This window comes from Alkalimonas cellulosilytica, from assembly GCF_036325985.1.
GTDB lineage: Bacteria > Pseudomonadota > Gammaproteobacteria > Enterobacterales > Alteromonadaceae > Alkalimonas > Alkalimonas cellulosilytica.
In genome coordinates, this window is sequence record NZ_JAUHLI010000008.1 from 115,344 (window position 1) to 171,854 (window position 56,511).

The 56,511-nt window shown below is 52.1% G+C and carries 56 protein-coding genes (2 of these 56 running past the window's edge); 31 read left to right on the forward strand and 25 right to left on the reverse strand.

Going from position 1 to position 56,511, the window contains the following annotated elements:
• The 8 genes from rseP to rpsB form a co-directional block, all read right to left on the reverse strand.
• On the reverse strand, window positions 1-165 hold the 5' portion of the coding sequence (gene rseP, locus QWY20_RS09510) for a sigma E protease regulator RseP (RefSeq protein WP_330128786.1). It extends 1,191 nt beyond the left edge of the window; only the first 165 of its 1,356 coding nucleotides appear in the window; it begins with the start codon at window positions 163-165; its stop codon lies beyond the left edge, outside the window.
• Window positions 162-1,373 carry a 1-deoxy-D-xylulose-5-phosphate reductoisomerase gene (ispC, locus tag QWY20_RS09515; protein WP_330128787.1) on the reverse strand — a complete coding sequence of 404 codons (1,212 nt, stop codon included), beginning with the start codon at window positions 1,371-1,373 and terminating at the stop codon, window positions 162-164. Before ispC ends, rseP begins: the two co-directional genes overlap by 4 nt.
• The gene (locus QWY20_RS09520; protein ID WP_330128788.1) at window positions 1,374-2,237 is read right to left on the reverse strand and encodes a phosphatidate cytidylyltransferase; all 864 of its coding nucleotides are present in this window, start codon (window positions 2,235-2,237) and stop codon (window positions 1,374-1,376) included.
• Between the two features lies 1 nt (window position 2,238).
• Window positions 2,239-3,009 (reverse strand): polyprenyl diphosphate synthase, encoded by a 771-nt coding sequence (uppS, locus tag QWY20_RS09525; protein WP_330128789.1) that lies wholly within the window; start codon window positions 3,007-3,009, stop codon window positions 2,239-2,241.
• Window positions 3,010-3,078: 69 nt separating this feature from the next.
• Window positions 3,079-3,600 carry a ribosome recycling factor gene (gene frr, locus QWY20_RS09530; protein WP_407935422.1) on the reverse strand — a complete coding sequence of 174 codons (522 nt, stop codon included), beginning with the start codon at window positions 3,598-3,600 and terminating at the stop codon, window positions 3,079-3,081.
• Window positions 3,601-3,713: 113 nt separating this feature from the next.
• Window positions 3,714-4,448, reverse strand: a complete 735-nt coding sequence (pyrH, locus tag QWY20_RS09535; protein ID WP_091344651.1) for a UMP kinase — start codon at window positions 4,446-4,448, stop codon at window positions 3,714-3,716.
• 121 nt (window positions 4,449-4,569) lie between these two features.
• Complete coding sequence (tsf, locus tag QWY20_RS09540) at window positions 4,570-5,442, reverse strand: translation elongation factor Ts (RefSeq protein WP_330128791.1); 873 nt, start codon at window positions 5,440-5,442, stop codon at window positions 4,570-4,572.
• Window positions 5,443-5,534: 92 nt separating this feature from the next.
• Window positions 5,535-6,263 (reverse strand): 30S ribosomal protein S2, encoded by a 729-nt coding sequence (gene rpsB / locus QWY20_RS09545; protein WP_330128792.1) that lies wholly within the window; start codon window positions 6,261-6,263, stop codon window positions 5,535-5,537.
• A gap of 291 nt (window positions 6,264-6,554) precedes the next feature.
• Between rpsB and map the strand changes: the two genes are divergently transcribed.
• Genes map through dapD form a run of 3 tightly spaced genes read left to right on the forward strand, consistent with a single transcriptional unit; the run spans window position 6,555 to window position 10,818 of the window.
• Entirely contained in the window at window positions 6,555-7,343 is a 789-nt protein-coding gene (gene map / locus QWY20_RS09550; protein WP_330128793.1) for a type I methionyl aminopeptidase, read from the forward strand.
• 19 nt (window positions 7,344-7,362) lie between these two features.
• Window positions 7,363-9,984 carry a bifunctional uridylyltransferase/uridylyl-removing protein GlnD gene (glnD, locus tag QWY20_RS09555; protein ID WP_330128794.1) on the forward strand — a complete coding sequence of 874 codons (2,622 nt, stop codon included), beginning with the start codon at window positions 7,363-7,365 and terminating at the stop codon, window positions 9,982-9,984.
• Between the two features lie 9 nt (window positions 9,985-9,993).
• Window positions 9,994-10,818, forward strand: a complete 825-nt coding sequence (gene dapD, locus QWY20_RS09560; RefSeq protein WP_330128795.1) for a 2,3,4,5-tetrahydropyridine-2,6-dicarboxylate N-succinyltransferase — start codon at window positions 9,994-9,996, stop codon at window positions 10,816-10,818.
• A gap of 88 nt (window positions 10,819-10,906) precedes the next feature.
• On the opposite strand, the gene QWY20_RS09565 is transcribed toward dapD, so the two are convergent.
• Genes QWY20_RS09565 through QWY20_RS09575 form a run of 3 tightly spaced genes read right to left on the reverse strand, consistent with a single transcriptional unit; the run spans window position 10,907 to window position 12,451 of the window.
• Window positions 10,907-11,356 carry a flavodoxin gene (locus QWY20_RS09565; RefSeq protein WP_330128796.1) on the reverse strand — a complete coding sequence of 150 codons (450 nt, stop codon included), beginning with the start codon at window positions 11,354-11,356 and terminating at the stop codon, window positions 10,907-10,909.
• The gene (gene truC, locus QWY20_RS09570; protein ID WP_330128797.1) at window positions 11,353-12,156 is read right to left on the reverse strand and encodes a tRNA pseudouridine(65) synthase TruC; all 804 of its coding nucleotides are present in this window, start codon (window positions 12,154-12,156) and stop codon (window positions 11,353-11,355) included. The genes QWY20_RS09565 and truC overlap by 4 nt, the downstream gene beginning before the upstream one ends.
• Window positions 12,134-12,451, reverse strand: a complete 318-nt coding sequence (locus QWY20_RS09575; protein ID WP_330128798.1) for a YqcC family protein — start codon at window positions 12,449-12,451, stop codon at window positions 12,134-12,136. The genes truC and QWY20_RS09575 overlap by 23 nt, the downstream gene beginning before the upstream one ends.
• Before the next feature lie 134 nt (window positions 12,452-12,585).
• Here QWY20_RS09575 and QWY20_RS09580 point away from each other — a divergent pair, with 134 nt between their 5' ends.
• Entirely contained in the window at window positions 12,586-12,909 is a 324-nt protein-coding gene (locus QWY20_RS09580; protein WP_330128799.1) for a DUF3301 domain-containing protein, read from the forward strand.
• 14 nt (window positions 12,910-12,923) lie between these two features.
• Here the strand turns inward: QWY20_RS09580 and QWY20_RS09585 are convergent, their stop codons facing one another.
• Complete coding sequence (locus QWY20_RS09585) at window positions 12,924-13,574, reverse strand: GNAT family N-acetyltransferase (protein WP_330128800.1); 651 nt, start codon at window positions 13,572-13,574, stop codon at window positions 12,924-12,926.
• Between the two features lie 117 nt (window positions 13,575-13,691).
• Between QWY20_RS09585 and QWY20_RS09590 the strand changes: the two genes are divergently transcribed.
• Window positions 13,692-13,922 (forward strand): DUF2789 domain-containing protein, encoded by a 231-nt coding sequence (locus QWY20_RS09590; RefSeq protein WP_330128801.1) that lies wholly within the window; start codon window positions 13,692-13,694, stop codon window positions 13,920-13,922.
• A gap of 35 nt (window positions 13,923-13,957) precedes the next feature.
• Here the strand turns inward: QWY20_RS09590 and QWY20_RS09595 are convergent, their stop codons facing one another.
• Entirely contained in the window at window positions 13,958-14,323 is a 366-nt protein-coding gene (locus QWY20_RS09595) for a DUF3192 domain-containing protein (RefSeq protein WP_330128802.1), read from the reverse strand.
• 146 nt (window positions 14,324-14,469) lie between these two features.
• Between QWY20_RS09595 and QWY20_RS09600 the strand changes: the two genes are divergently transcribed.
• On the forward strand, window positions 14,470-14,805 hold the full coding sequence (locus QWY20_RS09600) for a hypothetical protein (RefSeq protein WP_330128803.1): 336 nt from the start codon (window positions 14,470-14,472) through the stop codon (window positions 14,803-14,805).
• Window positions 14,792-15,565: a DUF2310 family Zn-ribbon-containing protein gene (locus QWY20_RS09605; RefSeq protein WP_330128804.1), complete on the forward strand. Its 774-nt coding sequence runs from the start codon at window positions 14,792-14,794 to the stop codon at window positions 15,563-15,565. Before QWY20_RS09600 ends, QWY20_RS09605 begins: the two co-directional genes overlap by 14 nt.
• Window positions 15,566-15,567: 2 nt before the next feature.
• On the opposite strand, the gene syd is transcribed toward QWY20_RS09605, so the two are convergent.
• Window positions 15,568-16,119 (reverse strand): SecY-interacting protein, encoded by a 552-nt coding sequence (syd, locus tag QWY20_RS09610; RefSeq protein ID WP_330128805.1) that lies wholly within the window; start codon window positions 16,117-16,119, stop codon window positions 15,568-15,570.
• Between the two features lie 80 nt (window positions 16,120-16,199).
• Between syd and queF the strand changes: the two genes are divergently transcribed.
• The 9 genes from queF (at window position 16,200) to QWY20_RS09655 (ending at window position 26,116) form a co-directional block, all read left to right on the forward strand.
• Window positions 16,200-17,039 (forward strand): NADPH-dependent 7-cyano-7-deazaguanine reductase QueF, encoded by an 840-nt coding sequence (gene queF / locus QWY20_RS09615; RefSeq protein WP_330128806.1) that lies wholly within the window; start codon window positions 16,200-16,202, stop codon window positions 17,037-17,039.
• A 490-nt stretch (window positions 17,040-17,529) separates the two neighbouring features.
• Window positions 17,530-19,089 carry a diguanylate cyclase gene (locus QWY20_RS09620; RefSeq protein ID WP_330128872.1) on the forward strand — a complete coding sequence of 520 codons (1,560 nt, stop codon included), beginning with the start codon at window positions 17,530-17,532 and terminating at the stop codon, window positions 19,087-19,089.
• 22 nt (window positions 19,090-19,111) lie between these two features.
• On the forward strand, window positions 19,112-20,470 hold the full coding sequence (ppnN, locus tag QWY20_RS09625) for a nucleotide 5'-monophosphate nucleosidase PpnN (protein ID WP_330128807.1): 1,359 nt from the start codon (window positions 19,112-19,114) through the stop codon (window positions 20,468-20,470).
• Window positions 20,471-20,474: 4 nt separating this feature from the next.
• Window positions 20,475-21,299, forward strand: a complete 825-nt coding sequence (gene xni / locus QWY20_RS09630) for a flap endonuclease Xni (protein WP_330128808.1) — start codon at window positions 20,475-20,477, stop codon at window positions 21,297-21,299.
• Complete coding sequence (locus QWY20_RS09635; protein WP_330128809.1) at window positions 21,286-21,684, forward strand: DUF3192 domain-containing protein; 399 nt, start codon at window positions 21,286-21,288, stop codon at window positions 21,682-21,684. The genes xni and QWY20_RS09635 overlap by 14 nt, the downstream gene beginning before the upstream one ends.
• Window positions 21,656-23,293, forward strand: a complete 1,638-nt coding sequence (locus QWY20_RS09640; RefSeq protein WP_330128810.1) for a hypothetical protein — start codon at window positions 21,656-21,658, stop codon at window positions 23,291-23,293. The genes QWY20_RS09635 and QWY20_RS09640 overlap by 29 nt, the downstream gene beginning before the upstream one ends.
• 168 nt (window positions 23,294-23,461) lie before the next feature.
• Window positions 23,462-24,469 carry an isocitrate dehydrogenase gene (locus QWY20_RS09645; RefSeq protein ID WP_228610892.1) on the forward strand — a complete coding sequence of 336 codons (1,008 nt, stop codon included), beginning with the start codon at window positions 23,462-23,464 and terminating at the stop codon, window positions 24,467-24,469.
• A gap of 292 nt (window positions 24,470-24,761) precedes the next feature.
• The gene (locus tag QWY20_RS09650) at window positions 24,762-25,181 is read left to right on the forward strand and encodes a hypothetical protein (protein WP_330128811.1); all 420 of its coding nucleotides are present in this window, start codon (window positions 24,762-24,764) and stop codon (window positions 25,179-25,181) included.
• A gap of 95 nt (window positions 25,182-25,276) precedes the next feature.
• The gene (locus tag QWY20_RS09655) at window positions 25,277-26,116 is read left to right on the forward strand and encodes a DUF4062 domain-containing protein (protein ID WP_330128812.1); all 840 of its coding nucleotides are present in this window, start codon (window positions 25,277-25,279) and stop codon (window positions 26,114-26,116) included.
• 473 nt (window positions 26,117-26,589) lie between these two features.
• On the opposite strand, the gene QWY20_RS09660 is transcribed toward QWY20_RS09655, so the two are convergent.
• Window positions 26,590-27,594: an IS110 family RNA-guided transposase gene (locus QWY20_RS09660; RefSeq protein WP_330128873.1), complete on the reverse strand. Its 1,005-nt coding sequence runs from the start codon at window positions 27,592-27,594 to the stop codon at window positions 26,590-26,592.
• 202 nt (window positions 27,595-27,796) lie between these two features.
• Here QWY20_RS09660 and QWY20_RS09665 point away from each other — a divergent pair, with 202 nt between their 5' ends.
• The 5 genes from QWY20_RS09665 to QWY20_RS09685 all read left to right on the forward strand — a co-directional run bounded on the left by QWY20_RS09665 (window position 27,797) and on the right by QWY20_RS09685 (window position 29,805).
• Window positions 27,797-28,120 (forward strand): hypothetical protein, encoded by a 324-nt coding sequence (locus QWY20_RS09665; RefSeq protein WP_330128813.1) that lies wholly within the window; start codon window positions 27,797-27,799, stop codon window positions 28,118-28,120.
• Window positions 28,121-28,250: 130 nt separating this feature from the next.
• The gene (locus QWY20_RS09670; protein WP_330128814.1) at window positions 28,251-28,547 is read left to right on the forward strand and encodes a hypothetical protein; all 297 of its coding nucleotides are present in this window, start codon (window positions 28,251-28,253) and stop codon (window positions 28,545-28,547) included.
• A gap of 77 nt (window positions 28,548-28,624) precedes the next feature.
• Entirely contained in the window at window positions 28,625-28,924 is a 300-nt protein-coding gene (locus QWY20_RS09675; RefSeq protein WP_330128815.1) for a hypothetical protein, read from the forward strand.
• Between the two features lie 99 nt (window positions 28,925-29,023).
• On the forward strand, window positions 29,024-29,332 hold the full coding sequence (locus QWY20_RS09680) for a hypothetical protein (RefSeq protein WP_330128816.1): 309 nt from the start codon (window positions 29,024-29,026) through the stop codon (window positions 29,330-29,332).
• 59 nt (window positions 29,333-29,391) lie between these two features.
• Window positions 29,392-29,805, forward strand: a complete 414-nt coding sequence (locus QWY20_RS09685; RefSeq protein WP_330128817.1) for a hypothetical protein — start codon at window positions 29,392-29,394, stop codon at window positions 29,803-29,805.
• Window positions 29,806-29,882: 77 nt separating this feature from the next.
• Here QWY20_RS09685 and QWY20_RS09690 read toward each other — a convergent pair whose 3' ends face one another.
• The 7 genes from QWY20_RS09690 to mutY all read right to left on the reverse strand — a co-directional run bounded on the left by QWY20_RS09690 (window position 29,883) and on the right by mutY (window position 35,399).
• Complete coding sequence (locus QWY20_RS09690) at window positions 29,883-30,710, reverse strand: MipA/OmpV family protein (RefSeq protein ID WP_330128818.1); 828 nt, start codon at window positions 30,708-30,710, stop codon at window positions 29,883-29,885.
• Window positions 30,711-30,915: 205 nt separating this feature from the next.
• Window positions 30,916-31,989, reverse strand: coding sequence for a 23S rRNA (cytidine(2498)-2'-O)-methyltransferase RlmM (gene rlmM / locus QWY20_RS09695; protein WP_330128819.1), 1,074 nt, complete (start codon window positions 31,987-31,989; stop codon window positions 30,916-30,918).
• Window positions 31,986-32,372 (reverse strand): DUF423 domain-containing protein, encoded by a 387-nt coding sequence (locus QWY20_RS09700; protein ID WP_330128820.1) that lies wholly within the window; start codon window positions 32,370-32,372, stop codon window positions 31,986-31,988. Before QWY20_RS09700 ends, rlmM begins: the two co-directional genes overlap by 4 nt.
• Window positions 32,365-33,054 (reverse strand): alpha/beta fold hydrolase, encoded by a 690-nt coding sequence (locus QWY20_RS09705; protein ID WP_330128821.1) that lies wholly within the window; start codon window positions 33,052-33,054, stop codon window positions 32,365-32,367. The genes QWY20_RS09700 and QWY20_RS09705 overlap by 8 nt, the downstream gene beginning before the upstream one ends.
• Window positions 33,017-33,952, reverse strand: a complete 936-nt coding sequence (locus tag QWY20_RS09710; RefSeq protein ID WP_330128822.1) for a transcriptional regulator GcvA — start codon at window positions 33,950-33,952, stop codon at window positions 33,017-33,019. Before QWY20_RS09710 ends, QWY20_RS09705 begins: the two co-directional genes overlap by 38 nt.
• A gap of 42 nt (window positions 33,953-33,994) precedes the next feature.
• A complete protein-coding gene (locus tag QWY20_RS09715; RefSeq protein WP_330128823.1) occupies window positions 33,995-34,267 on the reverse strand; it encodes an oxidative damage protection protein in 273 nt (90 codons plus the stop codon).
• 91 nt (window positions 34,268-34,358) lie between these two features.
• Window positions 34,359-35,399, reverse strand: coding sequence for an A/G-specific adenine glycosylase (gene mutY, locus QWY20_RS09720; RefSeq protein WP_330128824.1), 1,041 nt, complete (start codon window positions 35,397-35,399; stop codon window positions 34,359-34,361).
• Window positions 35,400-35,531: 132 nt separating this feature from the next.
• Between mutY and trmB the strand changes: the two genes are divergently transcribed.
• Genes trmB through QWY20_RS09735 form a run of 3 tightly spaced genes read left to right on the forward strand, consistent with a single transcriptional unit; the run spans window position 35,532 to window position 37,621 of the window.
• A complete protein-coding gene (gene trmB / locus QWY20_RS09725) occupies window positions 35,532-36,257 on the forward strand; it encodes a tRNA (guanosine(46)-N7)-methyltransferase TrmB (protein ID WP_330128825.1) in 726 nt (241 codons plus the stop codon).
• Between the two features lies 1 nt (window position 36,258).
• Window positions 36,259-37,296, forward strand: a complete 1,038-nt coding sequence (locus tag QWY20_RS09730) for a methyltransferase (RefSeq protein ID WP_330128826.1) — start codon at window positions 36,259-36,261, stop codon at window positions 37,294-37,296.
• Window positions 37,297-37,300: 4 nt separating this feature from the next.
• The gene (locus tag QWY20_RS09735) at window positions 37,301-37,621 is read left to right on the forward strand and encodes a hypothetical protein (RefSeq protein ID WP_330128827.1); all 321 of its coding nucleotides are present in this window, start codon (window positions 37,301-37,303) and stop codon (window positions 37,619-37,621) included.
• Here QWY20_RS09735 and QWY20_RS09740 read toward each other — a convergent pair.
• Window positions 37,604-37,999, reverse strand: coding sequence for a DUF3293 domain-containing protein (locus tag QWY20_RS09740; RefSeq protein ID WP_330128828.1), 396 nt, complete (start codon window positions 37,997-37,999; stop codon window positions 37,604-37,606). The genes QWY20_RS09735 and QWY20_RS09740 overlap by 18 nt on opposite strands.
• 134 nt (window positions 38,000-38,133) lie before the next feature.
• On the opposite strand from QWY20_RS09740, the gene QWY20_RS09745 reads away from it, so the two are divergent.
• Together QWY20_RS09745 and arcA are read left to right on the forward strand one after the other, a co-directional pair.
• Complete coding sequence (locus tag QWY20_RS09745; protein WP_330128829.1) at window positions 38,134-39,753, forward strand: ATP-binding protein; 1,620 nt, start codon at window positions 38,134-38,136, stop codon at window positions 39,751-39,753.
• Between the two features lie 195 nt (window positions 39,754-39,948).
• Window positions 39,949-40,659 carry a two-component system response regulator ArcA gene (arcA, locus tag QWY20_RS09750; protein ID WP_330128830.1) on the forward strand — a complete coding sequence of 237 codons (711 nt, stop codon included), beginning with the start codon at window positions 39,949-39,951 and terminating at the stop codon, window positions 40,657-40,659.
• On the opposite strand, the gene QWY20_RS09755 is transcribed toward arcA, so the two are convergent.
• Together QWY20_RS09755 and QWY20_RS09760 are read right to left on the reverse strand one after the other, a co-directional pair.
• Window positions 40,660-42,954, reverse strand: coding sequence for an ATP-binding protein (locus QWY20_RS09755; protein WP_330128831.1), 2,295 nt, complete (start codon window positions 42,952-42,954; stop codon window positions 40,660-40,662).
• 26 nt (window positions 42,955-42,980) lie between these two features.
• The gene (locus QWY20_RS09760) at window positions 42,981-44,495 is read right to left on the reverse strand and encodes a cyanophycinase (RefSeq protein ID WP_330128833.1); all 1,515 of its coding nucleotides are present in this window, start codon (window positions 44,493-44,495) and stop codon (window positions 42,981-42,983) included.
• 400 nt (window positions 44,496-44,895) lie between these two features.
• On the opposite strand from QWY20_RS09760, the gene QWY20_RS09765 reads away from it, so the two are divergent.
• The 5 genes from QWY20_RS09765 to QWY20_RS09785 all read left to right on the forward strand — a co-directional run.
• Window positions 44,896-47,814 (forward strand): TonB-dependent receptor domain-containing protein, encoded by a 2,919-nt coding sequence (locus QWY20_RS09765; protein ID WP_330128834.1) that lies wholly within the window; start codon window positions 44,896-44,898, stop codon window positions 47,812-47,814.
• Window positions 47,815-47,880: 66 nt separating this feature from the next.
• On the forward strand, window positions 47,881-49,371 hold the full coding sequence (gene yfcC / locus QWY20_RS09770) for a putative basic amino acid antiporter YfcC (RefSeq protein ID WP_330128835.1): 1,491 nt from the start codon (window positions 47,881-47,883) through the stop codon (window positions 49,369-49,371).
• A gap of 10 nt (window positions 49,372-49,381) precedes the next feature.
• Window positions 49,382-50,563, forward strand: a complete 1,182-nt coding sequence (gene iadA / locus QWY20_RS09775; RefSeq protein ID WP_330128836.1) for a beta-aspartyl-peptidase — start codon at window positions 49,382-49,384, stop codon at window positions 50,561-50,563.
• Window positions 50,564-50,923: 360 nt separating this feature from the next.
• Window positions 50,924-55,387, forward strand: coding sequence for a glutamate synthase large subunit (gltB, locus tag QWY20_RS09780; RefSeq protein ID WP_330128837.1), 4,464 nt, complete (start codon window positions 50,924-50,926; stop codon window positions 55,385-55,387).
• Between the two features lie 10 nt (window positions 55,388-55,397).
• Window positions 55,398-56,511, forward strand: the 5' portion of a protein-coding gene (locus QWY20_RS09785) for an FAD-dependent oxidoreductase (protein WP_330128838.1). Its footprint extends 299 nt past the window's final position; only the first 1,114 of its 1,413 coding nucleotides appear in the window; it begins with the start codon at window positions 55,398-55,400; the stop codon falls past the right edge of the window.

The following is a 56,511-nucleotide window of genomic DNA, read 5'->3' on the forward strand; positions in this document are numbered from 1 at the left end:
CTGCCGATCACGCCAACGGAATAACGCTTTGCCAAAGCCTATCGAAAACCGTTTTACCAGCACGCCATTTTTACGCGCCACCCAGAAATGGCCGAACTCGTGCACGGTGATCAGAATGCCAAGGGCAATCACAAAACTGGCAATATTCCAGATAAGCGCGCTCATGCTAACGGCCCTTGAATGAAGTGTTCTGCAACCATGCGGGCCTGTTGATCCAGTTCCAGAATCGCCTCCAGCTCAGTCGCTGTTGCAACTGCGAATTGTTCGAGGACTGCGGCATTGACCAGCGCAATCTGATCAAAGCGCAGTTGTCCGGCTAAAAATGCGCTCACTGCCACTTCGTTGGCAGCATTCAAAGCAGTGGTAGCAGCCTGACCATAGCGACAGGCATCAATCGCCAGGTAGAGATTTGGGAAGCGCGACCGCTCAGCACTTGAGAATGACAGGGCAGATAAAGTGCTAAAATCCAATGGGGCTACCTGTGTACTAATCCGCTCAGGGTAGGCCATGGCATAGGCAATGGGCGTGCACATATCGGGTTGACCGAGCTGGGCAATCACAGAGCCGTCCTGGTACTGCACCATCGAGTGGATCACGCTTTGCGGGTGGATCACCACTTCAATTTGCTCGACCGGACAATGAAACAACCAATGCGCTTCAATCAGTTCCAGCCCTTTGTTCATCATGGTGGCACTGTCGACAGAAATTTTTTGCCCCATATCCCAGTTCGGGTGGGCAACCGCCTGAGCTGGCGTAATGTGGGCAAAGTCACTCAGCGGCGTCTGTAAAAACGGCCCACCACTGGCAGTCAGAATGATCTTACTAATGCGCTGTTGCTGCAGGCTGTCCGTCTGCAACTGATGCCGGCAGACGGCCTGTTGCAATGAAGCAGGTAAACATTGGAAAATAGCATTGTGCTCACTATCAATCGGCAGTAAACGTGCACCGGATTGCTGCACCTGCTGCATAAAGAGTGCACCGGCCATCACCAACGCCTCTTTATTGGCCAGCAGCACCGTTTTAGCGGCTTTCACTGCTGCCAGGGTCGGCAATAATCCGGCCGCACCCACAATAGCAGCCATTACCATATCCGCTTCCGGATGCGCCGCTACATCACAGAGCGCCTGCTCTCCAGCCAACACCTCGGTTTGGCTGCCTGCAGCCTGCAATTGCTGTTGCAACTCCCTGGCAGCTGCATGCTCGGACATCACCGCGTAGCGCGGCTGAAAACGCAGGCAAAGCTGCAGCATGGCATGGACCGAGCGGTGCGCTGTTAATGCCAGCACAGCAAAGCGATCCGGATGCTCTGCCGCTACTTTCAGGGTACTTTGGCCAATGGAGCCGGTAGCTCCCAAAATCACCAGTTGCTGCATTTAGTAAAAACCACCCAGCAAGGCAACCAACAAGGCATAAAGCGGCGCTGTAGCCGTCAGGCTGTCTATCCTATCCAAAATGCCGCCATGCCCCGGCAACATACGGCCACTGTCTTTCACGCCGGCTACCCGCTTTAACATGCTTTCGGTTAAATCACCAAACACCGATAAAGTGGTCAGCACGAAGGCAGCGACAAAAAGCACCGGGCTCTGCTCAGGCCAGCCCAAATACCAGCAAAAAGCCGCCAACAGCAAAAACACCATACCAAGGCCACCTAACATACCTTCAATGGTTTTGCCCGGGCTGACTTTTGGCATCAGCTTGGTGCGGCCAAAAGGCTTTCCTACTAAATAGCCACCGATATCTGCAGCCCACACCAATGCCAGTAAACCACAAATAAGCCAGGCGCCGGCATAGGGATTGACCTCGATACCGACACTGCGCACCAGCACAATGGCCAACCAGGCCGGCACCAGGGTTAGCAGCCCCATCACGGCACGTAACCAAAGTTGTTTCGACCAAAGCTGTTGGCTGGCAGGAAAGCTCACTACCAGCACCACCGCCAATCCCCACCACAATATGCCAGCCGCCAGCACAGCAAAAATTAAGGCCGAGCCGGTGTAAGGCCAATTCAGATTAACGGGCAGCAAAAAGTAAGTCGTCAGCATCAGCACAGCGGTTAATACCACAAAACCCCACCGCTTGCGGCTGTTCGTTAACCCACAGAAACTGCCCCACTCCCAGGCACCCAATAAAAAAGCGCCGGCGACAAAAGCGGCAAAGGCAGGTAAGGGAAGAAAAAATACGGCGGCCAGCGCCAATGGAGCCAGGATCACTGCTGTTATTATGCGTTGTTTTAGCAAATTATGTTCCTTTCGATTGGCGGCTTGCCAATGCACACACTTGTTCTGAGGTACAGCCAAAGCGGCGCTCACGGCTGATAAAAGCCGCCACAGCTTCGGCAAACACCTGCTGATCAAAATCTGGCCATAAGGTATCGGTGAACCAAAGCTCAGCGTAAGCAGCCTGCCATAATAAAAAATTACTGATGCGTACATCACCACCGGTACGGATCAGTAAATCCAGTTCAGGTAAATCCGACAACTGAATATATTGAGCCATGGCCTGTTCGTCAATGGCATCCACGGCCAGACGACCAGCACTGACTTCTATGGCTAATTGACGGGCAGCCTGGCTGATATCCCAACGACCACCATAGTTGGCGGCTATGGTCAGGGTCAGAGCCCGGTTATCTGCTGTTAATGCTTCAGCGGCTTTAATTTGTTTTCGTAGTGCTTCATCAAAAGCACTCAGATCGCCACAAACCCGCAGGCGTACCTGGTTCTTATGCAGGTTTTTTACTTCACTTTTCAGCATCAGCATAAACAGCTGCATCAGGCTGCTGACTTCTTCAGCTGGCCGTTGCCAGTTCTCACTGCTAAAAGCAAACAAGGTGAGCGCTGAAATTCCCAGCTCACGACAAAACCGTACACTGCGTCGAACCGCATCCGCTCCTTTCTTATGACCCCAGACCCGGGGTTTTCCTTGTTGTTTCGCCCAGCGGCCATTCCCATCCATAATAATGGCAACATGCTGAGGTAATTCATTTTGCTTCAGATGTGACGGTGTAGACATGCGACCCCTGCATCAATAAAAAACGCCGTGAGACAACCTGCCACGGCGTTCCATCAGTCTAAGACCCGCTTAAACTTCCATTAGTTCTTTTTCTTTGTCAGCCAGGACTTCATCCACCCGCTTCACGTACAGATCTGTCAACTTCTGAATTTCATCAGTTGCCCGGCGCTCATCATCTTCGGTAATGTCTTTGTCTTTTAACAAGACTTTTAAGTCGTTGTTGGCATCGCGGCGGATATTGCGAATCGCCACCCGGCCCTGTTCGGCTTCCGCTTTTACCACTTTAACCAAATCACGACGGCGCTCTTCGGTCAATGCTGGCAAAGGAATACGGATACTGGTACCGGCACTCATAGGGTTTAAACCCAAGTCAGAGTTGATGATGGCTTTTTCCACCGCTGCAGCGGCACTTTTATCAAACACCGTCAGGCTCAAAGTGCGGGCATCTTCTACCGTGACATTAGCCACCTGACGCAGCGGCGTATCAACCCCGTAGTAAGGTACCATAATGTTATCCAGCAGGCTGGGATGGGCCCGACCGGTGCGAACTTTGGACAGTTGAGATTTCAGTGCATCCACACTTTTTTCCATCCGGCTTTTGCTGTCATTGATAATATCGTTAATCACTTCAGTTATCCTTGTAAGCGGTCAGCTCTTTGTACTTGTCAATACTACGGTAAATTGCGCAGTAAATTCGAACTAGTTTACTGTAAATTCTCAGCGTGGTCGATCAGAGTTCCTTCAACCTCTCCCATCACCACCCGTTTTAAAGCGCCGGCCGTGTTCATATTAAATACCCGGATTGGCATGCTGTGATCCCGCGCCAGCGTAAAGGCCGCCAAATCCATCACTTTAAGCTCTTTCTCCAGCACTTCACTGTAGCTTAGCGTGCTGTACATGGTGGCAGCCGGATCTTTGACCGGATCGGCCGAGTACACACCATCTACTTTGGTCGCTTTGAGTACGGCATCGGCTTCAATTTCAATTGCACGCAAACAAGCAGCGGAGTCGGTGGTAAAAAATGGATTACCGGTCCCGGCAGAAAAAATCACCACCCGGCCGGATTTGAGCAAACTGATGGCTTCGGCCCAACTGTAATTGTCACAGACGCCATTTAAAGGCACGGCACTCATCATGCGGGCATTGACGTAGGCACGGTGCAGCGCATCACGCATCGCCAGGCCATTCATCACGGTAGCCAGCATGCCCATATGGTCGCCGACCACGCGGTTCATTCCGGCCTTTGCCAGGCCTTCGCCACGAAAAATATTGCCGCCGCCAATCACGATACCTACCTGTACCCCCAGCTCGACAATCTCTTTGATTTCCTGCGCCATCCGATCCAGCACTTTGGGGTCGATACCAAAGCCTTCGTCTCCCATCAGGGCTTCACCGCTTAGTTTCAGTAATATGCGTCGGTATGCTGGTTTCGGGTTCATGCGTGCTCCATCTGATTATCCGCTGTACAGGCTGGTTTTCTGCTGGCAGCCGGCCAAAAAAAACCGCGACCTGAGGTCGCGGCTATTCTAGCTTTTTTTGCCCAAAGGCTAAAGCGCAAATTTACTTCTTAGCGGCAGCAATTTGTGCAGCAACTTCAGCAGCAAAATCTTCTTCTTTCTTCTCGATGCCTTCACCTACTTCCAGGCGAATGAAAGACACGGCATCGGCACCGTTTTGCTTTAAGAAATCACCGGTAGTGATGGCTGGATCTTTCACAAATGGCTGACCAGTCAGGCTGACTTCGCCAGTGAACTTGGCCATACGGCCAGCGACCATCTTTTCCGCGATTTCTTGTGGCTTACCACTGTTTACCGCGATTTCGATCTGGATAGCGCGCTCACGCTCTACCACATCGGCTGGTACGTCTTCTGGCTTCACGAAGCCAGGGTTGTTGGCTGCGATGTGCATGGCAACGTCTTTAGCGATTTCTTCGTTACCGCCGTTAAGTACCGCCAAAACACCGATGCGGCCAGAGTGGACGTACTGACCAATGGTCTCGCCTTCCACCACAGCAATACGACGTACATTGATGTTTTCGCCGATTTTAGCCACCAGAGCGGCACGGGTTTCATCCACAGTGCTGCCGTTCAGATCGGTCGCCAGCAATGCATCCAGTGCAAAGATCTTGTTGCCGTGAACCAGATCTGCCACGCTGTTTGCGAACGCTAAGAAGTTGCTATCACGAGCAACAAAATCCGTCTCACAGTTAAACTCAACAGCAACACCGTAGCCATTGCCAACGCGGGTTAAAATAGTACCTTCAGCAGCAACACGGCCAGCTTTCTTAGCCGCTTTGGCCAGACCGCTCTTACGCATCTCATCAATTGCCGCTTCGATATCACCTTTGGTTTCTTCCAAAGCTTTTTTACAATCCATCATGCCTGCGCCGGTACGCTCGCGCAGTTCTTTTACTAAGGCAGCAGTTACAGCCATCAGAGTATCCTCGTTATCAATCGGGTTGAACAAACAGAGGCCGAAGCCTCTGTTGATGTCTTTGTCAGTTCAGCTCCAACGGAGCCAACAGCTTATTCAGCTTCGACGAAACCTTCAGCTTCCGCCTGAACTTCGATGGTGTTGCTACGGCCTTCAGCGACCGCCTGGCTTACAGCAGACAGATACAGCTGAATGGCACGAATGGCGTCATCGTTACCAGGAATGATGTAGTCGATGCCTTTTGGATCAGAGTTGGTATCGACAACAGCCACTACCGGGATACCCAGGTTGTTGGCTTCTTTCACGGCAATGTGCTCATGGTCGGCGTCGATCACGAACAGTACGTCTGGTAAGCCGCCCATATCTTTGATACCGCCCAGGCTTTTTTCCAGCTTGTCCATTTCACGGGTACGATCCAAGGCTTCTTTTTTGGTCAGCTTGTCGAAAGTACCGTCCTGGCTTTGTGCTTCTAAATCTTTCAGACGCTTGATGGACTGACGAACGGTTTTCCAGTTGGTCAGCATGCCACCCAACCAGCGATGGTCAACGTAGTACTGGTCACAGCCTTTTGCCGCTTCTTTAATGGCTTCAGAAGCTGCACGCTTGGTACCAACAAACAGGATTTTGCCTTTTTTAGCAGAAACCTGCTGGATGAAGCTCAGCGCATCATTCATCAACGGAACGGTTTTTTCCAGGTTGATGATATGCACTTTGTTGCGCGCGCCGAAGATGAACGGCTTCATTTTCGGGTTCCAGTAACGGGTTTGGTGACCGAAGTGGACACCCGCCTGAAGCATGTCACGCATTGAAACTTTTGCCATGATAAAAATACCTTAAATTTAGGGGTTAGGCCTCCATACATCCCATGTTCCGACCCGCTTACCAACCCGCGTCATTGTGCAGGTAAGGTGCAGGCACCCCGGCCCATGTGCCGATGTATGTGTGTTATTTGTCATTTCGCAGCATAAGCAATAACGAAATACTTTGAAGAAAAGCACAAAGCTATTTGCTAAATTGCGGCGCGCTTTATACCATAGCCACCTGTAAAACACAATATTAAAGCCGCTTTGTGGCATTTTTATGCCACTGTTTTTGACACAGAGAGAGACCGGATGCCCCCAATCATCAAAACACCGGAAGAAATCGAAAAAATGCGCCTGGCCGGCCGTCTGGCCGCCGAAGTGCTGGAAATGATTGAGCCTTATGTCGTTGCTGGCGTCACCACCGACGAACTGAACAGTCGCTGCCATGACTACATCGTGAATGTACAACAAGCGATTCCTGCACCACTCAATTATCACGGTTTCCCAAAGTCGATCTGCACCTCGGTCAACCATGTGATTTGCCATGGCATTCCCAATGACAAACCATTAAAAGACGGTGACATTATCAATATCGATATCACGGTGATCAAAGATGGTTACCATGGCGATACCTCGCGGATGTTTGTCATCGGCGAGCCCAGTATTCTGGCAGCCCGCCTGATCAAAGTCACGCAGGAAGCCATGTACCTCGGCATCAAAAAAGTCAAAGACGGTGCCCGCTTGGGGGATATTGGCCAGGTGATTCAGCAGCATGCCGAAAAACATGGTTATTCGGTGGTACGCGAGTATTGCGGTCATGGCATTGGTGCTGAGTTTCACGAGGAGCCGCAAGTACTGCATTATGGCCGTGCCGGGACCGGCGAGGTATTAAAAGCCGGTATGTGTCTGACCATCGAACCGATGATCAACGCCGGTGCCCGTCACAGCAAGCTGCTAAAAGATGACTGGACCGTGGTTACCAAAGACCGCAGCTTATCGGCTCAGTACGAGCACACCATTTTGGTGACAGAAACCGGCTGCGAAATTCTGACCTTGCGTAGTGACGATACCATCGATCGGATGGTCAGCGCCGAGTAAACCAACAGGAGCCCACGGCATGAAAGAAGCTGTTGCTTTTCAAAAAAACTGGCCCGGTCAGTTCAGCCTTGATGGCTACAAAAAGCATATGGCCGACTTTCTGCGCTGGTCCGAACAGGCTTTTGAACAGCAGTCGGTGCAAAGCCTGGTCAAAGCCCGGGCCCGTTTTATTGACCAATTGCTGGCGGCCTTGTGGCAACAACAGGATCTCAATCAGGATAACTCCCTCTGCCTGATTGCCGTCGGCGGTTATGGCCGGGGCGAACTGCATCCGTATTCAGACATTGATTTGCTGATGTTAAGTGAGCAACAACTCACCCCGAAACAACAAGACCAGTTGTCCACCTTCATCACCCAGCTGTGGGACCTGAAACTGGAAGTCGGCCACAGTGTTCGTACACTGGATGAAACTCTGCAACTGGGCAAAGACGACATCACCATCGCCACCAACCTGATGGAAATGCGCCGCTTGCTGGGCAATAAAGCGCTGTATGAACGCTTGCAACAGGCCATTCATGCACCAGACTTTTGGACCAGCCAGCAGTTTTTTGAAGCCAAGCGCCACGAGCAACAACAGCGTCACGCCCAGTATCATGGCACCGCCTACAACCTCGAGCCGAACTTAAAAGCCAACCCAGGTGGTTTGCGTGATATTCAGACCATCGGCTGGGTCGCCAAACGACACTTTCAGACCCGCACCATGCGCGAGCTGGTAGCTTATCAATACCTGACCGAAGACGAGTATCAGGAGCTGATGGAGTGTGAGGCGTATTTGTGGCAAATGCGTTTTGCGCTGCATCTGGAAGCGGGTCGCAACGAGAACCGTCTGCTGTTTGACTACCAGCCCGCCGTGGCCGAGCGGCTTGGTTTTGGTAGCGACGGCAAAGCCACGGTTGAGCGAATGATGAAACGCTTTTTCCGCACCGTGCAGCGGGTCAGCGAACTGAACGAAATGCTGTTGCAGCATTTTGAAGGCAGCATCCTGAACAACCACCAAAGCGCCAAAGTACAACCGCTGGACGACAGCTTTGAGCTGCACGGCCACCTGATCAAAGCGCTGGATAACGGCGTTTTTGCCCGGCGCGATAATCTGCTGAAGTTATTCTGGCACATTGCCAACAACTCCAATATCACCGGCATTCACTCCGATACGCTGCGTTTGCTGCGTCAGGTTCGGCGTCGTTTGATGGGTGATTTGCAGGATTACGAGGCCTGCCGCCGGCTATTTCTGGCACTGATGCGCCATCCCCGCGGCATGGATACCGCCATCACCTTAATGCACAAATACGGGGTGCTGGCGGCCTACCTGCCGCAGTGGCGCAATATCGTCGGCCAGATGCAGTTTGACTTGTTTCATGCCTACACGGTGGATGAACACACCCACCGGCTGCTGAAAAACCTGTATCGCTATACACTGCCGGAATACGACAACGAATTTCCACTGTGCTCGGATATCGTTCGTCGGATGGAAAAACCCGAGCTGCTGTTTCTGGCCGGTATTTTTCACGATATCGCCAAAGGCCGGGGCGGTGATCACTCCGAGCTCGGCGCCATGGATGCGAAAGAATTCTGCCGGCTGCACAAACTCAGTGATTTTGACAGCAAGCTGATCAGCTGGCTGGTCGAACAGCACTTGCTGATGTCGGTCACCGCCCAGCGCAAAGACATTCATGATCCCCAGGTGGTGACTGAGTTTGCCGAAAAGGTACGGGATGAAACCCGGCTCAATTACCTGTATTGCCTGACGCTGGCCGATATTCGCGCCACCAACGACAACCTGTGGAACGACTGGAAAGGCTCCTTGCTGCGCGATCTCTATCTGTCGACGCAAAAAGCCTTTCGCCGTGGGCTGGAAAAGCCGATGGATATGCGCGATCAAATCCGGGAAAATCAGACCGAGGCCATGCGCTTATTGCAGCGCCAGGCTTTTACCAAAACGGAAGTTCAGCATTTGTGGAGCCGGATCAAGGCGGATTACTTTATCCGCTACAACCCGAAACAGATTGTCTGGCACTGCGAGCACATTCTGCGCCACAAAGAGCCTAAACAACCCCTGGTGCTGGTAAGCAAAGCGCCCATTAGGGGCAGTACTCAGGTGTTTGTGTACACGCCGGATCAACCCAATCTATTTGCCCGGCTGGTCTCGGCGCTTGATAGCAAAAAAGTGGCCATTTTCGATGCCCAGATCATGACCAATAAAGATGGTTATGCGATGGATACCTTTGTGGTGCTGGAGCAAAATGGCCAGCCGGTGACCTCGCCATCACGGGTACAAAGCATCAAACGCGCGCTGGAGCAGGCCATTGCCGGCAAAACTGAGCCCCAGCGCCACTCGAAATTATCGCGCCAGATGCGCCAGTTCAATGTGCCGCCTAAAGTCAGCTTTTTGCCAGGCAACAGCAAGAACCGCACCATGGTGGAAATTGCCGCACTGGATGCACCAGGCCTGCTGGCCCGTATTGGCGATGTATTCCAGCAGTGCGCTATTCAAATTCACGCCGCCAAAATCACTACCTTAGGCGAGCGGGCAGAAGATTTTTTCATGGTCTCAACGGCAGACGATACTGCCCTTGATTTTGACCAGCAAAGCCAGTTGAAACGGACTTTGATTGACCATTTAACTCACGACACAGAAGGTTGATAACCCAAGATGGCAGACTTAAAAACCATTATTGAACAAGCATTTGAGCAACGCGATTCCATCACACCCAGCACCGTTTCGGCAGAGCACAGAACCGCTATTGAAGCAGCCCTGGAGCTGTTAGACAGTGGTAAAGCCCGGGTGGCCGAAAAGCTGGCTGGCGAATGGGTGGTGCATCAGTGGTTGAAAAAGGCCGTCTTACTGTCGTTTCGCATCAATGACAATGAAGTGCTGGATGGCGGCGAAACCAGGTTCTACGACAAAGTCCCGATGAAATACGCCGGCTACGATGCCGCTCGTTTTGCCGCCGAAGGCGTGCGGGTGGTACCACCGGCAGCCGTACGCAAAGGCAGCTTCATCGCTAAAAACGCGGTGCTGATGCCCTCCTATGTCAATATCGGTGCTTACGTCGGCGAAGGTACCATGGTTGACACCTGGGCCACCGTTGGCTCTTGTGCTCAGATCGGTAAAAACGTGCATTTATCCGGTGGGGTGGGCATTGGTGGTGTGCTGGAGCCATTGCAGGCCAACCCAACCATCATCGAAGACAACTGCTTTATCGGTGCCCGCTCTGAAGTGGTGGAAGGGGTCATTGTCGAAGAAGGCGCTGTGCTGTCGATGGGCGTGTACATCAGCCAGAGCACCCGTATTTACGACCGTGAAACCGGTGAAGTCAGCTATGGCCGGGTACCGGCTGGTGCAGTGGTGGTGCCAGGCAGCCTGCCAAGCAAAGACGGCAGCCACAGCCTGTATGCTGCCATTATTGTGAAAAAAGTGGATGCTCAGACCCGCGCCAAAGTCGGCATCAATGCGCTGCTGCGTAATATCGAGTAGCGAGCCGCAGCACGCTTCCTGCAAAGGCCAGCCAACGCTGGCCTTTGTCGTATGTTAGCCCTGGCTTACCTACCCCAACCTCTCTGGCCTAACCTTTGGACGGGAAATGTGCTTCCAGCCAGGGCAGCGCTATAGTTTCCGGCTCCAGCGTTTCACAGGCATCAATCCACAGCGGCTCGGCCAGCGGCTTGCCCTGCAGCTCCTGCAGCAGTTCATAAAACTGCTTGCCGGCTCCACAAAAATTCTCGTAGCTGCTATCACCAAGGCCAATCACTGCAATGATTTTGTCGGTCAACAGCGGAAAGCGATCGCGGGCATCGATAAAAAACGGCAAGGCATTGTCCGGGATATCGCCCTGCCCGGTGGTGGAGCTTATCACCAGCCAGACATCCGGATCCTCAGCCAGCACAGCACCCAGTTTTGGATCCAAATGCAAAGTACACTGATAGCCCCGCGCTGTAAGCAGCTTTGCTGCCTGCTCGGCCAGGTACTCAGCACCGCCATAGACGGTACCCACGATAATGGCAATACGGTTCATACTTGCTCCTTGTAAAGGGTCGCCAGTGCCTGGCGATAAAAGCTTTCATCTTCGGGCCAACCCAGTTGCTGCAGTAGCGGCCGCCAACTGACAAGGCTGGCTTCAATACACAACTTAGTACCGTGAATGGGATGGGTCAGGATCAGTTGCTTCGCCATTAAGAGTAAATGAGCGCAGTTTAAATGCTCGCGAAACAAGCGGTTGTGCTTGCCATCGCCATGGCTGGTATCCCCCACAATCGGGTGGCGCAAATGCGCCAAATGCCGCCTTAGCTGATGCTTACGCCCGGTGCGGGGCGAGAGTGCCACCAAACTATAACGCGCAGCCGGGTAACGGCTGACTGGAATAGGCAGCTCCACTTGCGCCAGCGGCAAATAATCAGTGATCGCAGCTTGCGCTTCCTTATTCGGGTCGCTAAATTTATCGGCAATGTTATCCTGCTGTTCTTTTAATGGGTAATCCAGCGTACCGCCTTGCTGCAGATAACCACGCACCACCGCCAGATAGCCTTTGTGCCAATGCTGATTGGCATTTTGCTCACTCAGCAAACGGGCCACCTCACTGGATAGCGCAAACAGCAACACGCCCGAGGTAGGCCTATCCAGCCGGTGCACCGGAAAGACATGCTGACCCAGTTGGTCGCGCAGTGTCTGCATCACAAAACGGGTTTCGTGTTTATCCAAAAACGAACGATGAACCAGCATACCCGCTGGTTTGTCTACCGCCACCAGCCATTCATCCTGATACAAAATGGTCAGCTCGGTAATTTCGGGGGCCTCAATCAGTTTGGAAACAGGCATCAAATCGTCCAATCCAGTACAACAATAAACGGGTATCCTGCGGATACTTGGCCAGCGTTTCTTCAGCCATTGGCAAAATAGCCACTTTCTCGGGCAGAGGATGCCCGCCATCCAGCAAGGCCTGCATCCGTGGCAACAATACAAATTGCAACCAGTGCTCAAACGGCATGGTGTCGCAACAAAAGGGGGCGGTGCTTGCCATGGCCTCGGGACTGGGTGGAAGCGGGCTCCACAGCTCCAGCGCTTTTAGCTCAGCTTTAATTTCCTGCAGTGCAGCAACAATCAGCTCTGACATCCCAACTCCTCAGGCAATTGATTCTGGCTGGATCTTACCATAACCTGGCTTGAAACCAGTATGCATGACGTCGGTTGTCTGCCGCCAGTTTTGCCAGTACCATAAGCATCGGTATTTGTTTTAGGATCACCTCCATGGCCACTACCTGGCTGATTATTGGCTTACTGCTGATTTGTTATCTGTTCTGGTTGCAGCGCAAACAAGACGAGCGCGCGATTTTACTGGCCAGGCATCTGTGCAAAATGCATCAGTTGCAGTATCTGGATTGTGGCAGGCTGCAGCACAAACTGGAACGCCGTCAGGGCCGGTTGCGCTGGTTAACGCATTATGGCGTCGATTTCAGCAGCGATGGCGAGAGCCGCTATCAGGGCACCTTGAGCTTGTCTGGCTTGCAGTATGCGGCATTTGATTTACCACCACACCGCTTACCAGACAACGCCCCTACCCATCCGCATTAACTATCAGATTGGACTCAGACCTCTGCCTGGCTGGCATTGGCCTGGCGCGGCCGAAACAGCAACTTGCCCTGCACGGTGTTAAAACGCAGCTCTGTCACTGTTTGGTAGGCATCACCAGCAAAGAACGGCAGATATTTCTCTAACGTGACAAAAATACCTACGCCAGACGAGTTGCTATCTTCATCCACCAGCTGATCGACCGCCCGCAATAAATGATGGCCCAGGCCAAGCTGCTGATGCCGGGGCGATACCGCAATAAACGCCAGCATATGGTAATCTTTGGCCGGCATGGCTGCATGAATGCGCTCTTCTTTTTCCAGCAGTTGGCGAGTGGAAACATAACCTGCGGTCAGCAACATCTTTAACCGCCAGTGCCAGTAGCGATGGCCGCCCAGGCCTGAGTTGGCTTTCACCAGGCAAGCCACGCCGATCAGCTGCTCGGATTGAAAGAGCCCTAAGATGGTTTGGCTGCTTTGCCAAAAAGCACTCAGCTCCTCGCGAATGGCTGCTCGTAACTTTTTTTCATAGTCGGATTTTTCGGCCTGAAAAATAGTCATAAACAGCGGATCATCGTGATAGGACTGATACAAAATGGAAGCGGCTACATTGAGCTCTGACCCTTCCAGCTCACGCACCAGCAAATGATTTAAGTGTTCAACCGACATAGCATCCCTAATGGTTATTATGATTGTTTTTTCATCACCATAGCAGGGCAATTGGCAATTGCCAATCTCCTTTAATACGCTACCCTTAAGACAGGTTTTTTCAAAGGAGACGTTTTTATGGATACATCAACGCATAGCCTGGCGACTTTGTTTGCCCAACTTGGGCTTGAGAATGATCAGGCCGCGATGGATGCCTTTATCGCAGAGCATCGGCTGGCCGAGCATGTGCCACTGGAAAAAGCCCCCTTCTGGAACCCTGCCCAGGCCAGTTTTATTGCCGAGTCGCTCAAAGAAGATGCCGATTGGTCGGAAGTGATTGATGAATTGAATACCTTGCTGCGCAAGTAAAGCCAAAGCAATGCTCTGGCTTTACTGCGACGATTTTACAGCTGCGCGTAGGCTTTTTCGCCCCAACCGCTTAAACGGCCATTGCTAAACACCAGCGGTGTGCATTCATCTTTGGTGGTCATGCCATCGCTGCGCCGGTGATGCGTGCGGTAAAACAGTACCTGTACCGAGCTATCTCCCTGCTGAAACGCCTCGGTAAAATCCGGTGCCCCCAAATCCTGCATCACTTGCACCAGCGAGGTTCCGGTGGTGAGCTGATTGATATAGCTGAGATTGGCTTTTTGGGTTTGCCGCCAGTCCGCTTCATTAAAACGAGCCTCTTTCGAGCCATTGACCGCCACCACACAGCCAGATAATGGCAGGATCAGTGCAGATACCAACAGCAAATGTTTCATGGTCATTGTGTTCTCCTTATTGTTAAGCACCACAGATAAAGCAAGGAAAAGGCCAACTTTTAATTTATTTAAAATCAATAACTTAAATTCAACACATGCCAACAAAGGCAAAGTTGATGTATGATTTGGCCATTAACTAGCGGATTTAACCAATGAACACCACCACAGCTTTGGAATTACTGAGCCAGGAAGCCGCCCGCCTGATGCAAGAAGGCAAAACTCCCAGCCTGGCATTGCTGCGCAGCCGCCTGGGCCGCAAAATACCGCCGGCAGACTTACTGCCCGCTTTTCAGCAATGGAAGCAACTGCCAGCCGCTGCAAAACAAGCGGCTGGCAGCAGCCCCCCCTCCACTGAGCAGCACACTGAATTACCAGCTCATCCCGATCCTCAGACGGATCGTATGGCGCAACTGGAAGCCAGAGTCGCCGAGCTGGAGCAACGCCTGGCAAGGCTGGAACAACAAGGAAACAACGATGTGGCTGGCTGAGCTGCAGTTTCGGCTGGTTAGCGATACCAGCTACCACCAGGCAGAGCAGCAGATCCGGCAGTATCTGGAAGCGCTGATTTTTCAGGGCCAATTGATTGGCCGGGAGTTTCCGACCTATTTTGCCGGCGATCATTTCTGCAGCCGGGTGATTTTGCCTACCGAAGATGCGCTAAAGCCGCAGTATCATAGCCAGCGTGGCCAGCAGGCATTAGCAGCCCTGCCGGAGGCGGGTTTGAGTTATCCTAAATTAAAGCTGCTGGGGCAGGATTTGATGTCCAGCCATACCGATCCCTGTCAGCCTGCCCCAGGCTATCTGCTGTTTACCAATTTTGCCGAGCAAGTCTCACCGCTGCGTTGCAGCGAACATTTTGCACCTGTGCCGTTATTTCGGTTGGGGGCTGAAAAGCACAGCGATTATGAAGACTTCATCCGTTGGCAACTGCAATATCAGGCACTGGATGAAATACAAATGCAGCAACAGCGGGTGCTGCCCAAAAGTGCGGAGAACGCTTTGCAGCAGCTGCACAGCAAGCTGAATCGCCAAGGCAGGCGACTGGCCCGGCGGGTAGAGCAATTAAGCGGCAAAGCCTGTTATTACTATCTGTACAGTGGCAGCAGCCCCGATTGCCAGCTGGAAGCCAGCAAAGTATGCCCTGGCTGCGGCAGTGACTGGCAGCTGAGCGACCACTGGCACGGCCTGTTTCAGTTTCGTTGCGACAACTGCCGGCTGGTCTCCAACATCGCCTGGGACTGCCAGTAAAGTCAGAAACCGTCGCTACTGGCCGGTGTTAACTGCTGCAAAAATTCGCCGAGCGAGTCGGCCAGTTTGTGCTGTACTTCCTTCCCCACCGACTCGGCGTATACCTCGCCGCTGCTATTTAACACCGAGACCATGACATTTTCATCATCGGTCACCGCCACAAAGACCGTTTCACGCTGGCGCAACCGCCGTTTCATCAGAATATGACCGATGATGTTTTCTTTTAAACGGTCGCAATCCGCCTCATGCCACGGCATCAGCAACAACAGCTTGCCTTCGGCATGCTCTGCGGCCAGGCCGCCACCATAGTACAGGCCATAAAAGGCTTTGATATCGGCATGCAGTGTCAGCTCCAGCGCCTGCTCTACCGCCTGAAAATCCAACCGGGGTTGTTGCAACACTGGCTGCCAAAGCACCACATCATCGCCCTGCGCTTTGACTTCACAAGGCGATGGCAACACTTTATCCCGCTCGGTCAGCAACGGCTGCTGCTGTTGTTGCGACCAGGCTAGGGTCCGTTCAATAAAATCCTGCCAACTGGCGGCCAAATCCATGCAATTCGTCCTTATTTTCGGCTGATCCATCATCAACCGCTATGGTACAATGCCGTCATTCTAACCTGACTGGAACTGCCATGACAAAGCTTGAGCCAGAACTGCAGCAACAATTAAGCCTCGGTAAGGTCACGGCTTACGCCGCCGACTATAACCCCGGGCTGCTGCAGGCCGTACCGCGCTCAGTGGGCCGCAATGAATTGCAGCTCGGTACAGAGCTGCCGTTTACGGGGCAGGATATCTGGCATGCTTATGAGCTGTCCTGGCTGAATCATAAAGGCAAGCCGGTGGTGGCTTTGGCCACTTTTGTGGTGCCTTACGACTCACCCAATCTGATTGAGTCCAAATCCTTTAAGCTGTACCTGAACAGTTTAAATCAAACCCGCTTTGCCGATTTAGGCCAAGTGTTTCGTTTGCTGCAACAGGATTTATCCGCCTGTGCCGGTGCGAAAGTGGACGTCACCCTGCACAATGTCAATGAGTTGCAGCCCTTTCAGCCGACCTGGATCCAGGGCAGTTGCCTGGATGATCTGGATATCGAAGTATCCGAATACCGCTATCAACCAGAGCAATTAACGCTGAAGGCCGATGCGGCTCCCCGGGATGAAAAGGTGTTTTCACACTTGCTGAAATCCAATTGCCTGATCACCAATCAGCCAGACTGGGCCAGTGTTTTTATTCATTACCGTGGCAATGCCATTTGCCATGAGTCTTTACTGCGCTACCTGATCGGTTTTCGTCAGCACAACGAGTTCCATGAACAATGTGTTGAGCGCATCTTTACCGATATCTGGCAGCAATGCCAACCAGAGTTTCTGGCGGTGTATGCCCGTTACACCCGCCGTGGTGGCCTGGATATCAACCCGTTGCGCAGCAGTGAGCCCTATCCTGTGCCGGTGATCCGCCTGACCAGACAATAAACCAAAAGCAACAAAAACTGAAAACTTTCAGGGAAGCTTTCAAAATGAAAGTTCAAGAGCCCACAGTAAGCCACTGATTTTATTTAGATCTCACTTTTAAGGCGCCCCAATAAATGAAAAACCAAAAGAAAACTTTCAGCATAACTTTCAAAATAGCGCTTTTTTGTTTATAATTCATCCAGCAGTTCAGATGGACTGGGCTGCAGTCAGACAACGGATGAACAGCATCATGCAACACCTTACCTCTAGCGAAGAACAATCCTGGTTACCTTACTATCTGTGTAAGTAACCTGTCTGGCACCAACAGCCAAAGAGCTGGCCGGATAACTACCCTACCCAAACAAGCCGGCTCCCTCACCGGCTTGTTTTTCCTCAGCATCGCCATGCAGAATTCGTATCTCTGTCAAACAACAGTCGCAATTCTTGTGCTAGCATATATACTTAGATTTGACCTATCACTGTAACCATTTTCTGATAATCATTCATGGTGATGCCGTTGCAAGACGACTTAAAGCAGCAACTCGAGCATGCGTTAAAAACACGCAAACAACTGGAAGACACCTACGAAAGTCAGTTTAAAATTTTGGCCAAGTTCGTCTCCCGGTTATCACTTGCATGCAAAGGGCTTGATATTGAGCTCGACAACAAGCTGGCCAAGCTTCGTTTAGAGCTGGCCCGCGGCACAGATTTGGAAAAGTTATTGCCCCTGGTACAGGCCCTGAGTGATGGCTTAAAGCATCTGGAAAGTAAAAATGAGCAGGATCTGCGAAAGCTGCAAAATGGGCTGAAAGAAGCCGGACAACTGCTGCAACAACAGCGCGGCCTGCCCGACCAGTTACGGCGGGACTTACGGACACTGCTCACCAAGGTGAACGAAAGCTCACCCACCATCCATGCCTATCTGCCTCATTTAACCGATCTGGCCCGCTTGTATCAAAATGCACTGCAAGCAAAACAAAGCCTGGATAGCTCCGACAACCCAGAGCAGGACCGCTATGGCCACATTTGCCGGCAAATCTCGGTAGAGCTGACCAACCTGCTGAGCGAAATGAGCTTTGCCGAACAGTTCTCCAGCGATATCGAAAGAATTCGTCAATCCTTGATGGACCACCTGGGCATTGAGGATTTGCTCAATGCCTGCCTCAGCACCATTACCATCATCGTTGCCAGTATTAATTCTGAGCGTCAATCAGCCCAACACTTTTTGATGCAACTGCACGATACACTGGAGCAGGTGCAAAAGTCGCTGGTGTCCTCACTCAGCCAGTCCAGTTCACTGCATAGCAAGCTCAGCCAGCTGAATCGCCAGCTGGAGCTTAAAATTGATGCTTTTGGCAAAGACAGCAAAAATGCCACCTCGCTGGAGCAGCTCAAAGGACTGGTCAATGAGCGCTTAACTGAAATCACCAGCTCCTTGGCAGAAAAAGAACAGTTGGAAAAACAAGAGCGTGAGCTGATGCTGGGCTCTTTAAAGACCATGGAGCACCGCTTAATCGAACTGGAGGCGGAAGCGCAGCAGTTTCAGAAGAAGCTGGCCGAACAAAAGTTCCGTAGTCTGCAGGATGCCTTAACTGAAATCCCGAACCGGGCCGCCTTTGATGAACGCTTTGAGCTGGAATTAAAGCGCTATCAGCGCTATGGCACGCCACTTTGCATTGCTCTGGGCGATGTTGATCATTTTAAAAGCATCAACGATAACTATGGCCATAGCGCGGGCGATAAAACGTTAAAAGTGATTGCCCGGGCGTTGAAACAGAGCCTGCGTGAAACCGATTTTATCGCCCGCTATGGCGGCGAGGAGTTTGTCATCCTGTTTCCGGAAACCAGCCTGTCGGAACTGGAAAAACCACTGAATAATCTGCGGGAAAAAATTAAAAAAATTCCCTTTAAATTTAAAAACAAAAAAGTCCCTATCACCCTGTCGTTTGGTACGACCCAACTCACCGAACACGACAATGCGCGAGCTGCCTTTGATCGGGCCGATGAAGCCTTGTATGAAGCCAAACATGCCGGCAGGGATAAAGTGGTACTTAAATCCGCGCACAAGTAATGCCGCGGTTATGGAGCCTTTTATGCATGTGCAATTAAATCCGGTTGGTTCAATGAGCCTGCTGTCCCAACTTGAAGTCGACCGCCTGAAGCAAACCACCAACAAAGAAGCCTTTCAGTTGTTTCGTAATTGCTGTCTGGCAGTGCTGAACGTTGGCAGCCACACCGACAGTTCGGCCGAAATCTATCAGCAGTTTCAGGATTTCGCTGTCAACCTGATCAGCCGTGAGCGCGGCATTAAAATTGAGCTGTTTAATCCCCCCAAAGACGCCTTTGTCGACGGCCACATCATCCGTGGTATTCATGAGCATCTGTTTGCCGTATTGCGCGATATCCTGTTTTACCATACCCAGCTTAAGATCAATGCCAACCGGTTGGATCTCACCAGCAGCGCGCACATTACCCACAGCGTGTTTGATATTTTGCGCAATGCCCAGGTGCTGGGCTGCAATACTGAGCCAACCATGATTGTCTGTTGGGGCGGCCATTCCATCAAAGAGGCCGAATACAAGTACACCAAGGATGTCGGTTATCAGCTTGGTCTGCGCGGCCTGAATATCTGCACCGGCTGTGGGCCGGGCGCCATGAAGGGTCCAATGAAAGGCGCTACCATAGGCCATAACAAACAGCGGATCAGTCAGGGACGTTATCTTGGCCTGACCGAGCCCAGCATTATTGCCGCTGAGCCACCGAACCCAATTGTGAATGAACTGGTGATTCTGCCGGATATCGAAAAACGGCTGGAAGCTTTTGTCCGGGTTGCCCACGGCATTATTATTTTCCCCGGTGGCGCAGGTACGGCAGAAGAGCTGCTGTATTTGCTGGGCATTATGCTGCACCAGGACAATAAGGCACAAAAACTACCGGTGATCCTGACCGGGCCGAAAAGCAGTGAAGGTTATTTTGAGGAAATTATTCGCTTTATTGAACAAACCTTAGGCCAGCAGGCGCTGGATCTGGTGCAGGTGATTATTGATGATCCGGCAGCCGTGGCCAGAGCCTTGAAAGCCGGTTGTCAGGAAGTGCGTGACTATCGGCGCCAGGCCGGCGATGCCTATCACTTCAACTGGACACTCAAGATTGAAAAAGACTTCCAGCAGCCATTTATCCCGAACCATACCAATATGGCCGCACTGGACTTGCACCGCCAGCAAGATACCGCAACACTGGCGGCTAATTTGCGCCGGGCTTTCTCCGGCATTGTAGCAGGCAATGTAAAAGATGAAGGCATCAAAGCCATTCAGCAGCACGGTCCGTTTCAGTTAACTGGCGAACCTGAGCTGATGCGCATGATGGATCGCTTACTGCAAGCCTTTGTAGAGCAAGGCCGGATGAAGCTCCCAGGCAGCGCCTATGAGCCTTGTTACAGGATCATACAATAGAACCATGACTCACCTGGTGTTGATTGATGCGATGAATCTGATCAGGCGGCTCTATGCAGTGCAGGAGCGGCCTTATCTTCCTTTACCCGACCAACTGACCGAGAACACCCGGCAACAACTGATCAAAAATACCAGCCAAGCGGTCGATAAGGCACTGCGCACCATCATCGAGCAGTGCCAACCCAGCCATCTGGTGCTGGTATTTGACAGCCAGCAACCGACCTGGCGTCATCAGCTGTATCCGGATTACAAAGCCAACCGCAGCCCGATGCCGGCACTGTTGCAACAAGCCCTGCCAGAGCTGCAGCAACACATCCGGCAGCTTGGCATCGCCATTTACCAGCACGAAGGCTATGAAGCCGATGATATCATTGCCTCGCTGGCGCTAAAGATGCGGCAGCATCAGCAAGAGGTAACCATTGTTTCTACCGACAAAGGCTATTGCACCCTGCTGGATAGCGGGGTCAAACTGTATGATCACTTCCGCCGCGACTATCTGGATGAAGCCTATGTGCAACAAAAGTTTGGTGTGCCATCCAGACGCTTGATCCGTTACTGGAGCCTGGTCGGCGACAGCACCAACCATATTCCCGGTGTGGCGGGTATCGGCCCCAAAACGGCGCTGGAGCTGTTGCAGTTGGGCGATACCTTTAGCGAGATCCTGCAACATCCGGACTGCCCCAAAGCATTGCACAGCAAACTCACTGAGCACAAAGCCGATATTCAGTGTTTCTTGCAATTATTTCAGCCCCGTACCGATCTGGAGCTTGGTCTGAACCTGCAACAGTTACGTTACCCCAACCAGGAGCCTGCTCATGCTCAGAATTAGTGCACTGCTACTGGCAGGTATCGCCCTGTACTTTATTGTTGTTGCCGGTATTCTGCGGTTTTACCCGGATGATCCAGGGCAAATGAACTGGCAAATCCGCGAGGCCTTTAACGCCAAGTACATTCAAAGCCTGGAGAAAGAGCCCAAGGTCAAGGTACTGCAACAGCAAGTGATCGATCGGCTGGGTGGCCCGGATATTACCCGCGCCTACCGTAAAGATGGCGTCGTCCATCAGTTGTTGTATTACCGTACCCACAGAGCCATTGCCGATGGCATCACCACGGAAGATGAGTGTACTGCCCTGTTGTTTATAGACCGCCAACTGGTGGCCATCGGCAATGAAGCCATCGATTTGTATGAACAACAACGTCCAAGTGTTCATTAAGCCGGGGGACTGGCAGCCTCTGTATCAGGCTGTCGCGGATTTTTATCAAACATCGCACCACCCAACCCAGGCGGATGCTGTGCAGCAACAGGCAGACCAGCTGGCACAAGCCTTTTGCAACTGCGCTTCAGAGTCGGACTATGCTGTCTATGCCCAGTTGCCGTTTCATCCAGAGCACTGTGCTTTTTGCACCGTACTGGCTCTCAAGCAGTGCAGTCTGCTCTATCTGCTTGGCCGAGCCCTGCAGTGGCCGGAAAAACTGATCCAGCAACTGCTCTGCACGGCGCTGCTGAGTCTGGCGGCGCTGGCAGCCCCCTTAAATAAGTTGACCGACGAGCAGCGCAAAAGCAACAAACTGCTGCAGTTTCCTGCCCACTACAGCCTGAGCCGGCTGAAAACGGTACTGGCACCTGCCAGCCGCTATTGGCTACAGCATTGTTATGCCGGTAAAACCAAACCAAGTTGGCAACAGAACCCCTTTAGCACCGCCCTGCAACTGACCAATCAGTTGGCCCGGCAACTGGTGCTGAATCCAGCCGATGATCTGCTGCATTGGCTTCGGCTGATGCTCTGGCGTCAGCCCGATCCGGCCAGCTTTCAGCTGCTCGAAGCACTGGCAGGCATTGGCTCTGCCCTCTGGCGTTGCGGCCTGCTGCTGCAGCAAGAGCAGCAGTGGCTGGTGCTGGATCAACAAGCGGAGCTCTGGCTTGGCGTGTCCATCCGGCAAGGTCAGCTGTCTGGGCCGGTGCAGGCGATTGAGCAGCCGGATAAAGCCTGTCAGCTGCAAGGCGGCTTTCACGACTGGCGGTGGTTGCAGCAGATCAGCAAAGCGGAGCACAGTGATTTAATTCAGCAATCGCTGCCAGCCATAGTTTCGGGTCATGAGTCGGCCTCAGTGTTAGACTATGCAGCCATTCAGCAGCTCTGTGCACTGGAGCCAGCTCAGCTACTCTGCCAGCTGGAGCAGGATGCAACCGGTACAGCCTTGCTGTTAGCTGCTGCCAGCAAAGCCAATCGCAGCCAGCAGGAAATTCACCAGCTGAAACATGCGCTGTTGCTGCTGGGCCATGCCCAACTTCCCTGGCTACTGGCACAAGTGCAGTGCCAGCGTTTTGCGCTGCAACAACACCAACCCTATCATCACTGGTTGGTGCAACTGCGCGCTCTGCTGCATCAGGCGTTATCCGAACAGCCCTGGGATCTACCTGCGGCTCAGCTGGAATTGCTTAGCTGGTTGCTGTGCTTACCGCTCTGGCAACAGAGCGCACTGCGGTATCTGGCCGGTTTTAGCCCCACCAGTTGCCAGCAGCTGCACAAACTGTGTCAGCAGCAGCTGTGGCAGTCCGATGGCTATTTAAAGCGGGTGCTGTGGTTGCTTAAGCAGTATCAGCAACCCAAGGCATTGCAACAAGCGGTGCTGCACTTTCGTGTACCAGCCAGCGCCCACGCCCAGCCTGGCCAGGTCAGCCAGTACAGTGAGCTGCTGCATGGCGCCTGGCAATGTTGCGATCAGTTCATGCTGCAGCCTGCCCCGCCCAGCCAGCTGACAGAGCAGCTACCCGCCAGCCTGTTGCAACACTGCTACTACCCACTGACGCTAACAATGTAGTTTTATTACTTAATTTCTTACCAGCAAAGCTAAGACTAAGGTCGTATATCAAGTAACCTTTCTACAAACTGGTATCATATCCGGAAAAAATGCTATAATTTGCCGCGATTTTGGGCGTACCTACCTGCCCAGTTCCCAATTCCACGACATTTAATGATAAGGTTTCTCATGAGCACCCAAACCATTACGGTCATCAAAGGTGATGGCATCGGTCCAAGCATTGTTGAAGCAGCCATTCAAATTCTCGATAAAGCCGGTTGCGATTTTCAGTACGAATACGTTGATGCCGGTTTAACGGCACTGGAAAAAACCGGTGAGCTGCTGCCAGAAGCCACACTGGATGCGATTGCCCGCAACAAGATCACCCTAAAAGGCCCATTGACCACGCCAGTGGGTGAAGGCTTTACTTCCATCAATGTGACCTTGCGTAAAAAATTCAATCTGTACTCCAATGTACGGCCGGTGATTTCGTTCAAAGGCACCAAAGCCCGTTACGAGAACATCGATATCATCACCATCCGGGAAAACACTCAGGGCATGTACTCCGGCCATGGCCAGGTGGTGTCCGAAGATGGCCTGGTCGCTGAAGCCACCAGCATCATCACCCGCGAAGGTGCCGAGCGCATCGTGCGCTTTGCCTTCGAGCTGGCACGCCGTGAGCAGCGTCAAAAAGTGACCGTAGTGCACAAGGCCAATATCCTGAAATCCACCTCTGGCTTGTTCTTAAAAGTAGCGCGTGAAGTAGCAGCCCAGTACAGCGACATTCAGATGCAGGAAATGATTGTCGATAACGCCTGCATGCAGCTGGTAATGAACCCACAGCAGTTTGATGTGATTGTCACCACCAACCTGTTTGGCGATATCCTGTCGGACTTGTGCGCTGGCCTGGTCGGCGGCCTCGGCATGGCTCCGGGTGCCAATATCGGTGAAGACTGCGCGATTTTCGAAGCCGTGCACGGCAGCGCGCCGGATATCGCCGGTAAAAACCTGGCCAACCCAAGCTCGGTGATCCTGGCGTCGATTCAGATGCTGGAGCATCTGGGCATGAAAGACAAAGCCGAGAAAATCAAAGCAGCCCTGACCGATGTGATTGCCAGCGGCGATCGCACCACCCGCGATCTGGGCGGCAGCCACGGCACCACCGACTTCACCGCAGCGATGCTGGAACGGCTGTAAGCTCCCCGCTTACCCCATTAAAAAAACCGCTGCGGCGGTTTTTTTAATGCCAACATCCAGCCGGCCAAGACTGTACAAACACTCAATTCACAGTAAACCAGCAGTGAACCAGTCAATCGCAAGCAAAAACCCCGCAATCACCAATCGCACTCAGGCTCATCGTTAAAATTCTGTTGCTTATCAGCAAGCTTTTCGCTAGTTTAATTTCATCAAAAAAGAAAGAAGGGAAAATCCCGCGCGGAAAGAAGGGATTTTACAAACTATCAAGCTGTTATGCAGCAAGAGTAAACAGATGATCCGAGCGTCGCTTATCACATTGTTTGTTTTACAACTGGCGGTCGTGCCATTCGTTTTGATTTTTGGTATATGGTTTGGTTTTGCCACGCTAGCAAATATGGGGCAAGGTCTTCACAAAGACGTTATCTTACAAATAGTATTTTATTGCAGTGCGGCAGTTCTTTTCTCTGCATTGCTGTTGTCACCGATAATAAGCTACGAGCGGCAAAAGCATGGTAAGCGGTGGTCGCTGTTCAGTAAAAGCTTTGTGGTTATCGGCGCGAGTTTTGGTTGTGTGTTAGCTTTGCTTATGGTTTCTCATTGGGTCGGCGTGGGCAGTTTCGTGAAATCAGCACTTGCGGCTATGGTGTTTGCTCTAAACATTTTTCAAATTCAATTGTTGTTTAAAAAAGTAACCGTCGAGCATGCAGCATAACAATCGCCATCAAAAACGCGCCCATTCGGCGCTCGACTCGCAACAAGTTGCTCGCGTTTGTGGCGGGCGTTACGTTTGCAAGGAATCGTCGTGCTATGAGCTATGAATCAAAGGTTTACAACGTGATGATTGCATCGCCCGGCGATGTTGCCTCGGAGCGAGCAATAATTCGTGATGTTGTTTATGAGTGGAATGCGGTTCACTCTCAGGCACGATCAATTGTTCTGCTTCCGGTTGGGTGGGAGACCCACTCGTCACCTGAAATGGGAGACTCGGCTCAGAATATTATCAATAATCAAGTTTTAGAAAGATGCGATCTTCTGGTTGGTGTTTTTTGGACTCGAATTGGCACACCTACTACAGAGTATGCTAGCGGCACGGTTGAAGAAATTGAAAGACATATGCAGTCTGGAAAGCCAACGATGCTTTACTTTTCTAGTCAACCAGTAGCCATGGATACGGTAGAATCAGAGCAGATTGAACAGCTGAAGCAGTTTAAAGACTCGTGCAGAAGCAGGGGTCTATATGAAAGTTACGACAATTTAACTGGCTTTAAAGAAAAATTCTATCGCCAGCTTCAGCTAAAAATGTATGACCATCCAATGTTCAAGTCGGAGTCTGGGGTAGATGATATCCATGTGGTAGAGTCTAAAACCCCGTTTCCAGAGCTTACAAACGAAGCAAAGATTCTACTCAAAGAAGCTAGCAAGGACAAAAACGGAACTATCCTATACCTGCGCCATTTAGGCGGCACGGATCTTCAAACGAATGGCAAAAACCTGATTAGCTCTAACGAGCGTAGAGAGGTTGCCCTTTGGGAAGGCGCGTTGCAGGAACTGGTCGAGAAAGGCTTTGTGATTGAGCGCGGCCATAAAGGTCAAGTTTTCGAGATCAGTAACGAGGGTTACCAGGTCGCTGACATGATCGAATTGTAAAAACGTAACACATATGAGCCCACTCGGAGTCAATAGGTAAAACCGCTCTTCTGGCCGCGCTAGCGGCCAGGCCTTTGTCCATCAGCAAGATAGACTGCTTCATCTGTCATTATGGTTGCCAGGCGATAGCCTGCAACAAACACATATCGGGGCTCTCTTATCTCATGCTCAATGAGTGCCTGCTGATTTCAGCATCCTTGCTGACAGCAGGGGCACCAGACATTCATTGGTTAACCTGTTGCTGGCACTATTCAAGGCGTCGGGCTTACAGCCAGTTAGTTTCAGGCTCAGCACAGGTGCAAACCATCTTGCTGATGGGTATGCGCGGCGACAAGGTGTCTAATCAAAGCGCTCTGGCTACGGCAGTGTGCCAGAAGACGGGTGTTCAGCTTATTGCTACGTGCTACCCAACCTTCATTTGAGCATCAGCCATGGTGTTCCAGTTAGACGTTCAGCTCACCTTGTCCCGCGGCTTAACCTGCTAAGAAACGTTTTTCATCGAACACCTTCTGGTTTTTCAGCATGTAATAGACGCAGCGGCCAACCTTGTGCGCCAGAGCAGAGAGCGCTTTGGCTTTGCTCATGCGCTTTTGCAGTTTCAGTAAATAGGCTTTCGCTTTGTCGTTGCCGCGCAGGTAAAGCACTGCAATCTCACCGAAGGCCCACTTTAGATGGGCATTACCGATTTTATTGCCTTGAGTGCCATAGCTTTTACCTGCCGATTCGGCTTTGCATTTAATCAGCCGGCTGTAGGAAGCAAAGTCCTGTACTGTGCTAAAACGTGCGATGTCGCCGACTTCATAAATGATGGTGAGCGCCATAATGCGGCCAATACCGGGAAAGCTGGTGAGGATATGGTAGTCGTTGCCGTTGTGATGCTTGGCGTGTTTTTCAATAAACCATTCGATGGCACTGAGTTCATGGCGGTAAAACGCGATGATGTTTAAATCCAGATCGACATTGCGCTGCACAAACTGATCATCAAAACAATCCCGCATCGCTTCGCGGGCGCAAGGGTATTTCAGATCCAGATTATTGGGAGGTAAGTTGTACTGACTTACAGTGTTTTTGACGTGTGCTTTTAGATCCGCACCATGGCGAACAAGGCGAGTACGCCGGCGCAATAAGTCACGGGCAGAGCGCATTTCAGGTGGATAAACATAGGCCATGGGGAAGTTGCCACCACGGATAAGATGCGCGATTTTATAGGAATCAATGCGGTCATTCTTGGCTTTGCCGCCATGAATGGCCTTCATATACAGCGCATGGCCTAAAATAAAATCGATACCGTGTTCAGCACAAAAGTCGCTAACCCAGTACCAGCAGTGCATGCATTCAACACCAACAACGACATTGCCGATGTAAGGTGCTAATAAATCAAGCAAAGGTTCTGGTAATGCTTTGATTTCGCGGTGTAAGATGGTTTCACCGGCAGCATCCAGAATACAAACGTACAAAGAGCGTGCATGCAAATCAATTCAACAATAGTACGGGTGTTGTGTAGTATAAAATTTCATTGGGTCTTCTCCTTTTTGGTTTGGTCGCCTTCCAGCTTAGCCAAATTGGTGAAGCTGGGGGAGAAGGCTCAATGATTATCAAAGCGTTGCACCGGATAAACCGGTGAACGCGGCGTTAGCAGCCTATTTAAGTTTTATCTTTTTGTCACCTGAGGGGATTTAAGTGGATATATCATTGTACCTTGGTGTAGTAACTGCCGTTTCAGGTTTGGTTTTGGTTATGCTTGGTTACCTTATTTCAGTAAAACAACGATTAAATCTCATCAATGGTGTCGATTTTTCAAGGCTTACTGATGCTGTATCCTTCGCAAAATATCTTGGTAACAGCATTGTCATAACAGGCGTTCTAATGTTTTTTTTAGGACTTGCGTTTTATTTCAGAGTTGTTGGTATTGTCGGATATTCGCTAATCGTAATGGCAATCTGTATTATCCCATTACCAGCTTTTGTAGTGGCAAAAAATAAATACACAAAACGTGCTTTATAAAACAAACGCGGCTAACAATGTGCATCACTCGCTCCTACTGTTGCTGGGACGCCAACCTGCTGCGCGGCCTGTCGCCATTATGCTTTGCATTATACGAAATGAGGGTTTATGAGATTAGGGAAAGTCCAATATGCGTAACATCATAATGTTTAGTACATTGATTTTTACGTTCTGCTGCTTCGCAGAGAACTCGGTGATAAGCGGAAAAACAGTCAATGTTTTTGATGGCGATGGACATATCGTAAGTAGTGACGTTAGTGAGTTACTGCTCAGAAACTGCAAGTTTGAAATTACTTCCTCAGAGGGCGAAAAGTCCAAACTGGTATTTGGTGAGCGAGAGTTCATTGCTGACGAAATTTCATATCGTCAGCAAGATGATGGAAGCTGCTTGGTGACACTTCAAAATGAACCCGATAATAAAAGATGACCACCCCAACAAAAACGCGGTTGGCAGCTCCACGCGCAACAAGTTACCCGCGTTTGTCCCAGGCGTTATCGAGCACGATGAGCCAGCTTAAAACATCAACCATAGCTATGCTTTCGGGGGCACTGTCCGTCGTGATCGGCCTAGTTGCTTTCACACTAAGCTGGAATTTCTGGGATTTTTGGGGCGGTCCTATACCAGGTTTTCAGGTGTTACTCTATCCTGGTAACTTGTCGCTTGTTTATGTGTGGCATCCACTGTTTACTGAAGAAATTAATTTCTGGCCGAAACTCGCCCTGCACATGGTGGGGCAGTTTTCATTGGTGGCATGCACTACAGCAGTGCTCACCACGATGGTAAGGAGATGGTGTAGTGCCTAAGCTCCACAACCATTGCCATCAGAACACGCCGTTGGGCGCTCAAATTCTAATAAATTGCTGGCGCATCCGCTGAGCGTCATATTTGCCTGAGGACAATAGATGTTATCAATCGCAGGAGTTGTGCTGTCAGGGTTTTATTGGCTGGGTCTTGATACTTGCTCAGAGGACAATGAACGCCATGTGAAGCAGTACTTGATTCAAGGCCAGTTAGTTGCAGATAGCGAAGTTGCCAAAGAGAAAGATCTAGCCGAGATAAGCAATGGGGCTCTTTGTAAAGTTAAGGACGAAGCGATGTCCGATGGCTTGTCCTTTATACTTTACCGGGTTGAAGCCGAAAATGCTGATTACATTCGCCTGGTGAATGGGTTGGATGGTAGTTCAAAATTGTATGGTCCTTTCTACCAGTAAATACCAACAGAACATGCACCGCTGCTTTGAGCATGTGACAAAAACAAGGAGTTAACTAGATGGAACCACGAAAAAACCGACTCATCGCAGTGATTTTAGGCATTGCGCTGGCTTATGCATCCATAGTGATTGCTGGCATAGGTGCTGCGGTTGTTATCCCTGCAGACATTTTAAAACCTGTTGCACAGGTATCAAGCTTGCTGGCATTGACCCTGGTCGACTTGTTCACAATCGCAGTGCCGCTGGCAGCAGCGTTTTTGGTGCTGGCTTTTGTCAGTAAGTTGGTCATTAAAACGCCTGATGCAACTTTTTATGCCTTATTGCTTGCCCCTGTGATGCTGCTTCAGCTGTACTTTGTGGTGCAATCACAGCCTCAGCTGCTTCATACCATAGCCATCACGCTACCGCGCTATCTATTGCTGGCCGTGTGTTTTTATTACTTAGCTCGCAGTGCGAAGCTGGCTAAAACCTGACAATTAAATGTGATCAACATCACTGCATGTCTTAAACTCAAAGTGCGCCCATAGGGCGCACGCTTACGCAGAATGGGCTAGAAAACGTAAATAACCCCAATACCTACTTCGGCCTCATACTTGCTGCGGGCAATAGGGCTGTCCTGCACCTTGCTGCTGTAATGCTCATAAAGCGCCTCGCCAAAAATCTGCCAGTTGTCGTTGATGATGTAGCGATAATTGTAATTGACCCCCAGCGAGCGAAAGCCACCACTTAACCGGGTTTCATTCAAGCCGGATGCCAGCGATTGCTCAGCGGTGATGCCAAAATCGGTATTGGCGAATTTGCTGTCGTGAAACACCGCAACCAGATTGATTTCAGAGCCGGAGCCATCGAGTTTATCGCCGAAGCGGCGGCCCACACCAACCAATCCGAGGTTGCCATTGCTGCCGGCAACCACCCGGCCGATGAGCCAGTAACGCCAATCGGCAGCAAAAGCACGACGCACTTGCAGCACGAATTCAAAGCTCTCATCATTGTCACCAAGTCCATCCAGATAGCCCTTTTTGGAGTCCCCTTCTTCGCGGCCTTCATCAAAACCGATCAGGGCTTCAAATAACCAGGTATCTGCGCGAAGGCCGCGCCAACCGAGTGCCTCCCCCGCCCAAAAGAAAATATTATCCCCGCGCCGCCATTGCAGGGCACCCGCCGGATCCAGCTCAAAGCCAAATTCGTCGGAACCTTCGTAGGCGGTTTCATATTCAATGCCAAGCCCCAGCCCCAAGGCCCAGCCATCTTTGCCTCGGGTAAAGTCATCGACGGAGGGCAACGGCACCAGGGCGGCTCTTCCTTCTTGCGCCACAGCCGTTGGCAAGAAAAAACCCTGCATGCATGCGATCAGCAGCAAAGCGCTAAACTTTTTCATACACTATTCCTGTATAAGTTGGGGCTTGAAACGCCCGGAGTATAGTTATTCCTTATACGCTTGGCGTTGATCGCAAGATCTCTTGCTGCTGCATTTTTTTGAGTGGCTGGTTTGCTGCGCAAAAGCACAGCTGCCTTGCCCCGATAAAAAAACCGCCACTTGATACGATGGCGGTTTTCGGTCAAAAGCAAACAACAAACAGGCGCTATGACTTACGCTGAATATGCACCGTCACTTCTTCGCGATCGTGGTACAAATGCTTGGCCTGCAGCTGATAGCGGATGCCCGCTTCGTGCAGGCGCAGATGCACCTGCTCCAGCACCTGCTCGACCATCTCGTAGCGCTTTTTCATTGGCAGCTTCAGGTTAAAAATGCTTTCCTGGCACCAGCCATTGATCAGCCAGTCGCAGATCAGCATCGCCACCCGATCGGGTTTTTCAATCATATCGCAGACCAGCCAATAAACATTTTGTTTGGCAGGCTGGAATTTAAAACCATCCACCTGCAAATGTTTGACCTGGCCGCTTTCCATCAGGGCCGGATCCATCGGGCCGTTGTCGATGGCGGTCACCATCATGCTGCGCCGCACCAGTTGGTAAGTCCAACCGCCTGGGCTGGCACCTAAATCCACTGCATTTAAACCTGGAGCTAAACGCTGTGGCCGTTCACTGGCCGGAATAAAGGTTAAAAAGGCCTCTTCCAGCTTTAAGGTACTGCGGCTGGGGGCCTCTTTCGGCGATTTTAACCGCATAATGCCGTTTTCGAGCGGGCTGTTGTTTTTCGGATAACTCAGCCCCAGCATGGCCTCGCTGCCGGACAGTAAAAACAGATGCAGCACCGGTTTATCATCGCGTTCTTTCGCCGTAAGAGTCCCCTGATTGCGCAGTGCCAGCCTAAGCGGTACTGTCAGTTTGCGCGCCAGCGTCGATAAGGTCTTGCCGTCGTTGGTTTCCGGGTATTCTACCCGCAGCTGACCACAGCCCTGCAGCTCATGCGTAGTGACTGCTTCCAGCACTGTGCTCACCCTATCGTGCGGCTGCAGCTCCAATAACGGCTCCAGCAGCAAGCACCACTGGCGGGCAAACACCAATTTCGATAAGGCGAAGGTACGAAAAAAATGCAGCAGGGCTTCGCCATCGTAGGCCTCAAAAATCACATAAGCACTGTGATTGCTGAGCTTGCAATAGCCAAACACCTCATGCTGAGCGGCCTTGTCCTGAATTTCAGCCGCACAGTCTTTTTCAAAACCAGCGCGGCAATAGAGCAATAATTGCTTCATTTGTGTTTCCCAAACCAGGGGCTGATGGCCAGTAGCAACCACCCCAGTATCATCAATTGCCCCCCAACAGGGGCTAAACGGCCAAAATGCAGCGGTAACTGCCACACGCCGGCCAATAAGGTATAAACAAACAGCCAGGTGCCCAGATGCCAACAGAGCAGAGCGGCGGCTTCCAGCTTGCCGGGCGATGGCTTAGTACCCAGCAGCAAAATCGCCAGCGCATGCACCGCCAGCATCGACAAAGCACTCACCACCACCGCCAGCTCGGCTGCAGTAAGCTGCTTGAGCCCCAAATGCATGGTGACAGCAGCCAATGCGACCAGAGCCGCGCCATAGAGCCCGGCCAGGCTGTTGCTAAGCTTTAGCAAGCTAGCGCTAAGCATGCTGTGCCCCGTGCTGAGCCCAGTGCTTAGCATCGCTCTGTGCGGCAAGCACTGTTTCAATCCAGCCCCGGCTGATAGCTGCCGCCTCGGCAATCAACGCTAACTGAGTAACACCACTTTTTTTGCGCGGTTTAAAGCTGTGATCGCCATCGGTCAGCCAGTGCAGACTGACGTCAGGCCAGTGCTTATCGGCAAGCTCCAAGCTATTGCCAAAGGTATCGCGCTCGCCCTGCAGGATCAGCAGCGACCTGGCAAGGACGGCGAAGTGTTCGGTGCGGTACAGATCTTTGCCAGGTGCATGAAATGGATAGCCATAGGCCAGCACACCGGCAATCGGTAAGCTCGCATCAACCGCCAGCATCGAGGCCACCCGTCCGCCCATGGATTTACCGCCAATAAACAGCGGTAAATCGGTCGGGCACTGCTGCAGTTGCTCGATAAATGCGTGTTGCAGTGTTGGCATCGGGTTGGGTGGGCGTTTTTTTTGCTCCGCCACTTGCTGCTGCATATAGGGAAAATTAAAACGCCAGACCTCGATGCCTTCGGCCACCAACGCAGCAGTTAGCCACTGCATAAAGTCGCCCTGCATGCCGGCACCGGCACCATGCGCCAGCAGCAAACGGGCTAGCGGCTTGGCCGGGCGCTCAATCAGCGGCGACGGCATTGGTAAATTGCTGCTCATTGAACTGTTCCTGCTCCTGCTGCACCACCGCCGTTAACCATTGGCGAAAGGCGGTAATTTTGCCTAAGTCGGCCTGACTTTCACGGCACACCAGGTAGTAGGCATCTTTGGATAACAGCACATGGTTAAAGGGGACAATTAAACGGCCCGAGCTGATATCCGGCCGCGCCAGCACATTGTGCGCCAGTGCCACCCCCTGGCCATGAATGGCTGCCTGCAACACCATCGAGGAGTGACTAAAGATAGGCCCCTGATTGACATTAAAGTGCTTGTAGCCCTGACTGGCAAACCAGGATTTCCAGGCCTTGCGCGAACCATCGTGCAACAGGTTGTGAAAGCGCAAATCAGTCACTTCCGATAACGGCTTGCCGGAGCTGAGTAGCAGCGGCGAGCACACAGGCAACAGGTATTCGGCCTGCAGCTTGTCTGAGCGCAGATTACGCCAGTTGCCACGGCCATAGTACACCGCCACATCGACATCGTCGGTCAGCGAGCCTTCGTCCTGATCGACCGCTTTGATCCGAACATCAATATCCGGGTGCTGTTCACTGAATAAATTCAGCCTGGGCACCAGCCACTGAATGGCAAAGCTGGGCTGCATACTGACCGTCAGGGAGCCTTTGGCACCACGCGCCAGCAGTTTTTCGGTGGCATCGTGCAGCTGCAAAAAGATGTCGCGGATATCCTGAAAATACCCCTGGCCTTCTTCGGTCAGCAGTAAGGAGCGGTTTTTGCGTAAAAACAGCTTCAGGCCCAGATGATCTTCCAGTGCTTTGATTTGGTGACTGATGGCCGCCTGAGTCACAAACAGCTCTTCGGCGGCTCTGGTAAAACTCAGATGCCGTGCTGCAGACTCAAAAGCTTTTAACGCATTGAGCGGAGGTAATCGTCGCGCCATGGCTTAGCCAGGTCTCCCGTAAGTGCGGTGAAAAAAGCCGAATCAGCTTTTGGGCGGCGTATAGCCCTCAATAGCCACCTCTTTGCCTTCAAACAAGAAGGCTTTCATTTCAGTTTCCAGCAACTTGCGGTGCTCAGGATCCATCATATTCAGCTTCTTCTCGTTGATCAGCATGGTCTGCTTGGCTTGCCACAGGCCCCAGGCTTCTTTGCTGATCGAGTCGAAAATCTGTTTACCCAGCTCGCCCGGGTACAACTGAAAATCCAGCCCGGCAGCTTCTTTTTGTAAATACTGACAAAAAACGGTACGTGACATCACTTCGCCTCTTCTATTGCGCTACACATGCTAAGTAGTGCGCTTCACATGCTGGTATCGCGCTTAACCTGCTAGTTGCGCTTAGTTTATCTTAATCCACAGCAGATTGCTTTAACTGCTGCTCAATCCACTTGCGAATAGGGGCCGGCAAGGCGATATCGGCCAATTGCCGGCTGGCATACCAGCCATGCCGGGGTGTCTCTTCTACCTGCTGCTGTGGCTGCCAGATGGTGGCATCCAACTGATAGTGACTGAACTGATGGCGAAAACTGCCAACCGGCTCGGCTTGCTGCAGCAGCGGGTGCTCAGCGGCCACCTCTGGCAAGGTCAGTAACGAGGACCAAATGCCTTGATCGGGCCGCTGCTCCAGCAACAACCGGCCCTGTTGCTGCACCCATAAAAAATGCCCCTGCCGGCTTGGCTTGGCTTTTTTGGGCTTTGCCATCGGAAACTGCTCGACCTGCTGCCTAGCATAGGCCTGACAGCCCGCTTGCAGTGGACAGTTGGCACAGTCGGGCCGGCGGGCGGTGCAAAGGGTCGCGCCTAAATCCAGCAAGCCCTGGGCAAAGCGGCGGTTGTGCTGCTGTGGGGTCAATTGCTCTGCCAACTGCCACAGCTGTTTTTCCAGCTGACTTTGGCCAGCATAGCCCTCCAAGGCAAACAAGCGGCAAAATAAGCGCCGCACATTGCCATCGACAATGGGGCCATAAGCATCGTAAGCAAAGGATAAAATGGCACCGGCAGTATAGCGGCCAATGCCCGGAATTTGCTGCAAGGTCTCCAAATCAGCCGGGAAGCTGCCACGCTTGGCTATGGCCTGAGCCGCTTTGTGCAAATTGCGGGCCCGGGCATAGTAGCCAAGCCCCTGCCACAGCGTCATCACCTCATCCTGCTCCGCCTCGGCCAACGCCTCTATGGTTGGAAAACGCTGCAGCCAGCGTTCAAAATAGGGGATCACGGTGGTGACCTGGGTTTGCTGCAGCATCAGCTCGGAAACCAGCACCTTGTAGGGCGTAATCTCATGTTGCCAGGGCAAATCATGCCGCCCTTGCTGCTGTTGCCAGCCAATCACCAGCTCGGCAAACTGCCCGGCCCCAAGGGGATGCTTATCGAGTAAATCAGTACCTTGCACACAACCTCCGCATTGCAAACCCGGTTAGTATACCGCAGCCCACTAAAGCCCGGCTATGCTGAAAAAAGCGGGTTGAGCTTCTGCTAAAGAACACCGATAATACGCGGCCCAATTGCAATGCCGGAGCACGCCATGAGCGAACAGCCAACCACAGCCGCTGACGAAAGCGCAGAAACCACCTCTTACATGCGTAAAATTCGTAGCTTTGTACTGCGGGAAGGCCGCTTGACCAAGGCACAAAAACTGGCATTAGAGCAACACTGGCCTACCCTGGGAGTCGATTACCAGCCCGCACCACTGGATTTAACCGCCCTGTTTGGCCGTGAGGCCGATACCGTGCTGGAAATTGGCTTTGGCATGGGCAAATCTTTGGTGCAAATGGCCGCCGCAGCGCCGGAAAAAAACTTTATCGGCATTGAGGTACACCGCCCCGGCGTTGGCGCCTGCCTGGCTGATGCAGCAACCGCGGGTATCAGCAACCTGCGGGTGTTTCAGCACGATGCGGTCGACGTATTGGCGCAAATGATCCCAGACAACAGCCTGGCCACCATTCAGTTATTTTTCCCGGATCCCTGGCCGAAGAAAAAACACCACAAGCGCCGTATTGTGCAGCCAGACTTTGTGCAGCAGCTGCGGCAAAAGCTGGCGATCGGCGGTGTGTTTCATATGGCCACCGACTGGCAACATTACGCGGAGCACATGCTGGAAGTGATGCAGGCGGCAGAAGGCTTCAGCAACCTGTCGGCCAACGGTGATTATGTCGAGCGCCCGGCGCATCGCCCGATCACCAAGTTTGAGCTGCGCGGTAAAAAGCTTGGCCATGGCGTCTGGGACCTGATGTTTAAGCGGGAGCACTGAGATGTCCGCCAGCGCCAGCCCAATGCTTAGCAGCGCCAGCCAGATGCTGCTGCGAAATCTGGCCGATCTTACCGGCCCCACCTTGCTGATGGAACCGACTCTGGATCAGTTAGCCGGTCAGCTGCCAGCCAGTTACCGCGAGCAGCTTGCGGTGTTCAGCAGCCAGGTAACTGTCGCCGCGCGCTGGCAACAAGCCGGTTATCCTTGCAGCACCGGTCTTAAGCCCGATTTTACTGAGCGCTTTCAGACCGCGGTGCTGTTTTACCCGAAAAGCAAAGAGCAACTGACGTTAATGTTGCAGCAACTGCAGCCGGTGCTGGCGGAAGAGGCGACTATCTTTGTGGTGGGGGACAATAAAAGTGGCATCAAAACACTGCCCAAACAGCTGCAAAGCCATGGGCTGAACGCACATAAGTTGGATAATGCCCGCCATGCCCTCTGGTTTGTGGTCAATGGGCGCCCTGCTGCCGGCAGCATCCATGCGCAAACTTTTGATGTCACCCTCAACGGCATGGCATTGCGCCTGCACTCCTACCCTGGCGTGTTCAGCCATGGCAGCCTGGATAAAGGCACTGCCTTATTGCTGCAGCATCTGGCGCATGTTCAATCTGGCCGGGTACTGGACTTTGCCTGCGGCTGCGGTGTGATTGCGGCGTATTTAAAGGCCAGTCAGCCTGCCATTGACCTTTATGCCTCCGATGTCAGCACCCTTGCCACCGCGGCCACTGCAGCAACGCTGGCAGCCAATGAGCTAACCGGCACTGTGCTGGCTGCTGATGGGCTGCCCGCAGAGCCTGGCCAGTTTGAGCATATCGTCAGCAATCCGCCGTTTCATACCGGACAAAAAACCGATTACAGCATTGCCGAAGCCTTTATCCGGGCCTGCCCTGCCAGGTTATCTGACGGCGGCAGTCTGACACTGGTAGCCAACAACCACCTGCCTTATCAGAATTGGCTTAAGGAAAGCTTTGGCCACTGTACTATACTGGCACAAGCGCATGGTTTTACCATTTACCAGTGTTTGAAAACGAGGAAATAACGCCATGGGTGTCAAGACAGTATTACTTGGAACGGTATTGATGGGGCTGTCTTTTTCAGCCTCGGCTTCAACCTTAACGGATACGTGTCTGCAACAGCCAAACCGCACTTTGCCCTGCCCGCATCAACTGTACCGGTTGATGCAACTGCCCGATCAGCAAACAGCTGCGGTCCGTTGTATCTGCGTCACCGATTTTCAGCCCTTCTTGCAACAGCCAGAGTCGGAAGTAGCGCAGATCCGTCAACGTATGGACAGACGCCAATTAGAAGCGCAACTGGGAATGGAACTGGAGCCGATCCTGCGCGTTTTACGGCGCGAGGATTAAGCGCTCTGAAAAGCGCCCCAACACTACCGGCTCATGCTGCAGCAACGCAGGTAACAACCACAACTGATCCTGCTCAACCCAGTAAAGTGCATTTTGCTGCCACTCCAACGCATATTGCTCTGCCTGCTCCCGACTACAAAAGACCGCCCAGCTTGGTTCCAGAAACTTCAAATCCCCCGAAGCTCCGGTAATTTTCCGATAACGCAACCTGGCAGCATGCACTCGAGCAGCAAAAGCCATATGGCGGCAAAGATTCTGACCCGGTGTTGCTATTTTGCCCCGCGGGTTAAGTACACTGATAATGGCAAAACAGCTGTCTTTGGCAAAAGGCTGATAACTGATAAAGGCCACATCTTGATACAAGTGCCATAATGACATCCTAGCCTCCATCAGCGTATTTTGCCTGTCGACGAAAAAAGCATGTCCGTAATTTGCGAAATAGAGTTTTTCTGCATAACATCATAGTCAGGTGAATACTAGCATCAAATGCATGCTTGGAATATGACAACCCTATGATGCAAAAAACGTTTTCGATTAAAGGAATGCTGATCAGTATCGTGATGCTGATTTGCAGCCTTACCCTGATTGCATCGCTCGCTCTGTCCAGTATTCATGATATCAATGCGCAATACCGTAAGCTTCAGCATCAGTTGGAAGCCTATGCCACCATTATTGCCATCAGCTCGGCAGCTGCCCTTTATCAGAATGACACTGATATGCTGGCGCAGCAACTGCAAGCTTTTTCTGCCGTTCCCATGATCAACAACATTCATATTTACAGCCTGGAAGCTGATGCCGCTGAACCGGTCTTTTTTAGCAGTTACAACCGCCAAACGATAGGTCCTTACCCGACACAGTTTCATCGCTTGCCAGAACTGCTAACACCACAACAAAGCCGCCATTATCTGGAAATGATGGCGCCGATTGAGTTTTCCGGTCAGCTGATCGGCTATACCTATTTGCGCGCCAATAAAGTGGAGTTATCCGGTTATACCCAGAACCGTATTTTATCGGATATTGCTATAGCAGCACTGGCCTTGTTGCTGGCCTTTCTCGCCACAAACCGACTGCAACAATGGCTCACCAGGCCAATTAAAATTTTACTGGATCAGGTACAAACCATTACCAAAACCCAGGACTTTAGTTTGCGTGCGCCACAAACCAATCTGGACGAAGTAGAAGCTTTTAGCAAAGCGCTGAACCTGATGCTGGATAAAATTGAGCGTCAGTTTAATAAACTGCAAAGTGCTGAACAGGAAATACGCCAGCTCAACCAGGGGCTGGAGCAAAAAATTTCGGAACGCACCCAGGCGTTGAAGGAGTCGAATCAGGAGTTGCTGAACACACTGGAAACCCTGCACCAGTACCAGAACCAGATTGTGGAAACCGAAAAAATGTCCAGCCTCGGGCAAATGGTTGCCGGCATCGCGCACGAAGTAAATACCCCGATAGGCCTTGGTATCACCGCATCGACATTACTGCAGGACAAATTGAAAGTTATCGAACAAAATTTTCAGGACAAAAAGCTTACCTCCTCACAGTTGTCACGCTTTATTGGTGAAGCACAGGAGAACCTTGGCATTGTCTACCGAAACCTGGAACGTGCCGCCAGCCTTATTCGCAGCTTTAAACAAGTGGCAGTGGACCAATCTAGCGATAACGCCCGTACCTTTAATATGCTGCAACTCATCAATGAGGTGTTGCTATCACTGCGGCCAAATCTGAAGAAGACTAGCCATGAAGTGGTCGTCAACTGCCCAGAGCATTTGCAGCTGGAAAGCAAACCAGGCCCAATCAATCAAATATTGATCAACCTGATTATGAACAGCCTGATCCATGCATTCAGTGACCAGCAGCAAGGCAAAATTATCATCACGGTGACGACCGAAAACAATCACTGCCAGCTGATTTACCAGGACAATGGCGCCGGTGTGCCGGAGCACATCCGCAAGCGAATTTTTGATCCCTTTGTCACCACCAAACGCGGGGAAGGAGGAAGCGGTCTTGGTCTTCACCTGGTGTATAACCTGGTGACCCAGGCCTTGCGGGGGAAAATTCAGCTGGAAAGCTCAATTGGCGAAGGAGTGCATGTTTTTATTGAGTTTCCTGTACTTATTGCCGCAGATGATTAAAGATTAACCCATTGATTTGTTTCAACTCACGGGCTTAAATGCGATGAATTACTTTAGACTGCGCTAAATGTTAACAATACCACTTGTTAACAAAGGCAAGTAAAGCTATAATTGAGAATTAATTGACAATGTTCTGTCATATCAAAGTGTCACAACGATTCATAAATCAAACAAAATTCACATAAGGTTAATTATATGCAGACCCCTGTCGTTCTGATTGTTGAAGATGAAGAAGTTACCCGCTCCAATTTAGTCAGCCTGTTTCAAGGTGAAGGCTACGATGTGATTGAAGCCGTTAATGGCGAAGAAATGAATCAGCGCCTGGCTGAGAGCAAAGTCAATCTGATCGTAATGGACATCAATCTGCCAGGTAAAAATGGCCTAATTCTGGCACGTGAATTACGTCAGAAAGAAAAGATTGGCCTGATTTTCCTGACCGGCCGCGATAGCGAGGTTGATCGTATTCTGGGCCTGGAGATTGGTGCAGACGATTACCTGACCAAACCATTCAACCCACGTGAACTGACCATTCGGGCACGCAATCTGTTAAGCCGCACGGTGGCTCAACCGGTAGTGGAAGAGCACAAAAGTGTAGTCACCTTCAATGGTTGGACGCTGGATGAAAACAGCCGCAACCTGACTTCACCGAAAGGTGAGTCACGCCGTTTACCGAAAGGTGAATACCGCGCCCTGCGTCTGATGCTGGATACCCCCGGTAAAATCTTTACCCGTGAGCAGTTGATCCGTCATATGACTGGCCGTGAGCTGCGCCCGAATGATCGGACCGTGGATGTCACTATCCGCCGTATCCGTAAGCATTTCGAAACCGACATGGATACACCGGAACTGATCAGCACCATTCACGGTGAAGGATATCGTTTTGTCGGTAATATCGACAAAGATTAATCAGCTATCCTGTTCCAGATAGTCATACAGAGCGGCCAGGTGCCGCTCTGTTGTTAAATGAAAGTCGACCAACTGCCGCTCCAACTGCAGCCAATTTGGCTCTGACATTGCCTCATACTTTTTCGCCTGCTTCTGCACCCATAGCAAACCGACCGAGGATGCCGCGCCTTTTAAGGTATGCGCTGCTTCCTGAAAAGCCTGCAGCCGCTGATGCACGGCCTCTTCCAGCATCTTATTAATATAGCCTGGCAACAGCTGAGCAAATAGCTTAGCGCTGCGCAGCATGGTTTCTTTGCCAAGCGATTGCATGTAATCGTCCAGGGTAGCAAGATCCAGCATGTAATCCGACTCCGGAGCCGGTTGAGTCGCAGCCGTCTTCACGGCACTGGGGGAGAATAACTGCGCCAGCAACTGATCCAGGTTGTTGGTATTGAGTGGCTTCGCTAAAGCGCCATCAATCCTGATCCCGGCTAATTGCTCTTCGGCTTTACGCACATTGGCACTTAACACCACAATCGGCAAATGCTTCAGATGCATTTCCTGACGCATGGTTTTGGCTATTTGATCGCCGGTCATATCGGGTAATTGCATGTCCAGCAGTACCAGATCCAGATCATCTTCCGTTTCCAACAAAGCCAGTGCATCCTCACCGGTTTCAGCATGGATCACGGTGTGGCCGCGCTGCTCCAGCAAGCTGATGGCAATATCGGCATTCAGTGGTACATCCTCTACCAACAGAATGGTCAATTCAGGACAATCAATCGCTTGTTGTTTCGGTTGGCTAACCAAGCGGGTTGGTAATAAAATCTCGAAACAACTGCCGGTTCCGACTGAGCTTTCTAAGGAGATCGAACCCTCCATCGCCTCCACCAGAGCTTTTGATACCGATAAACCAATCCCGGATCCGAGCACACTCAAGCGCCGTCCATCACTGGATTTGTAATACATATCAAAGATCCGCGCTTGCTCGTGCTGGCTAATCCCGATACCGGTATCGGTCACCTTTAACAGCAATTGGGTCGTGTCATGCTGCAGTAATTCACAGTGCAAACTAATCCGCCCCTGAGCAGTAAACTTCACGGCATTGTTCAACAGATTCCATAGCACTTGTCGCACTCTGGTTGGATCCAACTGCAGATAACAGTCAGCCGGCGCTTGCAGCACCAGCTCAAATTCCAATCCTTTTTGCTGGCAAATAAGCTCCGCAAAGTTTTTGATGTCGGTGACAAAACCATTGATTTCGACATTTTGATACACAATATCGAGATCCTGCCGGTCTATTTTATCCAGGTCGATAATATCATTGAAAATATTGCCCAGAGTTTCGGCACTGGTGAAAATAGTCTGGCTCCAGCTGCGTTGCGACTCAGCCAGCTCACTATCCAACAAGCGACGGGTCAAACCAACAATGCCATTGAGCGGTGTGCGCAATTCATGGCTTAAGGTCGCAATAAACTTGCCTTTGTCCTGATAGGCTTTTTCCAGTGCTTGTTCGGCCAGCTTCCTCGAGGTGATATCCCGGCCAAAACCAAGCAAGCCAATGGAACGGCCTTGCTTATCAAAGAAGGGTACCTTGCGCATTTCAAACCACAGGCTTTGCCCCTTGCGGTCGCTAAACTCCACATCCAGGATCAGCTCTGATTGTTGAGTGGTGACCTCATGGTCGCTCAAAATGGCAGAAGGCACCGTATCATCTTTGAAAATATCTGCCGGATGACGGCCAAGCAACTCCGCTGCGGGCTTGTCCATAATGACTTCAAACATTTTGTTGCAACTGGCAAAACGGCCGGTTTCATCGCGGTAATAAAATAAATCGGGCGAGCTGTCGACAATGGAACGGATCAGCAGGGTTTGCTCCTCCAGTTCTTGCTGGGCTTTTTTACGCTCCAGGATTTCTTTGCGCAGCTCATCAATGGCCCGGCGCTTGGCCTGAAACGCTTTTTTACGCTCTTCAATTTCAAAGTTTAACTGGCGGATGTTTTCCTGCAGGTGTTGATTCAGCACCTTTTCCTGTCGGCTGGAGTCTTCCAGGTACAGCAAGGTGGCGTCCAATTGTTCAATCAGATAAAACACCAGGGCCAAGGCTAAAGGGGCAATCAGCGTGGTGAGCAGCAAAACCGTTAACACGGTATCCCAGTGAATGCCTGCACCAAGCAACACCGATACACCCAGTGCCAATAAGGTTGCCGCCAACACTACAAATAGCAGTACCAGGGCCATCAGCTGCAGCCAGCCCCACTGCCGTAAGCGCTCTGCTAAACCTTTGACCATAGGATGCACAGGTTGAACCGCCATCAATGCCTCTTTCTTTGCTCTAACTGCTAAGGGTTCAGGGTCGCGCTGAGTGCCAACACCAGATGCTGATACGAGCAAAAGCTAAACGCCTGCTCATCTTTCACTATCACGCCTTGCTTGCTTTGACTCTGCTCGCTGCGACTTAATTGCAGTGAAAATTCGATGGCCGCTAACTGATCCTGCCCTCTGGCATACGGCTGATCACTGATGCACAACTGGTGAGCCAGCTGCTTAAAATGATCCTGCTGCAATACCTTATCCATCAGCAGCGGCTCGGCTTGACGTTCACTCACAGCCTGCTTCCAATCCGCAAATTGAATACTCAGCTCGCCATCTCGCAGCAAAGCGCGGTCACCATGCGTCAGGTAATGCGTAGTTACTGCATCAATCGTCAGACTGCTATCCTGCCTGTGTTGGTTAGCGCTGGCAAGATCAGCAATAAAAACGCCCCCCTTGCCCTGCACTTCAAACCAGACTTCGTTTGGCTGTCTCACTGGCACCGAGACCAGCAAAGCGGTGGCTTCATCCACCCCAAAGCCAAAACGGGTTTGCGTGGCCAGCGCTAATTTGATTAATCGGCCCTCGCGGCCACGTTCTGAAAAATGTGTATCCAGAATCCCCCAGGGGAATAACCCAACTCCGCCCTGTGGATTGTAAGTCAAAGATGATGCATGCAGGCCATCAGGACAAGTACCGGCCTCATCACAGTCGCGCTCCGGTGGTTCAGTCGCGTGGGCACCAAATGCCAATGCATGCCGCGACTCGCCATTGGTAATCATCGGCACTCCAGCTGTTGCACTGCCCGACATCACCGCAGTGCCGGCACTGGTACCTCCGACCAACAATCTTCCTTCTGCCAGCCCACGTTGGATCGCTGTTAGCTCAGGGGAGGCCTGGCCATCTTCTGTCCGTAATGCCAGCAAGGTTCTGGACTGATCACCGCCATTGAAGAAAATTGCATCGGCCGCTTCAATCATTGCCACGCTGCGAGCATGACCGCCCAAGCAAACATCCCGTTGGTAGGCCATCAGCTCAGGATAACGCCCGGATGGATTTTCCAACCCATGGTATTTGGCAAACAAGCTATCCAGTTGGCTGCAGCCTTGCTCAGCCCCCAGACGTTGTGCCTGCTGATAGGCGTTATGGATAGGCAGCCACGCAACCTGGGCACCGGCTTGTTCAAACAACTGCAGATAAAAATCAACCGCGCCAAATGGATTGGCCGAGGAGGCAGTCACCACCAGCACCTTAGGTTGGTCATGCTTGGAAAAAGCCGCAGCCGTTCGTACAAATGCAGGCATTAAATCCCGTGAAAAAGGATCTTTGGTTTGTTGCAACAAGACTTGCTCGCCGCCTTCCGCTGAAATTGTGGTTGGCAACTCTGCTGCTGCCAAACAACTGTCTGCTGAATGGGTAGTGCAGATACTGACCCCACCACCCAGTAGCATCATCTGATGCTGTTGTTGATTATCTTCGGCAGCATGCAGTGAATTTGCAGCCAATATCACTGAAAATACAGCTTTCTGGAGAGTTTTGTTCATGATTTAGTTTGCTTCATTTTGTGGTTTTTCAGACAGGGGTGGACCTGTTTTATTGTTATTTTTATCGCAGCATAGAGTATCCTGTATTGACTTCCTTGCCAATTAGAGATAAATCTATAGGCAGAATTTGACGCATTTTTGTTCCAGGGTAGCGATATGCTGAAAAAAGCAGTACAGCTTAGTTCATATCACTATTCGTCTTACTACCTCTCTGAGTGGTTTAACGAATAGCACAACCGGTTAGCCATGACCGGCAGGTGTTATTGGTTCCTGCCCACTAAGTTTTACCAACATCAAACATAAAACGATATCGACGCTCGCAGTCTGATCTGTGGTCTTTTGCCTATACCAGGCAGAGTCTGCTGTGCAACTGCCCGTCGAGCAGCACAGGTGTAACATCATGCGTAAAATTTCTGTATTAGCCACAGCTATTGCAACTGCTTTGGTCTCTGGTTCACTGCTGGCGAATGAACAAGTGGCAACCGAAGAAGCCAGGCTCGAACGAATTGAAGTCACTGGATCCCGCATTCGCGGAGTGGATCTTGAAGGCACGCAGCCATTGGTGGTGATTTCCTCTGAAGATATTAAAAACTCTGGCGCCAGCGATATTTATGAACTGCTGCGTGATTTGGGCCAGGTGCGCGGCGGTAGTGGTACTTTCTCCACCTCGGAAAGTGGCGCTACCTCCACCTCCACTCCTGGTGGTCAGGCTGCGGCATCCCTGCGTGGCCTTGGCCCCGCTTCGACGCTGACGCTGATCAATGGTCGTCGGGTTGCCGCCTCTTCCTTTGCTGCTGGCACGCAAAACTTTGTCGATATCAACAGCATTCCCCTGGCCGCCATTGAGCGGGTCGAAGTACTGGCCACCGGCGCCTCCGCGATTTACGGTGCCGATGCGGTAGCCGGTGTTATCAACTACATCTTAAAAAGTGATTACGACGGCGCCGAGCTCAACCTGAGCTATGGCAACAGCACAGCGTCGAGCAATGATGGCCGTGCCAATATTAACTTTGTGATGGGCCGTCAGGTCGCCGGCGGCAACCTGACCGTGTTTGCCGATTACTTTGACCGTAAAATGCTGACCGCTCAGGATCGCAGTTTTACCCGTGAGCCGGCACTGGTCAGCAACTACTCTTACTTACCGAAAGGCACACCAAATATTTACTTCTGGTCGGCACGCTCTGGTGATGAGATTGGTAGCCCGGATTGTAAAACCGACTTTGTCACCACTGAGTTTGGTGAAGAAATTTGTGCTTACTACAGCAATGAAGACGATGTGCTGGTCAGCCCGTTTAAAAGTGCCTCTGTTGGCTTTTTGTTTAACCGCGATTTAGCCAATGGCTTACGCTGGAATACCGATCTGTTTTACAGCCGTACCAAGTCAACTGCGTTCTCAAGCCCGGCTCCTATTGATCAGGTAGACGATACCGAGGGCCCCTGGGTGCAGGAAACTGCACTGGATATCTTCCCGGACGCTATCCGCAATGACTTACTCGATCAAATCTGGATCGATCCCTTCTGGTCTGAAGCAGGCCAGCGCCTTTGGGGTTTCCGTTTTGATGCCCGTTTCAATGATCCAAGAACCATTGAAGTAGAAAGCGAAGCCATTCGTCTGGTCTCATCCTTAGGCGGTGATATTGGTCATTGGGAGTGGGAAAGCGCCATTTTATTATCCCGCTCCAAGTCTACCCAGGAAGCAACCGCTGGTATCTACAATCGTTACAAGTACCATGCCGGTATTGCCGGTGAACTCTGCCTGGATGGCAGCATCGCCAGTTACGATGGCACCAATTTAAGTTGTGCTTCTGGCGCTGGCCTGGCGGGTGTCTACAACCCCTTCTTGCAAAATGACCCTGGCAACGAAGCGATTCTGGCGATAGCTCAGGAAGTACCTACCCGGGATGGTCGCAGCACAGTGTATGGCTGGGATGCCCGCTTTAGTGGCGAGTTGTTTGAAATGCCACACGGCTTTGTCGGTGCCGCTCTGGGCCTGGAACTGCGCCGGGAAGAAATTACCGACACGCCATCTCTGAATGCTCAGGCCCGACCAGAAAACAACTATCTGGTAGATGTGTATGGTTTTGGCTCGAGCTTATCGGCTGCCAGCCGCAATCAGGCGGCAGCTTTTGCCGAAGTGTATGTGCCACTGGCTGAGCGGGTCGAGCTGCTGGCAGCTGCACGCTATGACCATTACAATGATTTTGGTGGTACTTTCAATCCGAAAGTAGGCCTGACCTGGCGCCCGGTGGATGAGCTGATCCTGCGTGGTTCCTGGGCCACCTCTTTCCGTGCGCCATCATTAACTCAGGCAGGTGTTCAGCTGCGAACCACCACAGCCACTTACGACTGCTCTGCCAATCAGACGGTGTCTGATCTTTACTGTGAAGGTCAAAACTTTACCAGCAGCCCGAATGTGCTGGAACTGGGCAACCCGAACTTGCAGGCTGAAACCTCAGAGTCCATCAGCCTGGGTCTGGCCTGGAGCCCAACCCGGGATACCACCATCACCATCGATTACTGGCAGTTTGACCACAAGCGGCTGGTTGATACCGATATGACGGCAATGCTGGCACGCACAGCTACCGATGCATCGGTGCGTCATTGTGGTCTGGTACCACAAGGTCAAATCGGTATCGCCTACAATCCGGATGTCTGTGAAGTGACCGATGCCGCTGGCCGGCGAATTGACCAGCAAGGGGCTAACTTAAGTGAAATTCTGGATGCCTATGTCAATGAGTTCGATCCACGCTTTGCTGAACTGCCACTGCTACGCGATCACGTAATCCAACTGGAAAACGTCGGCCAGCAGGAAGTGAAAGGCCTGGATATCAGCTTCAAGCACACGCTGGACTTCGCCGGCGGCCGTTTGGGCCTGGATATCGACTGGACCAACTACCTGTCCTTTAAGCGCAATAAAGCGGGTTCGGATGAAGTCGAATCGCTGGTTGGCACCTATCGCTACCCACGCAATATCGGCAGTGCACGCATTTCCTGGCGCAACGATGATTTGTTCCTGGGCTTAACCGCGCTTTATACCTCGTCTTATGAAGATGATATCAGCCGGTTACGCCGTCGTAATATTTGGGAACTGGAAGATTTAGGTGAGCTGAACGAAGATGGTGGTCGTCAAGTCGCCTCCTGGACGACGCTGCGCGCCAGTGTCGGTTATGATTTTGACAATGCTGCTATTAACTTCAGCATCGATAACTTGCTGGATCGGGATCCTCCACGGGTATTCGGCAGCAGCCGTGGCTTTGACTCAATCAATCATAATGCCATGGGACGCAGTTATCGTTTATCCTTTACTTACTTCTTCTAAGAAGCAGTCTCAGGGGAGCTTTGCTCCCCTCCTTCTTTCCAACAGAACGATACAGGCTAATTCGTTATGAAAACCGCGGTGAAACAACCGGTCAACATGCCTGATGCTTTTGTGATCCTGTTTTTTGTGATGGTACTGGCTGCAATTGCCAGTCACCTGATCCCGGCAGGCAGCTTTGGCATGCAGCAGGTAGAAGTTGAACAAAACGGCGAGGTCGAGCTGCAACAACGCATCGATCCGGCCAGCTTTGCACTGGACACCGAGCAACAGCATGGCGTGCCCCTCTTCGCTGAAGGCGGTGGCATAGGCTTTTTAAATTATGCCTTTGAAGGCATGGTCTCTGGTTCCAAATGGGGCTCAGCAATTGGCGTCATTGCTTTTATTCTGCTGACGGGCGGCGCATTTGGCATCATTATGCGTACCGGCGCCATCCACAACGGCATCCTGGCATTGATTGAGAAAACCAAAAACATGGAGGCGCTGTTTATCCCTATCATGTTTGTGCTGTTCTCGTTAGGTGGCGCCATCTTTGGTATGGGCGAGGAGGCGATTGCCTTTTGCATCGTGCTATTACCGCTGATGTATGCCCTGGGCTACGATGCCATTACCACAGTTCTGGTCACCTATGTCGCAACCCAAATCGGCTTTGCTGCTTCCTGGATGAACCCGTTCAGCATCGCCATTGCTCAGGGGATTGCCGATATCCCGCTGATGTCCGGCGCTGAGTTTCGCTATGGATTATGGCTGGTGCTCACAGTATTTGGTACCATCTTTACCATGCGCTACGCCAGCCGCATCAAAGCCAACCCGGAGCTATCGCCCAGTTACGCCAGCGATGTGCGGGTGAAAGCACAACAGCAAGGCAAGCAACAGGAGCACAGTCATTACACCGGCGTGGATACGGTGATTTTACTGGCCTTTTTTGCCGGCCTTAGCTGGATCATCTGGGGTGTCACTACGCGTGGTTACTATATTCCGGAAATTGCCAGTCAGTTCTTTACTATTGGTTTAGTGGTAGCCGTGCTGGGTATTTTAGGCGGCCGCTTAACCGTCAATGGTGCTGCGGATGCCTTTAAGCAAGGTGCCGCCGAGCTATTGCCTGCTGCGCTTATTGTTGGTATGGCCAAAGGCATTGTGTTAATTCTGGGCGGTGATAATCCGGAAACACCGTCGGTACTCAATACCCTGCTGCACTACTCCGGCCAGGCGCTGGGCGATTTACCAGCCTGGCTATCGGCCTGGTTTATGTTGGTACTGCAATCGGTATTTAACTTCTTTGTTGCCTCCGGCTCTGGTCAGGCAGCACTGACCATGCCATTGATTGCTCCTTTGGCAGATCTGGTCGGTCTCTCCCGACAGATTGCGGTGCTGGCATTTCAGCTCGGCGATGGCCTGACTAACATTATTATCCCAACCTCAGCAGCACTGATTGGCTGCTTGGGGGTAGTTCGGGTGGACTGGACCCTGTGGGCCCGCTTTGCCTGGAAACTGTATTTGTGGCTGTTCTTATTGGCCAGCCTGGCGATGCTGCTGGCTGTAGCAATCGGCTACCAATAACGAGGTGTCTGTGAACGGATTAATTTTATTTAAAGGAGCCGAAGTACTGGCTCCAGAGCCACTGGGTCAAAAGGATGTGCTAATTGCTGGTGGTAAAGTTCTGGCAATTGCTGAGTCGTTGTCGCTGGGTACCAGCAATGTACCGGTGACCGAAGTCGATGCCAGTGGGCATTATCTGGTACCCGGCTTTGTCGACTCGCTGGTGCACTTTATTGGTGGCGGCGGTGAAGCAGGTTTTGCCAGCCGCACCCCTGAAATGCAACTGACCGATGCGACCTTAGGCGGCGTCACTACCGCTATTGGTGTGCTCGGCACCGATGCAACCACCCGCACCTTGACCAACCTGCTGGCCAAAGCCCATGCGCTGGAAGAAGAAGGCATTAGCGCCTGGTGCCATACCGGCTCCTACGAAATTCCCTGCCGCACTCTCACCGGCAACATTACCGATGATTTAATCTTGATCGATAAGTTTATCGGCGTTGGTGAAATTGCCATCAGCGATCACCGTTCGTCACAGCCGACCATCAGCGAAATTCGCAAAGTGGCGGCAGCCGCCCGTGTAGGTGGCATTCTGTCAGGGAAAAGCGGCATTGTCAGCGTGCATATGGGGGCTGGCGACAGCATATTGCAGCCCATTCTTGATGCAGTCAGCGGCAGCGAGCTGGAACTGACCCAGTTTTACCCCACCCATATGAACCGAAATCAGGCGGTGTTTGCAGCTGGCCTTGCTTATGCCAAACAAGGTGGCTATCTGGATTTTACCACCAGCACCACCGCTTATGACTTAGCCCATGGTGAAGTTGCAGCAGCAGAAGCTCTGGCACTCAGTCTGGCCGAAGGGATCCCGGTACTGCAACTGACCATGAGCTCTGATGGCAATGCCAGCCTGCCGATTTACGATAAGAAAGGGACTATGCTGGGGCTGGAAGTCGGTCAGGTGCAAACCTTGTACCAATCAGCCCGTCAGGCCGTGCAGCAATTTGATGTTGCTTTAACAGATGCAATTTGCAGCATTACTGCCTCCCCGGCCGATATTCTTGGTTTAAAGCACAAAGGACGTATTGCCATGGGCAAAGACGCCGATTTGGTACTACTTCGCCGGGACGATCTGACGATTGACCAGGTCTGGGCCAAAGGGCGACAAATGGTAGCCAATGCTAAAGCCGTGGTCAAAGGAACCTTTGAGGCCTGAACGCATAGTTTAAGAATAATTTGGCATTTATCAAAAGCTGCTTCGGCAGCTTTTTTTCTGGCTAAAGCCCCATAGATAGCCGAAATAACCGCAATTCGTGTAATTTATTTTCATATTCAACTGCTTACTTTCTATACTCTAGGGTGCGAAAAGTCTGCTTGCTTTTTCACTCCAAAGCCGGTATACCTATTGCTTGATATTATTTAGACGGCTAGACGCTCTAAGAGCTTTTACTCTAGAAACACTGAAAAACTGATTTCATTTTGTTGTTTTATTTCAGTTTTACGCCGCGCACACAAATAGAATAAAAATTCATAAAATCTACATTTATACCCATTTGGACAAGTTTGGAGGTGTGTTATGGCGTTGTACCAACACGCACAAGCCCGCGAAAACTGCGGCTTTGGCCTGATCGCCCATTTAGCAGGAACCCCCAGCCACAAGCTGGTGCGAACTGCCATCAATGGTTTGGATCGGATGCAGCACCGCGGCGGTATTTCCGCCGACGGCAAAACCGGCGATGGTTGCGGCCTCTTGATGCAAAAACCCGACAGCTTTTTCCGCGCGATTGCCGAAGAGCAAGGCTGGACCCTGGGTAAAAAGTACGGCGTTGGCATGCTGTTTTTAAGCCAGGATCCGGACAAAGCGGCTTTTGCCCGTAAAGTGATTGAAGAAGAAGTGGGTCATGAGACTCTGAGCCTGGTGGGCTGGCGGAAAATGCCGATTGACGCATCCGTGCTCGGCCCCATTGCGTTGGACTCGATGCCGCAAATTGAGCAGGTGTTTGTCAATGCCCAGCCCGGCTGGCGCAAGCGCGATTTGGAGCGCCGCCTGTATATGGTGCGCCGCCGCATTGAAAAACGGCTGGCCGATGACAGCGATTTTTATATCCCCAGTTTTTCCTGCCTGGTGACGGTATTCAAAGGCCTGATGATGCCGGCCGACTTGCCACGCTTTTATCTGGATCTGGCCGATATCCGGCTGGAAACCGCCATTTGTGTGTTCCATCAGCGTTTTTCCACCAATACCATGCCGCGCTGGCCACTGGCGCAGCCATTTCGCTTTTTAGCGCACAATGGTGAGATCAACACCATTAAGGGCAACCGGCAATGGGCACGCGCCCGCCAGTACAAATTTGGCTCGCCGCTGCTGCCCGATCTGCAGCAAGCCGCTCCTTTTGTCAAAGAAGACACCTCGGACTCCAGCTCACTGGATAATATGCTGGAGCTGTTTTTAGCCGGCGGCATGGATTTATTCCGCGCCATGCGTTTGCTGGTGCCACCAGCCTGGCAAGGCAACCGGGTGATGGACGATGATTTAAAAGCCTTCTACGAATTTAACTCCATGCACATGGAACCCTGGGATGGCCCGGCCGGTATTGTGATGACCAATGGCCGCCACGTCGCTTGCAATCTGGATCGCAATGGCCTGCGCCCTGCCCGCTTTGTCATCACCAAAGATCAGATACTGACGCTGGCCTCCGAAGTTGGGATCTGGGATTACAGCCCGGATGAAGTGCAGGAAAAAGGTCGGGTCGGCCCGGGCGAAATGCTGGCAGTCGATACTTACACCGGCAAGGTCTGGCGCTCCTGCGATATCGATGAAGATTTAAAGCAGCGCCATCCATATCGAGCCTGGCTGAATGAAAATGTGCAGCGCTTAATCCCCTACGAAAAATACGAACTGGATCTGATTGGTAAGCGGGTGTTTGACGATGCCACCATGCAGGTCTACCACAAGCTGTTCAACTACAGCTACGAAGAAATCGATCAGGTGATGACGGTACTGGCCAAAGATGGTCAGGAAGCTGTGGGCTCGATGGGTGATGATACGCCGATGGCGGTGTTGTCGCAAAAGCCACGCACCCTGTTTGATTACTTCCGTCAGCAGTTTGCTCAGGTCACCAACCCGCCCATTGATCCGCTGCGGGAAAACCACGTGATGTCGCTCGCCACCAGCATTGGTCGTGAGCACAACGTATTCAGTGAAACCGCAGGATACGCCCGCCGCATTCAGTTTGAGTCGCCGGTGATGATGTACTCGGATCTCAAGCAGCTCAAAGCCGCCGATGACGAGTTCTATCGCCACCGCCAGTTCCCGCTGAACTTTGATCCAGAGCAGCAGACCCTGCAACAAGCTCTGGAAAGCCTGTGTCAGGACGTAGTGACGGCAGTGCGTGAAGAGCAGGTGGTGCTGGTGATGTTATCCGATCGCGCCATTGCTCAGGGCAAGCTGCCCATTCCAGCTGCTATGGCCGTCGGCGCAGTGCAGCAAGCGCTGGTGAAAGCACAGCTGCGCTGCGACTCCAACATCATTGTTGAAACCGCCACCGCCCGCGATCCACACCACTTTGCTGTGCTGGTCGGTCTGGGCGCCACTGGGGTCTACCCCTTTATGGCGTACGAAACCGTCGAGCAGCTGGTGGAAAAAGGCGTGCTGAATTTAAGCGCCCGTCAGGCGGTACTGAATTACCGCAAAGGCATCAACAAAGGCCTGTACAAGATCATGTCGAAGATGGGGATCTCCACCATCGCCAGTTACCGCTGCTCCAACTTGTTTGAGATCATCGGCCTTGGCAACGACATTATGCAGCTGTGCTTTGCCGGCATCGACTCCCGCATTGGCGGCGCCAATTTCGACGACATTCAGCAGGATTTACAGCAACTGGCGCATGTCGCCTGGCTCAAGCGCAAACCACTGAACCACGGCGGCCTGCTAAAATACGTGCACGATGGCGAGTACCATGCCTACAACCCGGATGTGGTGCAAACCCTGCAACAGGCAGTGCGTAGTGGCGAGTACCGCGATTACCAGCGCTACAGCCAACTGGTAAATGAACGGCCTATTGCTCATATCCGCGATCTGCTGCGGATTAAGCCGGTGGATAAGCCACTGCCGCTGGAGCAGGTGGCACCCGATAGCGAGCTGTACCCGCGCTTTGACAGTGCGGCCATGTCGATTGGCGCCTTGAGCCCGGAAGCGCATGAAGCCCTGGCCATTGCGATGAACCGGCTGGGTGGCCGCTCGAATTCCGGTGAAGGCGGTGAAGATCCACGCCGTTTTGGTACCGAGAAAAACTCCAAAATCAAGCAAATCGCCTCCGGCCGCTTTGGCGTGACGCCACATTACCTGGTCAATGCCGAAGTGCTGCAAATCAAAGTCGCTCAGGGCGCCAAGCCTGGTGAAGGCGGCCAGTTGCCGGGCGAAAAAGTCACCGCCGAAATCGCCCATCTGCGTTATTCGGTGCCTGGCGTGACCTTAATCTCACCCCCGCCGCATCACGATATCTACTCGATTGAAGATTTGGCGCAATTAATTTTCGATTTAAAGCAGGTCAACCCCAAAGCTCTGGTCTCAGTAAAACTGGTCTCTGAGCCTGGCATCGGCACCATTGCCACCGGCGTGGCCAAGGCCTATGCCGATTTGATTACCGTGTCCGGCTACGATGGTGGCACCGGCGCCAGCCCACTCACCTCGGTGAAATACGCTGGCAGCCCCTGGGAATTGGGTCTGGCTGAAGTGCATCAGGCACTGGTCGATAACGGCCTGCGCCACAAAGTACGGTTGCAGGTCGACGGTGGCCTGAAAACCGGCCTCGATGTGGTCAAAGCTGCGATTTTAGGCGCTGAAAGTTTTGGCTTTGGCACCGGTCCCATGGTGGCGCTTGGCTGCAAGTTCCTGCGAATTTGCCATTTGAACAACTGCGCCACCGGCGTAGCGACGCAAGACAGCACCTTGCGTAAGAACCATTTCAATGGCCTGCCCGAGATGGTCATGAACTACTTTACCTTCCTGGCGCGCGAAGTGCGTGAGCTGTTGGCACAACTTGGGGTCGAGAAACTGGAAGATTTAATCGGCCGCACCGACTTGTTGGAGCTGGTGGAACCGCAAACCCAGAAACAAAGCCGGTTGGATTTAAGCGAAATTCTGGAGTCTTCCGGTGTGCGCTCTGAAAAACCACTCTATTGCGTTGAGCCCAATATGCCGTTCGATGCCGGCAATCTGAACTTAAAGCTGGTGGAGCTACTCGGCGATGCAGTCAAGCGCAAGGCTGGCGGCAGTGTCCGGCTGCCCATCCGCAATACCGATCGCTCGGTTGGCGCTATGCTATCCGGCTTAATTGCCCGCCAGCACGGCAATCAGGGCATGGCGGTCGAGCCGGTGCAGGTCCGGTTAACCGGCACGGCAGGCCAGAGCTTTGGTGTCTGGAATGCCGGCGGCCTGCATTTATCCTTGCAAGGCGATGCCAACGATTATGTCGGTAAAGGCATGACTGGTGGCCAGATTTCGGTGTTCCCACCCAAGGGCGTGGGTTATGCCAAAGAAGGCGCGACCATTATCGGCAACACCTGTTTGTACGGTGCTACCGGCGGACGCCTGTTTGCCGCTGGCAAAGCCGGTGAGCGTTTTGCCGTGCGCAATTCCGGGGCTATCGCTGTGGTGGAAGGCACCGGCGATAACTGCTGCGAATACATGACCGGCGGTGTAGTAGTGGTGCTGGGCGATACCGGTGTCAACTTTGGCGCTGGCATGACCGGTGGCTTTGCTTACCTGCTCGATGAGCAAGATGATCTGGAGCTGCGGGTCAATCCGGAGCTGGTCGAATGCCTGGATATCAGCATGCCGATTTTGCAGGAACACCTGCGCAGCCTGCTGCACCAACACGTTGAACAAACTGGCAGTGAACTGGCGCACCAGATCCTGTCGGACTTTAAAACCTATTTACCCAAATTCCGTCTGGTCAAACCGAAAACCAGCGATGTACACACCCTGCTAGGTCACCGGGCTCGTTCTTCCGACGAGCTGCGTGTGCAAGCGATGTAAGGAGACGGTGATGGCGCAGAATGTTTATCAGTTTATTGATGTCGAGCGGATCGATCCGCCCAAGCGCTCCTTGCAGGAGCGCACTATAGAGTTTGTTGAGATTTACCAGCCAATGACCGATACCCAGGTAGCCGGTCAGGCCGATCGTTGCCTCGATTGCGGCAACCCATACTGCGAATGGAAGTGCCCGGTGCACAACTACATCCCGCAGTGGCTGCAGCTGGCCCATGACGGCAAGATCATTGAAGCGGCCGAGCTGTCGCACAAAACCAACAGCTTGCCGGAAGTCTGTGGCCGGGTTTGCCCGCAAGACCGGCTGTGCGAAGGGGCCTGTACCCTGAATGAAGGTTTTGGTGCCGTTACCATTGGTAGCATCGAGAAATACATTACCGACAAAGCCTTTGAGATGGGCTGGCGGCCGGATTTATCGGATGTGACCAAAACCGATAAAAAGGTCGCCATTGTCGGTGCCGGCCCGGCCGGCCTGGCCTGTGCCGATGTGTTGATCCGAAATGGCGTCACGCCAGTGGTGTTTGACCGTAATCCGGAAATCGGTGGTCTGCTCACCTTCGGCATTCCAGCCTTTAAGCTGGAAAAAGAAGTGATGCAGCTACGCCGGCAGATCTTCAGCGAGATGGGCATTGAGTTTCGCTTAAACACCAGCATTGGCAGCGACATCGCCTTTGACTCTCTGGTGCAGGAGTACGATGCGGTCTTCCTTGGGCTTGGCACCTACACGCCGATGAAAGGCGGCCTTGCCAACGAGGAAGCGCCAGGCGTGCTGGAAGCCCTGCCCTTTTTGATTGGCAACACCAATCAGTTAATGGGCTGGCAGACCGAACATCCGTTTGTCAGCATGGAAGGCAAAAAAGTCGTGGTGCTAGGCGGTGGCGATACCGCTATGGACTGCGTTCGTACTTCCATCCGCCAGGGCGCGCACCAGGTCATTTGTGCCTATCGACGCGATGAAGCCAATATGCCGGGCTCGCGCAAAGAAGTGCAAAATGCCCGCGAGGAAGGCGTCGAGTTCCAGTTTAATCTGCAACCGCTGGGCATTGAGGTCGATCCGGCCGGCAATGCCTGTGGCGTTCGGGTAGTGCAAACCAAGCTGGGCGAGCCGGATG

Excerpts from the sequence above, each read along its gene's own strand:
- ispC (WP_330128787.1), bottom strand. The coding sequence starts at position 1,373 with ATGCAGCAACTGGTGATTTTGGGAGCTACCGGCTCCATTGGCCAAAGT.
- uppS (WP_330128789.1), bottom strand. The coding sequence starts at position 3,009 with ATGTCTACACCGTCACATCTGAAGCAAAATGAATTACCTCAGCATGTT.
- frr (WP_407935422.1), bottom strand. The coding sequence starts at position 3,600 with ATGGAAAAAAGTGTGGATGCACTGAAATCTCAACTGTCCAAAGTTCGC.
- pyrH (WP_091344651.1), bottom strand. The coding sequence starts at position 4,448 with ATGAACCCGAAACCAGCATACCGACGCATATTACTGAAACTAAGCGGT.
- tsf (WP_330128791.1), bottom strand. The coding sequence starts at position 5,442 with ATGGCTGTAACTGCTGCCTTAGTAAAAGAACTGCGCGAGCGTACCGGC.
- rpsB (WP_330128792.1), bottom strand. The coding sequence starts at position 6,263 with ATGGCAAAAGTTTCAATGCGTGACATGCTTCAGGCGGGTGTCCACTTC.
- map (WP_330128793.1), top strand. The coding sequence starts at position 6,555 with ATGCCCCCAATCATCAAAACACCGGAAGAAATCGAAAAAATGCGCCTG.
- glnD (WP_330128794.1), top strand. The coding sequence starts at position 7,363 with ATGAAAGAAGCTGTTGCTTTTCAAAAAAACTGGCCCGGTCAGTTCAGC.
- dapD (WP_330128795.1), top strand. The coding sequence starts at position 9,994 with ATGGCAGACTTAAAAACCATTATTGAACAAGCATTTGAGCAACGCGAT.
- QWY20_RS09565 (WP_330128796.1), bottom strand. The coding sequence starts at position 11,356 with ATGAACCGTATTGCCATTATCGTGGGTACCGTCTATGGCGGTGCTGAG.
- truC (WP_330128797.1), bottom strand. The coding sequence starts at position 12,156 with ATGCCTGTTTCCAAACTGATTGAGGCCCCCGAAATTACCGAGCTGACC.
- QWY20_RS09575 (WP_330128798.1), bottom strand. The coding sequence starts at position 12,451 with ATGTCAGAGCTGATTGTTGCTGCACTGCAGGAAATTAAAGCTGAGCTA.
- QWY20_RS09580 (WP_330128799.1), top strand. The coding sequence starts at position 12,586 with ATGGCCACTACCTGGCTGATTATTGGCTTACTGCTGATTTGTTATCTG.
- QWY20_RS09585 (WP_330128800.1), bottom strand. The coding sequence starts at position 13,574 with ATGTCGGTTGAACACTTAAATCATTTGCTGGTGCGTGAGCTGGAAGGG.
- QWY20_RS09590 (WP_330128801.1), top strand. The coding sequence starts at position 13,692 with ATGGATACATCAACGCATAGCCTGGCGACTTTGTTTGCCCAACTTGGG.
- QWY20_RS09595 (WP_330128802.1), bottom strand. The coding sequence starts at position 14,323 with ATGACCATGAAACATTTGCTGTTGGTATCTGCACTGATCCTGCCATTA.
- QWY20_RS09600 (WP_330128803.1), top strand. The coding sequence starts at position 14,470 with ATGAACACCACCACAGCTTTGGAATTACTGAGCCAGGAAGCCGCCCGC.
- QWY20_RS09605 (WP_330128804.1), top strand. The coding sequence starts at position 14,792 with ATGTGGCTGGCTGAGCTGCAGTTTCGGCTGGTTAGCGATACCAGCTAC.
- syd (WP_330128805.1), bottom strand. The coding sequence starts at position 16,119 with ATGGATTTGGCCGCCAGTTGGCAGGATTTTATTGAACGGACCCTAGCC.
- queF (WP_330128806.1), top strand. The coding sequence starts at position 16,200 with ATGACAAAGCTTGAGCCAGAACTGCAGCAACAATTAAGCCTCGGTAAG.
- QWY20_RS09620 (WP_330128872.1), top strand. The coding sequence starts at position 17,530 with ATGCCGTTGCAAGACGACTTAAAGCAGCAACTCGAGCATGCGTTAAAA.
- ppnN (WP_330128807.1), top strand. The coding sequence starts at position 19,112 with ATGCATGTGCAATTAAATCCGGTTGGTTCAATGAGCCTGCTGTCCCAA.
- xni (WP_330128808.1), top strand. The coding sequence starts at position 20,475 with ATGACTCACCTGGTGTTGATTGATGCGATGAATCTGATCAGGCGGCTC.
- QWY20_RS09635 (WP_330128809.1), top strand. The coding sequence starts at position 21,286 with ATGCTCAGAATTAGTGCACTGCTACTGGCAGGTATCGCCCTGTACTTT.
- QWY20_RS09640 (WP_330128810.1), top strand. The coding sequence starts at position 21,656 with ATGAACAACAACGTCCAAGTGTTCATTAAGCCGGGGGACTGGCAGCCT.
- QWY20_RS09645 (WP_228610892.1), top strand. The coding sequence starts at position 23,462 with ATGAGCACCCAAACCATTACGGTCATCAAAGGTGATGGCATCGGTCCA.
- QWY20_RS09650 (WP_330128811.1), top strand. The coding sequence starts at position 24,762 with ATGATCCGAGCGTCGCTTATCACATTGTTTGTTTTACAACTGGCGGTC.
- QWY20_RS09655 (WP_330128812.1), top strand. The coding sequence starts at position 25,277 with ATGAGCTATGAATCAAAGGTTTACAACGTGATGATTGCATCGCCCGGC.
- QWY20_RS09670 (WP_330128814.1), top strand. The coding sequence starts at position 28,251 with ATGCGTAACATCATAATGTTTAGTACATTGATTTTTACGTTCTGCTGC.
- QWY20_RS09675 (WP_330128815.1), top strand. The coding sequence starts at position 28,625 with ATGAGCCAGCTTAAAACATCAACCATAGCTATGCTTTCGGGGGCACTG.
- QWY20_RS09680 (WP_330128816.1), top strand. The coding sequence starts at position 29,024 with ATGTTATCAATCGCAGGAGTTGTGCTGTCAGGGTTTTATTGGCTGGGT.
- QWY20_RS09685 (WP_330128817.1), top strand. The coding sequence starts at position 29,392 with ATGGAACCACGAAAAAACCGACTCATCGCAGTGATTTTAGGCATTGCG.
- QWY20_RS09690 (WP_330128818.1), bottom strand. The coding sequence starts at position 30,710 with ATGAAAAAGTTTAGCGCTTTGCTGCTGATCGCATGCATGCAGGGTTTT.
- rlmM (WP_330128819.1), bottom strand. The coding sequence starts at position 31,989 with ATGAAGCAATTATTGCTCTATTGCCGCGCTGGTTTTGAAAAAGACTGT.
- QWY20_RS09700 (WP_330128820.1), bottom strand. The coding sequence starts at position 32,372 with ATGCTTAGCGCTAGCTTGCTAAAGCTTAGCAACAGCCTGGCCGGGCTC.
- QWY20_RS09705 (WP_330128821.1), bottom strand. The coding sequence starts at position 33,054 with ATGAGCAGCAATTTACCAATGCCGTCGCCGCTGATTGAGCGCCCGGCC.
- QWY20_RS09710 (WP_330128822.1), bottom strand. The coding sequence starts at position 33,952 with ATGGCGCGACGATTACCTCCGCTCAATGCGTTAAAAGCTTTTGAGTCT.
- QWY20_RS09715 (WP_330128823.1), bottom strand. The coding sequence starts at position 34,267 with ATGTCACGTACCGTTTTTTGTCAGTATTTACAAAAAGAAGCTGCCGGG.
- trmB (WP_330128825.1), top strand. The coding sequence starts at position 35,532 with ATGAGCGAACAGCCAACCACAGCCGCTGACGAAAGCGCAGAAACCACC.
- QWY20_RS09730 (WP_330128826.1), top strand. The coding sequence starts at position 36,259 with ATGTCCGCCAGCGCCAGCCCAATGCTTAGCAGCGCCAGCCAGATGCTG.
- QWY20_RS09735 (WP_330128827.1), top strand. The coding sequence starts at position 37,301 with ATGGGTGTCAAGACAGTATTACTTGGAACGGTATTGATGGGGCTGTCT.
- QWY20_RS09740 (WP_330128828.1), bottom strand. The coding sequence starts at position 37,999 with ATGTCATTATGGCACTTGTATCAAGATGTGGCCTTTATCAGTTATCAG.
- QWY20_RS09745 (WP_330128829.1), top strand. The coding sequence starts at position 38,134 with ATGATGCAAAAAACGTTTTCGATTAAAGGAATGCTGATCAGTATCGTG.
- arcA (WP_330128830.1), top strand. The coding sequence starts at position 39,949 with ATGCAGACCCCTGTCGTTCTGATTGTTGAAGATGAAGAAGTTACCCGC.
- QWY20_RS09755 (WP_330128831.1), bottom strand. The coding sequence starts at position 42,954 with ATGGCGGTTCAACCTGTGCATCCTATGGTCAAAGGTTTAGCAGAGCGC.
- QWY20_RS09760 (WP_330128833.1), bottom strand. The coding sequence starts at position 44,495 with ATGAACAAAACTCTCCAGAAAGCTGTATTTTCAGTGATATTGGCTGCA.
- QWY20_RS09765 (WP_330128834.1), top strand. The coding sequence starts at position 44,896 with ATGCGTAAAATTTCTGTATTAGCCACAGCTATTGCAACTGCTTTGGTC.
- yfcC (WP_330128835.1), top strand. The coding sequence starts at position 47,881 with ATGAAAACCGCGGTGAAACAACCGGTCAACATGCCTGATGCTTTTGTG.
- gltB (WP_330128837.1), top strand. The coding sequence starts at position 50,924 with ATGGCGTTGTACCAACACGCACAAGCCCGCGAAAACTGCGGCTTTGGC.